The 57,671-nt window shown below is 67.7% G+C and carries 49 protein-coding genes, 1 tRNA gene and 1 pseudogene (1 of these 51 running past the window's edge); 22 read left to right on the top strand and 29 right to left on the bottom strand.

The window, feature by feature from the left end:
- Positions 1-434: the 3' portion of a glycosyltransferase gene (locus tag A5732_RS19645; protein ID WP_076051207.1), read on the top strand. It extends 52 nt beyond the left edge of the window; only the last 434 of its 486 coding nucleotides appear in the window; its start codon lies beyond the left edge, outside the window; its stop codon occupies positions 432-434.
- A gap of 10 nt (positions 435-444) precedes the next feature.
- On the opposite strand, the gene A5732_RS19640 is transcribed toward A5732_RS19645, so the two are convergent.
- The 7 genes from A5732_RS19640 to A5732_RS27375 are packed head-to-tail and all read right to left on the bottom strand — an operon-like array spanning position 445 to position 8,404.
- Positions 445-1,503, bottom strand: coding sequence for a glycosyltransferase (locus A5732_RS19640; protein WP_076103076.1), 1,059 nt, complete (start codon positions 1,501-1,503; stop codon positions 445-447).
- Positions 1,500-3,362 carry a glycosyltransferase gene (locus tag A5732_RS19635; protein ID WP_076103075.1) on the bottom strand — a complete coding sequence of 621 codons (1,863 nt, stop codon included), beginning with the start codon at positions 3,360-3,362 and terminating at the stop codon, positions 1,500-1,502. Before A5732_RS19635 ends, A5732_RS19640 begins: the two co-directional genes overlap by 4 nt.
- The gene (locus A5732_RS19630; protein ID WP_076103074.1) at positions 3,359-4,822 is read right to left on the bottom strand and encodes an oligosaccharide flippase family protein; all 1,464 of its coding nucleotides are present in this window, start codon (positions 4,820-4,822) and stop codon (positions 3,359-3,361) included. The genes A5732_RS19635 and A5732_RS19630 overlap by 4 nt, the downstream gene beginning before the upstream one ends.
- A gap of 11 nt (positions 4,823-4,833) precedes the next feature.
- Positions 4,834-6,417 carry a sugar transferase gene (locus A5732_RS19625; protein ID WP_076103073.1) on the bottom strand — a complete coding sequence of 528 codons (1,584 nt, stop codon included), beginning with the start codon at positions 6,415-6,417 and terminating at the stop codon, positions 4,834-4,836.
- Positions 6,402-6,974 (bottom strand): dTDP-4-dehydrorhamnose 3,5-epimerase family protein, encoded by a 573-nt coding sequence (locus A5732_RS19620; protein WP_076051202.1) that lies wholly within the window; start codon positions 6,972-6,974, stop codon positions 6,402-6,404. Before A5732_RS19620 ends, A5732_RS19625 begins: the two co-directional genes overlap by 16 nt.
- A gap of 55 nt (positions 6,975-7,029) precedes the next feature.
- The gene (locus A5732_RS19615) at positions 7,030-8,256 is read right to left on the bottom strand and encodes a PPE family protein (RefSeq protein WP_076103072.1); all 1,227 of its coding nucleotides are present in this window, start codon (positions 8,254-8,256) and stop codon (positions 7,030-7,032) included.
- Position 8,257: 1 nt separating this feature from the next.
- Positions 8,258-8,404 (bottom strand): hypothetical protein, encoded by a 147-nt coding sequence (locus A5732_RS27375; RefSeq protein ID WP_171975055.1) that lies wholly within the window; start codon positions 8,402-8,404, stop codon positions 8,258-8,260.
- Between the two features lie 365 nt (positions 8,405-8,769).
- Here A5732_RS27375 and A5732_RS19610 point away from each other — a divergent pair, with 365 nt between their 5' ends.
- The 4 genes from A5732_RS19610 to A5732_RS19595 all read left to right on the top strand — a co-directional run bounded on the left by A5732_RS19610 (position 8,770) and on the right by A5732_RS19595 (position 13,462).
- Positions 8,770-9,441 carry a TetR/AcrR family transcriptional regulator gene (locus A5732_RS19610; RefSeq protein ID WP_076051200.1) on the top strand — a complete coding sequence of 224 codons (672 nt, stop codon included), beginning with the start codon at positions 8,770-8,772 and terminating at the stop codon, positions 9,439-9,441.
- Positions 9,442-9,575: 134 nt separating this feature from the next.
- Positions 9,576-10,286, top strand: a complete 711-nt coding sequence (locus tag A5732_RS19605) for a TetR/AcrR family transcriptional regulator (protein ID WP_065051043.1) — start codon at positions 9,576-9,578, stop codon at positions 10,284-10,286.
- Positions 10,287-10,389: 103 nt separating this feature from the next.
- Positions 10,390-12,396, top strand: a complete 2,007-nt coding sequence (locus A5732_RS19600) for a hypothetical protein (protein ID WP_076103071.1) — start codon at positions 10,390-10,392, stop codon at positions 12,394-12,396.
- A gap of 13 nt (positions 12,397-12,409) precedes the next feature.
- The gene (locus A5732_RS19595) at positions 12,410-13,462 is read left to right on the top strand and encodes a polysaccharide deacetylase family protein (protein ID WP_076103070.1); all 1,053 of its coding nucleotides are present in this window, start codon (positions 12,410-12,412) and stop codon (positions 13,460-13,462) included.
- An 8-nt stretch (positions 13,463-13,470) separates the two neighbouring features.
- On the opposite strand, the gene A5732_RS19590 is transcribed toward A5732_RS19595, so the two are convergent.
- Complete coding sequence (locus A5732_RS19590; RefSeq protein ID WP_081389457.1) at positions 13,471-13,833, bottom strand: PAS domain S-box protein; 363 nt, start codon at positions 13,831-13,833, stop codon at positions 13,471-13,473.
- Positions 13,834-14,021: 188 nt separating this feature from the next.
- The gene (metG, locus tag A5732_RS19585) at positions 14,022-15,578 is read right to left on the bottom strand and encodes a methionine--tRNA ligase (protein ID WP_076051196.1); all 1,557 of its coding nucleotides are present in this window, start codon (positions 15,576-15,578) and stop codon (positions 14,022-14,024) included.
- A gap of 33 nt (positions 15,579-15,611) precedes the next feature.
- On the opposite strand from metG, the gene A5732_RS19580 reads away from it, so the two are divergent.
- From A5732_RS19580 to A5732_RS19555, 5 genes are all read left to right on the top strand, one after another.
- Entirely contained in the window at positions 15,612-16,454 is an 843-nt protein-coding gene (locus A5732_RS19580) for a TatD family hydrolase (protein ID WP_076103069.1), read from the top strand.
- Positions 16,455-16,612: 158 nt separating this feature from the next.
- The gene (locus tag A5732_RS19575; protein ID WP_196770822.1) at positions 16,613-17,740 is read left to right on the top strand and encodes a resuscitation-promoting factor; all 1,128 of its coding nucleotides are present in this window, start codon (positions 16,613-16,615) and stop codon (positions 17,738-17,740) included.
- Positions 17,704-18,657 carry a 16S rRNA (adenine(1518)-N(6)/adenine(1519)-N(6))-dimethyltransferase RsmA gene (rsmA, locus tag A5732_RS19570; protein ID WP_076051194.1) on the top strand — a complete coding sequence of 318 codons (954 nt, stop codon included), beginning with the start codon at positions 17,704-17,706 and terminating at the stop codon, positions 18,655-18,657. The genes A5732_RS19575 and rsmA overlap by 37 nt, the downstream gene beginning before the upstream one ends.
- A 60-nt stretch (positions 18,658-18,717) precedes the next feature.
- Positions 18,718-19,674: a 4-(cytidine 5'-diphospho)-2-C-methyl-D-erythritol kinase gene (locus A5732_RS19565; protein WP_076103068.1), complete on the top strand. Its 957-nt coding sequence runs from the start codon at positions 18,718-18,720 to the stop codon at positions 19,672-19,674.
- 357 nt (positions 19,675-20,031) lie between these two features.
- On the top strand, positions 20,032-21,669 hold the full coding sequence (locus A5732_RS19555) for a fatty acyl-AMP ligase (protein WP_076103067.1): 1,638 nt from the start codon (positions 20,032-20,034) through the stop codon (positions 21,667-21,669).
- Positions 21,670-21,681: 12 nt separating this feature from the next.
- On the opposite strand, the gene pth is transcribed toward A5732_RS19555, so the two are convergent.
- From pth to A5732_RS19535, 4 genes are all read right to left on the bottom strand, one after another.
- Positions 21,682-22,257, bottom strand: coding sequence for an aminoacyl-tRNA hydrolase (pth, locus tag A5732_RS19550; RefSeq protein ID WP_076051191.1), 576 nt, complete (start codon positions 22,255-22,257; stop codon positions 21,682-21,684).
- 12 nt (positions 22,258-22,269) lie between these two features.
- Positions 22,270-22,938, bottom strand: coding sequence for a 50S ribosomal protein L25/general stress protein Ctc (locus A5732_RS19545; RefSeq protein WP_076051190.1), 669 nt, complete (start codon positions 22,936-22,938; stop codon positions 22,270-22,272).
- Between the two features lie 380 nt (positions 22,939-23,318).
- Entirely contained in the window at positions 23,319-24,188 is an 870-nt protein-coding gene (locus A5732_RS19540; RefSeq protein ID WP_076051189.1) for an oxidoreductase, read from the bottom strand.
- On the bottom strand, positions 24,185-25,429 hold the full coding sequence (locus A5732_RS19535; RefSeq protein ID WP_076103066.1) for a cytochrome P450: 1,245 nt from the start codon (positions 25,427-25,429) through the stop codon (positions 24,185-24,187). Before A5732_RS19535 ends, A5732_RS19540 begins: the two co-directional genes overlap by 4 nt.
- Positions 25,430-25,588: 159 nt before the next feature.
- Between A5732_RS19535 and A5732_RS19530 the strand changes: the two genes are divergently transcribed.
- A complete protein-coding gene (locus tag A5732_RS19530; RefSeq protein ID WP_076051327.1) occupies positions 25,589-28,897 on the top strand; it encodes a LuxR family transcriptional regulator in 3,309 nt (1,102 codons plus the stop codon).
- Position 28,898: 1 nt separating this feature from the next.
- Here the strand turns inward: A5732_RS19530 and A5732_RS19525 are convergent, their stop codons facing one another.
- From A5732_RS19525 to A5732_RS19505, 5 genes are all read right to left on the bottom strand, one after another.
- The gene (locus tag A5732_RS19525; RefSeq protein ID WP_196770823.1) at positions 28,899-29,522 is read right to left on the bottom strand and encodes an LpqN/LpqT family lipoprotein; all 624 of its coding nucleotides are present in this window, start codon (positions 29,520-29,522) and stop codon (positions 28,899-28,901) included.
- A gap of 32 nt (positions 29,523-29,554) precedes the next feature.
- On the bottom strand, positions 29,555-29,911 hold the full coding sequence (arsC, locus tag A5732_RS19520) for an arsenate reductase (glutaredoxin) (protein WP_076051187.1): 357 nt from the start codon (positions 29,909-29,911) through the stop codon (positions 29,555-29,557).
- Positions 29,912-30,892, bottom strand: coding sequence for a ribose-phosphate diphosphokinase (locus A5732_RS19515; protein ID WP_064953125.1), 981 nt, complete (start codon positions 30,890-30,892; stop codon positions 29,912-29,914).
- 103 nt (positions 30,893-30,995) lie between these two features.
- A complete protein-coding gene (gene glmU / locus A5732_RS19510; protein ID WP_076103119.1) occupies positions 30,996-32,480 on the bottom strand; it encodes a bifunctional UDP-N-acetylglucosamine diphosphorylase/glucosamine-1-phosphate N-acetyltransferase GlmU in 1,485 nt (494 codons plus the stop codon).
- 123 nt (positions 32,481-32,603) lie between these two features.
- Positions 32,604-32,675 (bottom strand) — tRNA-Gln (locus A5732_RS19505).
- A 169-nt stretch (positions 32,676-32,844) separates the two neighbouring features.
- Here A5732_RS19505 and A5732_RS19500 point away from each other — a divergent pair.
- The gene (locus A5732_RS19500; protein WP_007776775.1) at positions 32,845-33,438 is read left to right on the top strand and encodes a TetR/AcrR family transcriptional regulator; all 594 of its coding nucleotides are present in this window, start codon (positions 32,845-32,847) and stop codon (positions 33,436-33,438) included.
- Here the strand turns inward: A5732_RS19500 and lysA are convergent, their stop codons facing one another.
- Positions 33,439-34,779 carry a diaminopimelate decarboxylase gene (gene lysA, locus A5732_RS19495; RefSeq protein WP_076103065.1) on the bottom strand — a complete coding sequence of 447 codons (1,341 nt, stop codon included), beginning with the start codon at positions 34,777-34,779 and terminating at the stop codon, positions 33,439-33,441.
- A gap of 130 nt (positions 34,780-34,909) precedes the next feature.
- Here lysA and mfd point away from each other — a divergent pair, with 130 nt between their 5' ends.
- The 8 genes and pseudogenes from mfd (at position 34,910) to A5732_RS19455 (ending at position 44,642) form a co-directional block, all read left to right on the top strand.
- Positions 34,910-38,563, top strand: a complete 3,654-nt coding sequence (gene mfd, locus A5732_RS19490; protein WP_171975054.1) for a transcription-repair coupling factor — start codon at positions 34,910-34,912, stop codon at positions 38,561-38,563.
- A gap of 76 nt (positions 38,564-38,639) precedes the next feature.
- Positions 38,640-39,689 carry a nucleoside triphosphate pyrophosphohydrolase gene (locus A5732_RS19485; RefSeq protein ID WP_076051183.1) on the top strand — a complete coding sequence of 350 codons (1,050 nt, stop codon included), beginning with the start codon at positions 38,640-38,642 and terminating at the stop codon, positions 39,687-39,689.
- A 319-nt stretch (positions 39,690-40,008) separates the two neighbouring features.
- Positions 40,009-40,737 (top strand): lytic transglycosylase domain-containing protein, encoded by a 729-nt coding sequence (locus A5732_RS19480; protein WP_142256642.1) that lies wholly within the window; start codon positions 40,009-40,011, stop codon positions 40,735-40,737.
- Between the two features lie 57 nt (positions 40,738-40,794).
- Entirely contained in the window at positions 40,795-42,084 is a 1,290-nt protein-coding gene (gene eno / locus A5732_RS19475) for a phosphopyruvate hydratase (RefSeq protein ID WP_064953783.1), read from the top strand.
- Between the two features lie 20 nt (positions 42,085-42,104).
- Entirely contained in the window at positions 42,105-42,812 is a 708-nt protein-coding gene (locus tag A5732_RS19470; RefSeq protein ID WP_076051182.1) for an FtsB family cell division protein, read from the top strand.
- Positions 42,805-43,293, top strand: a complete 489-nt coding sequence (locus tag A5732_RS19465; protein ID WP_065053347.1) for a DUF501 domain-containing protein — start codon at positions 42,805-42,807, stop codon at positions 43,291-43,293. Before A5732_RS19470 ends, A5732_RS19465 begins: the two co-directional genes overlap by 8 nt.
- A complete protein-coding gene (locus tag A5732_RS19460; RefSeq protein WP_076103062.1) occupies positions 43,287-44,234 on the top strand; it encodes a Ppx/GppA phosphatase family protein in 948 nt (315 codons plus the stop codon). Before A5732_RS19465 ends, A5732_RS19460 begins: the two co-directional genes overlap by 7 nt.
- 101 nt (positions 44,235-44,335) lie before the next feature.
- Positions 44,336-44,642 (top strand): annotated as a pseudogene (locus A5732_RS19455) (hypothetical protein).
- Positions 44,643-44,722: 80 nt separating this feature from the next.
- On the opposite strand, the gene A5732_RS19450 reads toward A5732_RS19455, so the two are convergent.
- The 9 genes from A5732_RS19450 to A5732_RS19410 all read right to left on the bottom strand — a co-directional run bounded on the left by A5732_RS19450 (position 44,723) and on the right by A5732_RS19410 (position 55,494).
- Positions 44,723-45,403, bottom strand: coding sequence for a response regulator (locus A5732_RS19450; protein ID WP_076103061.1), 681 nt, complete (start codon positions 45,401-45,403; stop codon positions 44,723-44,725).
- Positions 45,400-47,976: a sensor histidine kinase gene (locus tag A5732_RS19445; RefSeq protein WP_076103060.1), complete on the bottom strand. Its 2,577-nt coding sequence runs from the start codon at positions 47,974-47,976 to the stop codon at positions 45,400-45,402. Before A5732_RS19445 ends, A5732_RS19450 begins: the two co-directional genes overlap by 4 nt.
- Before the next feature lie 11 nt (positions 47,977-47,987).
- Positions 47,988-48,911 (bottom strand): potassium-transporting ATPase subunit C, encoded by a 924-nt coding sequence (locus tag A5732_RS19440; protein WP_076103059.1) that lies wholly within the window; start codon positions 48,909-48,911, stop codon positions 47,988-47,990.
- A gap of 1 nt (position 48,912) precedes the next feature.
- Positions 48,913-51,063, bottom strand: a complete 2,151-nt coding sequence (kdpB, locus tag A5732_RS19435) for a potassium-transporting ATPase subunit KdpB (RefSeq protein ID WP_076103058.1) — start codon at positions 51,061-51,063, stop codon at positions 48,913-48,915.
- On the bottom strand, positions 51,063-52,733 hold the full coding sequence (kdpA, locus tag A5732_RS19430; protein WP_076103057.1) for a potassium-transporting ATPase subunit KdpA: 1,671 nt from the start codon (positions 52,731-52,733) through the stop codon (positions 51,063-51,065). Before kdpA ends, kdpB begins: the two co-directional genes overlap by 1 nt.
- Positions 52,734-52,823 carry a potassium-transporting ATPase subunit F gene (locus A5732_RS19425; protein ID WP_064953956.1) on the bottom strand — a complete coding sequence of 30 codons (90 nt, stop codon included), beginning with the start codon at positions 52,821-52,823 and terminating at the stop codon, positions 52,734-52,736. It abuts the gene before it with no gap.
- Positions 52,820-52,903 carry a potassium ABC transporter ATPase gene (locus A5732_RS27645; protein ID WP_067128756.1) on the bottom strand — a complete coding sequence of 28 codons (84 nt, stop codon included), beginning with the start codon at positions 52,901-52,903 and terminating at the stop codon, positions 52,820-52,822. The genes A5732_RS19425 and A5732_RS27645 overlap by 4 nt, the downstream gene beginning before the upstream one ends.
- Before the next feature lie 288 nt (positions 52,904-53,191).
- Positions 53,192-54,724: a sensor histidine kinase gene (locus A5732_RS19415; protein WP_076051174.1), complete on the bottom strand. Its 1,533-nt coding sequence runs from the start codon at positions 54,722-54,724 to the stop codon at positions 53,192-53,194.
- On the bottom strand, positions 54,721-55,494 hold the full coding sequence (locus tag A5732_RS19410) for a response regulator transcription factor (RefSeq protein WP_076051173.1): 774 nt from the start codon (positions 55,492-55,494) through the stop codon (positions 54,721-54,723). The genes A5732_RS19415 and A5732_RS19410 overlap by 4 nt, the downstream gene beginning before the upstream one ends.
- 376 nt (positions 55,495-55,870) lie before the next feature.
- Between A5732_RS19410 and A5732_RS27370 the strand changes: the two genes are divergently transcribed.
- Both A5732_RS27370 and A5732_RS19405 read left to right on the top strand, forming a co-directional pair.
- Entirely contained in the window at positions 55,871-56,014 is a 144-nt protein-coding gene (locus tag A5732_RS27370) for a hypothetical protein (protein ID WP_171975053.1), read from the top strand.
- Positions 56,015-56,028: 14 nt separating this feature from the next.
- Entirely contained in the window at positions 56,029-57,390 is a 1,362-nt protein-coding gene (locus A5732_RS19405) for a PPE family protein (RefSeq protein WP_076103056.1), read from the top strand.
- A gap of 95 nt (positions 57,391-57,485) precedes the next feature.
- Here A5732_RS19405 and A5732_RS19400 read toward each other — a convergent pair.
- On the bottom strand, positions 57,486-57,671 hold a 186-nt coding region (locus tag A5732_RS19400), incomplete at its 5' end, for a WXG100 family type VII secretion target (protein WP_171975052.1).

Raw genomic sequence — 57,671 nt, 5'->3', positions numbered from 1 at the left:
GCGCGGTCGACGAGCTGGCCCGGGCCGGCACGGCGGGGGAGGACTTTTTCGTGCAGCTCGGCACTTGCGGCTACGAGCCGCGGCACGCCCGGTTCGAGCGCTTCCTGTCCTTCGGGGACGTTTGTGAACAGATACGGTCCGCGTCGGTGGCCATCACCCACGCCGGCGCCGGATCGGCCTTGCTGTGCATCGAGCAGGGCAAGCATCCGGTGATGGTGCCCCGTCGCTCGCGGCTCGGCGAGCACGTCGACGAGCACCAGCTGCCGTTCGCCGAGAAGCTGGAGGCTGGCGGCCTGGCCACCGTGGTCCGGGAGACGGAGGAGCTTCCGGCGGCGATCGCGGCGACGCGGTCTCGGGTGGCACCGCCCGATGCGCTGGGACGGGCCCGCGAGCTGACCGGATGGCTGGAGACGTTCTGGCGTGGGCTGGCCTGAGCGTTTCCGGTCAGCGCCGACCGGCCGTCACTTGTGCGATGACCTCCAGCAAGCGGTCCGCGACCAGGTCGACGGAGCATCGCTGCGCGTAGTGGCGCGCGGCCTCGGCTCCTTGCGCCGCCGCGACATTCGGGTCGGCCAGGGCGTCGAACGCGGCGGCGAGCCCGGCAACGTCGTCGATACCGACGGGGGGACAACCCGGCGGCTGGTACTCGGGTAGCGCGCCGGCGGTGGACACGATCGGCATGACGCCCAATTGCATGGAGAGCACCTGCACGCCGCTTTGTGAAGCACGCCGATAGTGGGCGATCGAACCTTTCGCGGCGGCCAGCGCCGGGATGACATCGGCGTAGCGGAAGCTGCCGTTGCGCCAGCGCGTGTGCTTGGGCAGGGCGGTCGCATCCAGTGACCCGCCGCCGATGAGCACCAGGTTGTCTCCGCGCCAGCCGCCCCCGAGCACATGTCGCTGCCAGGCCTCCAGCACCACCTCGGCGTTCTTGTACGGGTTGAGGCGGCCGAACATCACGAAATCACGGCGTCCTTCAGGACCCACGAACGGTGGGAGCCGCTCCAGGTCGAGGTCGCTGGCCAGTGGGACGACATGCACTGGCGTTCCGGCTATGTCGCGGCGCGCGGTGACGGCGGCCGCGACGTAGTCGCTGTAGGTGACGGTGGCCGCCGAACGGGCGCCCCAGCGGTCGAAGACCGCACGTTCGTAGGCCGGCGTCAGTTCGTCGGGATCGTGTGGCCGATCGTCGTGCACCACCTGGATGCGGGGGACTCGTCCGGCCAGCGCGATCCAGCGGGGATCTCGGACCAGTTCGGCTATCACGACGTCGGGCCGGTATTCGCGGATGCGGCGCCAGGCCTTGCACGTCGGGAGCCACGTTGCGGCGGTGCGGAATCGCGGGTCGAGCACCAATTCGTAATCGCGTGCGGCATCGGACTCCGGGTGCTGGTCGGAGGTCACCAGCAGCACGTCGGCGCCGTGGCGCAGCAGGGCTTCGGCCTGCACGCGTACCGCGGGTCGTGTCCACGGCGAAAGCCAAAGTACCCGGGGCGAATTCACAGCACGGCCCCGATCGCATCGAGGTAGGCATCGGCCATTGCCTCGACCGTGTAGTGCTTGCGCATGCGCTCGTAGCCACGTCGTCCCATCGACGGCAGCGCACCCGGGTCCGCCAGGATTCGGGACAGCTGTTCTCGCCAGCCCGAGACCGACACGGGCTCGACCAGGAATCCGGCCCTGCCGAAATCCAGCATCTCCGGGACAGCGCAAACCGCCGACGCCGCAACCGGTATGGCTCGCGACATCGCCTCGAGAATCACCACCGGGAAGGCCTCGGAGCGGCTCGGCACGCACAGCAGATCCGCATCGGCCAGTGCCGGTCCGGGCCCCGCCGACCATCCGCGCCACTGGACGCGCTCGCCCAGGCCGGCGGGCGTCGCTGCCTGCAGTCTTTCCCGATCGGGTCCGTCACCGAAAATCGATAACCGCCAAGGTATCCCGTCGAGCTCGCTCAGCGCCTCGATCAGCAGATGGGGGTTCTTGTGCTCGACGATGCGTGAGAGCATCACCAGGTGCAGCGGCTCGGCGGCATTCCGATGCCGAGGGCTCGGCTCGCCGATGTCGGCGACGCCGTTGGGTGCGATGAATCGCCTTCCCCGGAGCCGATGCTGTGCGATCAACATATCCCAATGTCTTTGTGCCAATACGATAAAGCCGTCAGCACGCCGCATCGCCGCGGTCAATGGCCGCGAGTAGATGGGCCGGCCCTCCTCTGGCGGGACGTGCGGCGCAACCAGCCAGCGCCGGTTTCGACCGGCCGCGCGCCACAAACTGCCGAATCCGACCTCAGTGTTGGTGTCGCCGGTGACAACCACCGCCGGGCCCTTGGTGATGTCGACGATCGGCGCCCACCAGGGCTGGCGCACGACGCGCACGGCATCCGGGATCTCCGAAATCAGCGGGCCGAGCCGCTGAACGCAGACGATGGTGACCGGGAAGCCGCGGCGGACTAATTCCGTTGCCAGCAAGGCCTTTTGCCGCTCGGCGCCACCGTAGACCAGGCGGTTGGTGGTGATCACGATCGTCGGCAGGTTCGAGCGTCGGCTTCGTGCGGCCCTGCGTGCGTCGCGCTGTGGCCGTCGCAACCGGTCGAGCAGGGTGGTGGCGGCCAGATACGTGTCGGCAAGGTGCACACCTTTTTGATGCTCGAGCAGCAGCGCGGTGCCGGCCCGCTGCAAGTCCCGATCGCGCCGCGCGTCGCCCTCATCGGGCGGCGCCGGGGCGCGTTCGGCGCCGAGTTCGTCGGCCAGCAGCACGCTCCAGCCCGCCGCGCGGGCCCGGGCCTGCCAGTCGGCGGCCTCGCCGTAGCCGAAGAATTCTTCGTCGAAGCCGCCGATGGCGTTCCAGGCCGCGCGGTTGATCGCCAGGCAGTCGGTGCTCAAAACCGTTGTCGGGCACCGGGTTGCGATGCCACGTGGTGTCCGACCGGGTGCGGTATGGTCACGCACCAGCGGCGCGACCGCAGCGACCTGGGGCTGGCGAAGCAACTCCAGGGTGCGGGTGAGCGGACCGAGCAGGCGGGCATCGGGATCGAGCACCAGCAGGTCTGCGTCGACGGGCGCGTGGTCCACCAGCGCGTTGCACGCCGCGGCGAAGCCGATGGTGCCTGGCCCCGATACCCATTGCACCGCAGGGTGTTTCGCGATCAGTTCGGCGTGCTCGGGATCAGCGCCGCCGGAGTTGTCGTAGACGTAGACCGGCTGCGCGGGCAACTGCTCGGCGACGCTGCGCAGGCAGCGCTCCAGCGACTCGTCGCCGCGACGGTTCACGATCAGCACCGCCGTAGAGCGCGTAGTGGGCAAACTGGTCGGGTCGCCGATCGGGCGCTTCAGATACGCCCGATCCGATGTGCGCTTCACGCCGCCAGCTGTTTCGCGCGCAGGGAGGTCAAGCTCGACCAGCCGATCGGGCCGACGATCGCGCTGGTGGCCAGATAGGAAGCGGCGGCGGCGATCAGAACCACAATGACATGGTGCCCCGAAAGCAGCAGCGTCACAGCCACACTCGCCGCCGTGGGGATCAGCAATCGCAGCACGAACATCACCGGCGTACGGTAGCCGCAGTGACGGCGCAACCACCAGGTGCTGACCACCATGTTGAACAACTCCGTGCACACCAGCGCGACGCCCGGACCGACCGCGCCGTACCGCCCGGCGAGGCTGAGATTGAGTGCGACGTTGAGCACCAGGGTGGCCATGGTCAACCAGAACAAGATCCGCTGATGATGACTGGCCACCAATCCTTGGCCGAGCGTGCCGCCGACGAATCGCAGGGCCGCCGCGACGAACAGCAACGCCAGCGTCGGCGTGCCGCGAGCGACGAACTCGCTGTCGCCGAAGAACGCGATCAGTGGTCCCGACAGCAGCGCGCCCACCACCGCGACCGGCACCGCCACGAAGCACATCAGCTCGACGCTGCGACGCAGAAAGGCCGCGAACGCGGCGACGTCACGCGAAAACAGCTCGGTGGCTGTCGATAGCGTCGACTTGTGAAAGATCAACGAGACCACAATGGTGTTGAACGCGATCGTGAACGCCAGCCCGTACACCCCGACTTCGGAATGCGTGCTCAGCAAGGACAGGATCACGCCGTCGGCGCGGCAGTACAGCAGACCGACCACCAGAAAACCGATCAGCGGCAGGCTTTCCCGTAACAGGTCGGCCGCCTCCCGCGGTGCGAAGATCGGGCGCACCGAGATGTGCCGCGTCGCCGCGGCGCCCTGGATCAGCAGCTGCACGGCAGGCGGGATCAGCTGCGCGACGGCGAACCAGATGACGTCCGACCGCATTGCAACCAGGCAGGCGACCATGGCCAGGGTCCCCGTTCGGGCGGCGACGTCGGAGATGGCCACCGCCGAGAACCGGACGGTGGCCAGGAATACCGGTTCGAAGCGCGTCACCACGGTCTGCATCAGCAGCGCTCCCGAGAGCACGACGAGCATCACTCGCACCTCGGGGTCGTGATAGATGACCAACCCGGAGACGGCGGCCAGCACTGCCAGCGGGACGCAATAGATCAGGGCCAGGCCGCTGTTGATGCGCACCAGGCGCTCCAGATCGCCGCGGCCGGAGGTCACCCGGCGCACGATCACCGTGGCGATGCCGAGATCGGCCAGGCTGGTCCACATGGCGATGAAGAGAACGGCGATGGAGAGCTGGCCGTAGCGTCCCGGTCCCAGATAGCGAGCGGTCATGGCTACCGAGACCACCGAGGCGAGCATGCCGAGAGCCCGGCAGATCAACTGGATCGAGAACGCGTGAGCCATCCGCGTGAGCGGCACCGACGGCACCATCGCATCGGGTGCCGTCGGCTCGGTCATGGCACGCGAGCCTAGTAGGCCCCGTGGCTCGTGAGAACCGCTTTCACCGTCTTGGCGATAATCACCAGATCACCTGACATCGACCAGTTGTCGACGTAGGACTGATCCAGCCGCACCGACTCTTCCCAGGAAAGGTCCGAACGGCCGCTCACTTGCCACAATCCGCTGACTCCGGGCTTGACCAGCAACCGCCGCCTCACGTCGCTTTCGTACTTGTCGACCTCGCGTTGCAACGGAGGCCGCGGTCCCACGACGCTCATGTCTCCCTTGAGCACATTGATGAATTGGGGCAGCTCGTCAATGCTGTACCGGCGCAGAACCTTGCCGACCGGCGTGATCCGGGGGTCGTCGCGCATCTTGAACAGCATGCCGCCGGTGCTCTCGTTCAGCGACAGCAGTTGCTCGAGCTGGGTGTCCGCTCCGTCGGTCATGGTGCGGAACTTCAGCATCGTGAACGGTTTTCCGTCGACGCCGATCCGCTCGGAGGGGTAGAAGACGGGTCCCTTGCTGGTCAGCTTGATGGCGATGGCAGCGGCGATGAGAAGCGGTGCGGTGGCGACCAGCGCCGCCAGCGAGAACACGAAGTCGAAGGCCTGCTTCTGAAAGCGGTGCGCCCCTTCGTATTGCGGCTTGTCGACATGCAGCAGGGGCAGCCCCGCGGTGAGGCGCAGCGTCAAGCGCGCCGCGGTCACGTCCATCACGCCGGGAGACACCACCAGGTCGACGTCCATGGTCTCGAGCTGCCACATCAGCTCCCTGATCCCGTGCATCCCAAAGTGATCCGTCTGCGTCAGTGCCACCGTGTCCGCGCCGCAGCTGGCGATCGCGGTAGCCGCGTGGGTCTGGTCGCCCAGGATCGGGATCTCCCGCCCGGCGATCGTCAGCGTGTTGCCGCGGTCCGGACCGTACCCGGGGATGCAGACACCGACCACGACGCAGCCGGCCAGCGGGTTGCGCGCCAGTTCGTGCGCGAGGTGGGTCACCGCCTGGCGGTCTCCGATCGCCAAAACCCTGGTCTGGCAATGGCCCTCGGCGCGCTTGCGGTTGACGTGCTTGCGCCACCCGCTGCGGCTTCCCAGCAGCGCCAGCGTCCCGACGGGAAGCGCGATGGCCAGATAGCCGCGGGCCAAATCGACCTTCGCGAGCAGCGTGACCATCGCGATGATTCCGAACGTCCAGAAGGATGCCGTGCCGATCCGCCGGTACTCCTCGATCCCCGACCCGATGATCCGGCTCGAGCGCGTCTGGAATACCGCGAGGGCCGACAGCCACAGCGCCGCGAAGAGGAAGGAGAACAGCGTCATCATCGGGTCTGTGTAGCCCGAGGTGTTCGCGATCTCCCCGAACCGGACGTACTGAGCAAGCAGCACCGACGCGCAGACGATCACCGAGTCGCTGATTCGCAAATGCTGCGAATATTGATCCTGCCAGCGCCGTAACACGTTGCCACCGGCCGAGGGTGCCGGACCCGCGGTTACCGGAGAACCGTTGGTGTCGCCACGATGCAACGCGGTCATGCCGGCGGGCCAGGGCTTCAGCGGTCGCCGGCTGGGCAGGATGTCCACGGTGTTGCGAATCATTACCGACTGATGCATGTTGCCACCTGCTCCACTGGAACCAATCTGGGTTTGCGTGAGGGCCAGCTCGCGTCCTGCTCGGAGATGACCGTGACCGGAATCGGCCACGAGATGCCGAATTCGGGGTCGTCCCAGCGGATCCCCTGCTCGTCGGTCATCGCGTAGTCCCCGCTGACCTGGTAGCTGACTTCGGTGTCGTCGATCTGTGTCTGGAAGCCGTGCGCAACGTAGGGCGGCAAGTACAGCGTCCGGTGGTCGTCGGCGCTCAATTCGACCATCACGTGGTCGCCATAGGTCAGCGAGTCGGGACGGACATCGACCGCAACGGCGGCGATGGCTCCGCGGGTGCAGCGGACGAGCTTGGCCTCGGCGTGTGGCGGCACCTGACGGTACAGACCGCGCACGGTGCCCCGGGTGTAGTTGAAGACGATATTGGTCTGCGTGACATCGAAATTCAGCCCGTGATCGGTGAAGTCCCTGGCGCAGAACGTCCGTGATGAGAACCCGCGATGGTCGCGGTGAAGTTCGAGATCGATGATTGTCACCCCGGCGACCTTGGTGGGCGTGTACTTCACTTACCGCTCCTTCTCCTGTACCGGGCCTGGAAAACCTTTGCGCTCATGCGTTGGCTTACGCGTATCCGGCAGCCGGCGGGCGAGTCATCACGGTCGGGATAACGCCGTAGCGGGGGCCGAGCGATTTGCCCGACGCGGCGGCAAGGCGCGGCAGCGAACCCATGACGCTCGGCGGCACATTCGCGCCCGCGAGGTTGATGGCGGGCAACGCGGAAACGGCGCTGTTGGCGGCGGGGATGACGCTCGTCCAGCTCGCCGGCACGGCCAGCGGCCCCAGCGAGGCGGCGCTGCCGAGGCTGCCGAACACGCCCGACCCGAGCGATCCGAGTGCACCCGCACCCGAACTGGCCGCGCTCGCGACGCCGGACGCCGCGGTTCCCGCCGCGGCCATGGCACCGCTGCTGGCGGCATTCGCCAGCCCCTGCGCGGTCTGGGCCATGCCGAGGATGGAGGACATCCCATACAGCGGGGTCGCCGCCGCCGAGAAAGCGCTGGGAATGGCGCCCGGTATGCCCGACGCGAGGCCCGTCATGATCGACGACGTGCCCGCGTCGGTGGCCGTGTTCCCGACGGTGCCGAGGGTGGTGCCGACGTCGCTGCCGGTGTCGGTCAGGAGGGAGACGCTGGACTTCATCGGCGAGGAAAGCTGGTGCAGCGTGGTGGGGACCTTGGACACCACCTGGGCGAGGTTCGCTTGCTCGCTTTGCGCGGTGACCCGCCCAACCGTCGCGGCCTGCTCGGCCATCCCGCTCTCGTTGGTCACCTTCGGCGCCGGGTTGAACTGGGTCACCGAGCACGCGGCCGCCGAGCCCGCGGCGTACTCATACATGGCCGCGGCGTCCTGCGCCCACATCTCGCCGTACTCCGCCTCGGTGGCTGCGATCGCCGCCGCGTTCTGACCGAAGAAGTTGGTCGCGACCAGCATTGCGAGCTGCGCCCGGTTGGCGGCGACCGCCGGTGGGGGGACGGTCATCGCGAAGGCGGCTTCGTAGACCTCCACGGCGAACCTGGCCTGACCGGCCGATTCCGCGGCCCGCGCGGCGGCGCCGGCCGTCCAGGCCATGTACGGCGCGAACGCGGAGGCCATCGCCAGCGACGACGGACCCATCCACCGCTGGGTGGTCAGCCCCGCGATGACGGTGCGGTAGCAACTCGATGCGGCATGCAGTTCGGCTGCCAAGCCGTCCCAGGCCACCGCGGCGGCGATCAGCGACACCGGGCCGGGGCCCGTGTACATCCGGATGGAGTTGATCTCTGGCGGAAGCGCTCCGAAATCGATCATTTCAGACCGTGGCCGTCAGGCGGGCCGAGGCGGTGGTGGCGGCGGAGGGGGTGCAGACGATCGGGGATGCGTCGATAAACCGCAGGTCAGCTGCGGTCTCGGGGTCGCGTGAGACCTGTGACCAGCTGTTCGCCCTGACGAACGACATGTGCTTCCCCTTATGCGGTGCAGACGGTCGAGACGATCTTTAGGCTGTTTCCAAACTGACGATCTGACAATAGCGTACAAAACATACCAATGGTTTGACAAGAACGTGTGATCCAGACCTCAGGTATTTACGCGCGCGTCAACCAGGACAGCCGTATGACTGCTAACCTCAGGAGTGGACTGGATATCTTTGAGCGACGCGGGGTGCGTGTTCGCTCCAAAACCCTGAAGAACCGAGGTAGTTGTGCCCTGCTTGAGCAAGGCGTTTGTCGACGTGGTGGCGGGTGACGCTGCCCGCGACGTCAGCCTCGGCCTGGACTTTTGCGTCAAAACTCGCGCTGCGGGGAATCCGAGTTCTCGATTGCGATGACGACCCACTCGACTGATGGACGAGCCGATGCGACCCGGCAGCAGATACTGCGGGCCGCGTCTCATCAGTTCGCCCGACGCCCGTACCACGACGTCGGCCTCGACGACATCCTCGCCGAGGCCGAATTGACCAAGGGCGCGATGTACTTCCACTTCAAGTCGAAGCACGCGCTGGCGGTCGCGATCATCGACGGCCAGACCGAATCCGGCGCCGAAGCCGTGCAAGAGCTGCTGTCGCGCGGTCTCTCGGGCCTCGAGACGCTGATCGACTTCTCCTATCTGATAGCCATCAAGGACATCAAGACCGATGTCGTCAGGTCGGGGCTGAACCTGATGGAATCGGTCGGCCTGGCCGACGGGCTGCAGGAGAAGTTGTTCGATCAATGGATCAAAGCGCTGGCCAGGGTCGCCGAGCAGGCCAAGGCCGAGGGCGACATCAATGACCAGTGCGACCCACAGGACATCGGCCGCTTGATGGTCTCGCTGCACATGGGCCTGCGGAAGACCAGCAATCTGGACGAACCGGAACGATTCCTGCGCGACCTGGAGCAGTGCTGGTCCCTTCTCCTGACCGGCGTCCTGCAGCCGGACCGCACCGAATACTTTCGCCAATTCCTCAGGCGGCGTGCGGCGCTCGCCATCAACACCAGTTCCGCGGATGTCGACTAGCGTCGGCAACACCGGGTGGTTGTCGCGCAGGGGGCTCGCCGTGGCGGCGGCTGATACTGTGGGCCGTCTTGCGAGCAAGGTGAAACCCGATGAGCGATCTGCGCATCCGATGAGACTCCGGAGGTGCGTGCACAATGGCGCGCCAAGTCCGCTCTGAAGCCACTCGCCGAAAAATCCTCGATTCCGCGATCGAAGTGTTCGGTGACGTCGGGTATGCCGCCGCTGGATGGAGCACCATCATCGAGCGCACGGGAATGACCAAGGGCGCTCTTTATCACCACTTCGATTCGAAAGAATCGTTGGCGGCAAACATCATCGAGGAAGGCTCGGACACACTTCTGAGCGCTTTCCGCAATGTGTGCGGGGCGTCGTCGCCGGGGCTGGAGAACCTGCTGCACGGCACATTCACGATTGTCGAGGTGTTGAGCTCGGACAGAATGGCCCGCGCGGCCGCGCAATTGGCCACGGCGTTAAGCGGATTCAACGGGGCGGCGTCGCGCTTCTTCGCGAACCTGATGTTGGAGACGGCGCAAGAGGCACGCCGCGCAATCAAGGAGGGCGACCTCCGCAGCGAAATCGACCCCGACGTGCTCAGCGCGTCGATCATCGGCACCATCTTCGGGGCCCGGTTGGTGGCCAATGCCATATCCAGCCACGGCAGAATCGGCGACATCACCGGCGACCCCACCGCGCGCCTGCATCAGATATGGAACCTGCTGCTGCCCGGCGTTGTCTCGGAAGCGTCGCTGCCCTACTTCGAGCAATTCCTGCGCCGCGAAGGAATGCGTCACGCGGCGGCCAGGGCTGCCCGCGAAGAGGCCGCGGCGCAATCGGAAACCGAATAGCACCCGAAAGTCGGCGTGGCCGATCTCGAAGAGGTGGCGCCAGATACCTTTTCGCGGCCGCCACGGCGACGATTCCGTTATTGGGGTTGAAGCGCATTCAACAATGCATACTGTTCCGGTGATCTACCGGAAATCTCTCGGCCGAGCAATTGCACTGGCCGGCGTTGTCGGACTCCTGCTGATGAGTGCTCCGGCATCATGGGGTGCGCCGGCCGACCCGGCCCCATCGACGGATTCGACGACGACCTTCTCACTGCTTGACGTCGGCTCCGCCCCGACCCTGGAATTCTGGGGGCTGACGAGCAGCCAGCAGCTGACCGTGCCGGTGCTACATGGCCTGACCCCCGCCGCTCTGAATACGACGGTCGAACTGCCGATCAATCTGCGGTCGGGGATGATCACCGTGACGCAGGGCGATCGCACGCTTGCCAGGCTGAACCTGCCCACCGCCGATCAGACACAGATCGCCATCCCGTTGGCCGGTGCGGAAGTGAACGACAACTGGCTGACGGTGACGGTGCATGCATACCTTGTTCCGCTGGACGGATTCTGCTTGTACCAGGAAAGTCCGCTGCGTCTGACCAATGGAACGGTCACCTACACCGGCACCGAACTGCCGCCCACCACGGTGTCGCATTTCTTGCCGCCGGTGCTGCGGAAGCTGAGCATCTACCTGCCGCAATCGCCGTCGACGGCCGAGTCCGACACGGCAATTCGGCTCGCAACCTCCGCCGCCGCGCACTACGGCAAGCAGGCCCCCGACATCACGGTGATCCCGTTGCCAGAAGGGCAGAACTCGCCGCCGGCCCCGCCGCAGTCGCTGGAACGCCAGGTCGTCGTGAAAGAGGGCCCGGACAACGGGCTTTCGCTGCAAGGTTCCTCCGGCGTGCCGTGGCTGTTGATTTCGGGCCCACTGAACCGCACCGACGAGTCGGACACCGCCGTGTTGTTCAGCGACCTGTCGGATCTGGCGCTGTCGTCCAAGGCAGCGCTGGATTCACCCAAGCCCAAAGTGCAACTACCCGGCAATACGGCCTCGCTGCGCGAGCTCGGGCAGCCCTTCGCCAACTCGACCTCTTTGCAGCCGCGGGTATCGATCGGAGTGGACCAGACCAGATTCGGTAGATCCATTCACTCGGTGCGGGTGCATCTGCAGGGGTCATACACTCCGACGTCGAACAACGGCGTCGGCCAGATCGCAGTAACGATCGGCCCGGAGACCATCGACCACTGGCCGACCGACGGTCATGGCACCATCGACCACTGGGTCGACGTGCCGGACCGGCTGCTGCAGCGCTACACCAACCTTGAGTTGGTGCTCGATGTGGCGAGCAATGTCGGACACTGCGGCGACTTCTACACCGCCGGGCCCGGAAACCAGCTCCTCACGCTGAACGTCAACGGCGACAGCACCGTTGAGAGCAGTCCCGCCGCGCCGCCGGTGCCGGACGGCTTCCAATCGGTGCCACAAACCCTGATGCCCCACGTCCAGGTGGGCATCGCCGAGCACTCGTTCATCGACACCGTGCGCGCGCTCGACATCATGATCGGCCTGCAGCGAATCAGCTCGATCCCGATCGACACCACCGTCACCAGCGTCAAACAGGCGATCGATTCCTCGGATCCCGCGCTACTGATTTCCGCCGACGGGTGGAACCAATCCGACGTGGTGCTCCCGGTGGCCGCGGGACCCAGCGGCCCGATCACGGTCAGCGCTGTAGGGCCCGGAGACAAGCCGGCCAAGCTCACGCTGGACCCCGTGCTGCGGTTCGCCTCTCTTCAAACGGTTTTCAACCGCGGCCGGTCACTGCTGGTCGCGACGTCCAACGGAGCGCCCGGACAGCTCGACGAGCTGATCAGGTGGCTCAACAGCGACAACAACAAGCATTGGCAGCGACTCAAAGGTGTTGCGGTGGTATCGGTGCCCGGGCAAGACCCGGTGACCGTCGACCATCCGCCGCTGGCCGCCGGCGCGTCCGCCGCGGGATCCGGCAGTCATTCCGACCTCGACTGGCTGTGGTGGTTCGGCGCCGGCTGGGTCGCCGTGGCCATCGTCGGCGCCGGGGTGATCCTGTGGCGCGTGAGACGCGAATCATGGCGGCGCCAATAGGGTTTGACGCTTGATGGCACGGGTCAGGAGCGCGTTGATGCGCCCGGCCGTCAAGAACATCGCGGCCGGATTACTGTGCGCCGCCGGGGTTCCGGCGCTGGCGCGGCGACGGCACCGCGATGTGCTCGCCATCGTCATGTTCCACGGCGTGGAGGACCACCCGCTGTCGCCGCCGTGCTGGCATGTCAACGGGGCAGAGCTGTATCGCCGCCAATTACGCTACGTCCGTGAGCATTTCAACGTCCTGCCGCTCGAGGAGGCCCTCGCATGCCTTGCCGCCGGGACGCTGCCGCCGCGCGCGCTGGCGATCACGTTCGACGACGGCACCCGAAACCTCGCGACACACGCGCTGCCGGTGCTGCGCGAGCTGAACCTGCCCGCGGCGGTGTTCCTCGCGACGGGCCCGATCGGTACCGGCGCAACCTTGTGGCCCGACCGGCTGTGGCTCGCGATCGCCCGCAGCAGTGCCATCGAAGTTGATTTGGCCGCACTGGGATTGGGGACGCGCTCGCTCGACGGCAGCGCCAAACGTGGCGCCGTCTACGTCGCCGCCGTAGAGGGGTTGAAGAACCTTGCCGACGCGGAACGCATCGAGGTGCTGGACGAGGTCCTGGCCGCACTCGGATACCGCGACGACGGCGACCCCGGTCCGTTCCGGATGCTCAGCTGGGACGAAGCGCGGGGGATGGCCGCCGATCCTCTGGTGACGCTGTATCCGCACACGGTCACCCACCCCATCCTCGCGCGGTGCGCCGACGACAAGGTGGAGCAGGAGATCGCCGACTCCTGCGCGGCGCTGGAACGTGAGACCGGGCTGGCGCCAACAATTTTCGCCTACCCGAACGGCCGGCCGCAGGATTTCGATGCCCGAGCCATGGACGCGCTGCGCCGCCGTGGGGTGCGCTGGGCGCTGTCCACCGCGCCGGGCTTCGCCGATCGCCGCTGCGACCCGCTGGCATTGCCACGGTTGGCGGTGGGTGGCAATTCCTCGTTCGACTACTTCCGGCTCATGGTCTCCGGCGGCCTGCCCCGCCGGCGCGCGACGGCCGTTGCCTCGCGCCACTGACTGGGACGCTAGCGCGCTTCTTCCCAGAGCTGTTCGGTCAGATCCTGGAACGCCGCGAGGGCAAACTGATCGTCGGCCCGCCGCACGGCGGACTTGCTCATCATCGCGCGCACCACCGAGCCGTCCTTGTGCGCGAGTTCGACGACCATGTTCGCCAGAGCGTGGACAGTCGCCAACAGCGAATCCGACGCCGGGGCCTGATGGAAGATCTGTTCGAACCGCAGCGACAGGGCCTCGTCCGGCTCGTAGCCCATCATGTCGGCAAATGCGGTGTTGGCGAACAAGATACTGCCGTCATCGCCGATGGCCAGCACCGGAACCGGGATCCGCTCCAGCACCACCAGTGCGGGCAGCTCCTTCAGGGTCGTCATCGGCGATTGGCTCTGTTGCCTGTTCTGGCGTCGTTCCACACCGAAGATTATGGTCCATGCGAGAAGTTATGTTGGACGCTTTTGTCCAAAGCGGCGCAGAAGTATTCGCCGTGTCGACGAACTCGCAGAATTGTCAATCGAATTGTCCGCGTCGTTGGCCGCTGCTCACCGGCCTTTGAGCGTTGCGATCATTCGACTTCGGAAATTGGCTGGTAGCGGGGGAACACACCCGCGGGAGCGGGCAGCGCCGTGCCGGGAGCCAGGCGCGTGCCGACGGCGGCGAACGCGCGTTGCTCTGACGGCTGGCCGAGCAGATCCAGCAGCTTGCCGGCCGATTCGGGCATCACGGGCTGCACCAGGAGTGCGGCGATGCGGACCGCCTCGCAGGTGACGTACAGGACGGTGCGGAATCGTTCCTGATCGGCCTGGGACTCGCTCTTGCGCAACACCCACGGCTGCTGCGCCGAGAAGTACCTGTTGGCCTCGCCGAGCATCAGCCAGATCGCTTCCAGTCCCAGATGCATCGCCTGCGAGTCGAAGCTGGCCCGCACGCGTTCCAACAGCCCGTCGGCCGTGGCGAGCAACTCGGTGTCGGCGGCAATCAGCTCACCGGGTTCGGGGACGACCCCATCGAGGTTCTTGGCGATCATCGACAACGACCGTTGGGCCAGGTTGCCCAGCTCGTTGGCCAGGTCGGAGTTGATCCGGGTGACGATGGCGCCTTCGCTGAAGCTGCCGTCCTGGCCGAAGGGCACTTCGCGCAGCAGGAAATAGCGCACCTGATCTACCCCGAACTCCTCGATCAGGTTGATCGGGTCGACCACGTTGCCCACCGACTTGCTCATCTTCTCGCCGCGGTTGAGCAGGAACCCGTGCGCGAAAACCCTACGCGGCAGCTCGATTCCGGCCGACATCAAAAACGCCGGCCAGTACACGGTGTGGAAGCGGATGATGTCCTTGCCGATCATGTGCAAGTCGGCCGGCCAGTAGCGCCGGAACCGCTCGGATTCCGTGTCCGGGTAGCCGACCCCGGTCAGGTAGTTGGTGAGCGCGTCGACCCAGACGTACATGACGTGGTCGGGATGCTCGGGCACCTGCACGCCCCAGTCGAACGAGGTGCGCGAGATGGACAGGTCGCGCAGCCCGCCCGAGACGAAGCTGACCACCTCGTTGCGCCGCACGTCGGGCGCGATGAAGTCGGGGTTCGCCTCGTAGTGGGCTAGCAGCTTGTCGGTGTAGGCCGAGAGCCGGAAGAAGTAGGTCTGCTCCTCGGTCCAGGTCACCGGCGCGCCGGTCTCCACGGCCAGCCGGGTCCCGTCCTCGAGGAGTTTGGTCTCCGATTCGACGAAGAAGCGTTCGTCGCGCACCGAGTACCAGCCCGAGTAGGTGTCCAGGTAGATGTCACCGGCCGCCGACATCCGGCGCCAAATCTCCTTGGATGCCTCGTGGTGGTCGGGATCGGTGGTGCGGATGAACCGGTCGAAGGAGATGTTCAACCGCTCCTGCAGCCGCTGGAACACATCGGAGTTGCGCCGCGCCAGCTCGGGTGTCGGGATGCCCTCGGCCGCCGCCGTTTCGACCATCTTGAGGCCGTGCTCGTCGGTGCCGGTCAGAAACCGCACATCGAACCCGTCGAGCCGCTTGAACCGGGCGATCGCGTCGGTTGCGATGTACTCGTACGCGTGCCCGATGTGCGGATCGCCATTGGGGTAGGTGATCGCGGTGGTGACGTAATAGGGCCTCATCGCCCCCAACCTTATTTGGGGGCGACCTATTGTGTGCGCGTGAGTTCCAAACGCCGGCCGCCCCCGGCCCCCGAGCCGTTGAGCCCGCTCGTCGATGCGCACACCCACCTGGATGCGTGTGGCGCCGCCGACGCCGAGGGGGTGCGGGCCATCGTGGACCGCGCCGCGGCGGTCGGGGTGGGTGCGGTCGTCACGATCGCCGACGACCTGGACTCGGCGCGCTGGGTCACCCGCGCCGCCGAGTGGGACCCGCGGGTCTACGCCGCGGTGGCCCTGCACCCGACCCGGGCCGGCGCGCTCGACGACCCCGCCCGCGCCGAAATCGAGCGACTGGTGGCCCACCCCAGGGTGGTGGCCGTCGGCGAGACCGGCCTGGACCTGTATTGGCCCGGCCGCCTGGACGGCTGCGCCGAGCCGGCCGTGCAGCGGGAGGCGTTCGCCTGGCACATCGACCTGGCGAAGCGGTGTGGCAAACCGCTGATGATCCACAACCGCGACGCCGACGCAGAAGTGCTCGACGTGCTGGCGGCCGAGGGCGCCCCGGACGCGGTGATCTTCCACTGCTTTTCCTCGGATGCCGCCATGGCCCGCCGCTGCGTGGACGCCGGATGGCTGCTGAGCCTGTCCGGCACCGCGAGCTTCCGGAACGCGCACGCCCTGCGCGAAGCCGTCCCCTTGATACCGCCGGAACAGCTGCTGGTGGAGACCGACGCACCATTCTTGACGCCCCATCCGTATAGGGGGACGGCGAATGAGCCGTATTGCCTTCCTTATACTGTTCGCGCGATCGCCGAACTGGTGGATCGTCGCCCGGAAGAGCTGGCCGAGATAACCACGGGCAATGCTCGACGGGTGTACGGATTGGTCACCGTGTGACGTAAACGACCTGGCGAATTGTTTAAATTCGCCGCGTCGGAGTTGCCCGACAGTGACCGGTTCGTTACCGTCTTGTGATCGAACGGTAGGGCCTTATGGGCCCTTAATTTGTGACTTGCTGCTGAATGAGTGGGTTGTTGAGGGTTGGGTAGCGCGCGTTGAGTGTATTGACAAAACTTCATCAGTCCCCGTCGCCGATGTTGCGGCTCGTAGTCGGAGGGCTGCTGGTAGTCCTGGCATTCGCGGGCGGATACGCGGTCTCGGTGTGTAAGACGGTGACGTTGACCGTCGACGGGGTCGCGATGCAGGTGACCACCATGAAGTCCCGGGTGATCGACGTCGTCGAGGAGAACGGTTTCGCCATCGACGAGCGCGACGACCTGTATCCCGCCGGGGATGTCGCGGTGCACGACGCCGGCAAGATCGTGTTGCGGCGCAGCCGTCCGCTGCAGATCTCGCTGGACGGCCATGACACCAAGCAGGTGTGGACCACCGCATCGACCGTCGACGAGGCGCTGGCCCAGCTGGCGATGACTGACACCGCCCCGGCCGCGGCCAACCGCGGCAGCCGCGTTCCGCTGGCCGGAATGGCGCTGCCCGTCGTCAGCGCCAAGACCGTCCGCATCAACGACGCCGGCGCGATCCGCAATGTGCACCTGGCGGCACCGAACGTCGCCGGCCTGCTGAGCGCCGCCGGCGCGCCGCTGCTCGACAGCGACCAGGTGGTGCCCGCCGCGACGGCGCCGATCGTCGACGGGATGGAAGTCCAGGTGACCCGCAACCGGATCCAGCAGGTGACCGAGCGGATCCCGCTGCCCCCCAACGCCCGTCGCATCGACGATCCGGGCATGAACATGAGCCGCCAGGTCGTCGAGGATCCGGGCAGCCCGGGCACGCAGGACGTCACCTTCTCGGTGGCCACCGTCAACGGCGTCGAGACCGGCCGGCTGCCGATCGCCAACACGGTGATCACGCCCGCCCGCGACTCCGTGGTCCGCATCGGCACCAAGCCCGGCACCGAGGTGCCTCCGGTCAGCGACGGTTCCATCTGGGACGCGATCGCGGGCTGTGAGGCCGGTGGAAACTGGGCTATCAACACCGGCAACGGGTATTACGGCGGTGTGCAGTTCGACCAGGGCACGTGGGAGCGCAACGGCGGTTTGCGGTTCGCGTCGCGCGCCGACCTGGCCACCCGCGAGGAGCAGATCACCGTTGCCGAGGTGACCCGAGAGCGCCAGGGTTGGGGTGCGTGGCCAGTGTGCAGCGGAAGAGCTGGTGCACGCTGACCATCCGGCTACTCGGGCGTACCGAGATCAGGCGGCTGGCCAAAGAACTTGAATTTCGGCCACGGAAATCCCTGGGCCAAAACTTCGTCCACGACGCAAATACGGTGCGCCGGATAGTCTCGACCTCCGGGGTGAGCCGGTCTGACCACGTCCTGGAGGTCGGGCCCGGCCTCGGGTCGCTCACCCTGGCGTTGCTCGACCGCGGCTCGCCCGTCACCGCCGTCGAAATCGACCCGGTGCTGGCCGAACGGCTGCCCCAGACCGTCGCCGAGCACTCCACCAGCGAAAGCCAGCGCCTGACGGTGGTCAACCGCGACGTGTTGACCCTGCGCCGCGACGACCTGGTGGTGCAGCCGACCGCCGTGGTCGCCAACCTGCCGTACAACGTCGCCGTCCCGGCGCTGCTGCACCTGCTGGCCGAGTTCCCGTCCATTCACACCGTGACGGTGATGGTGCAGGCCGAGGTCGCCGAGCGACTGGCCGCCGAGCCGGGCGGCAAGGAGTACGGCGTGCCGAGCGTCAAGGTGCGCTTCTTCGGCCGGGTTCGTCGTTGCGGCATGGTGTCGCCGACCGTGTTCTGGCCGATTCCCCGGGTCTACTCCGGGCTGGTGCGCATCGACCGCTACGCGACCTCGCCGTGGCCCGCCGACGAGGCGTTCCGTCGCGAGGTGTTCGCACTCGTCGACATCGCGTTCGGGCAGCGGCGCAAGACCTGCCGCAACGCGTTCGTGGACTGGGCCGGCTCGGGCAACGAGTCGGCGGATCGGTTGCTGGCCGCCAGCATTGACCCCGCCCGCCGCGGTGAGACGCTCTCGATCGACGACTTCGTGCGGTTGTTGCAGCGATCCGCCGACCGCCCCCACGGCGCCGCCGAGACGACTCCGCGGAGCGCCGAGCAGGGGGCGTCGGCCGGCTGACGGGGGACCGCCGGGGCGCCGTTGCGTGTGGTTGGCTCTCAGCAGCGATAGTCTGCTGCCGTGTCAGCGTCTGACGGCAACACCGCCGCGGCTTGGGTGCCCACCGGGTCGGTCACCGTTCGGGCTCCCGGAAAAGTCAACCTCTACCTGGCGGTCGGCGACCGCCGCGAGGACGGCTATCACGAGCTGAACACGATCTTTCAGGCCGTTTCGCTGCTCGACGAGGTGACGGTTCGCAATGCCGATGTGCTCTCGCTCGAGATCGTCGGCGAGGGCGCCGAGAAGCTGCCCGCCGACGAGCGCAATCTCGCCTGGCAGGCCGCCGAGCTGATGGCCGAACACGTCGGCCGGGCACCGGATGTGTCGATCATCATCGACAAGTCGATTCCGGTGGCCGGCGGAATGGCCGGCGGCAGCGCCGACGCGGCGGCCGTGCTGGTCGCGATGAACTCGCTGTGGGAACTCAACGTTCCGCGCCGCGACCTGCGCGCGCTGGCCGCCCGGTTGGGCAGCGACGTCCCGTTCGCGCTGCACGGCGGAACCGCGCTGGGCACCGGACGCGGCGAGGAGTTGGCGACGGTGTTGTCCCGCAACACGTTCCACTGGGTGCTGGCGTTCGCCGACAGTGAGCTGCTGACGCCGGCCGTCTTCGCCGAACTGGACCGGCTGCGCGAGGCGGGGGACCCGCCCCGGCTACCCGCTCCCGGACCGGTGCTGGCCGCCCTGGCCGCCGGCGACGCCCCGCAGCTGGCGCCGCTGTTGGGCAACGAGATGCAGGCGGCCGCGGTGAGCCTGCACCCCGCCCTGCGACGGACGTTGCGCGCCGGCGTAGCGGCCGGGGCGCTGGCCGGGATCGTGTCCGGGTCGGGCCCGACGTGTGCCTTCCTGTGCTCGTCGGCGGCCGCCGCGGTCGACGTCGGCACCGAGGTGTCGGGGGCAGGCGTGTGCCGCACGGTGCGGGTCGCCAGCGGGCCGGTGGTGGGCGCTCGGGTGGTCCCCACACCGACCGAGGTGTGACGCCACTCTTGGCGGTGTGAAAAGCACCCCAATTCGCGCATTGGTTTGGCGCCACCCTAAGAGGAGTTTAAGATCATGCGCGGTGACGGGAAGCGTTGAGCAAGATCACTTAATTCCATCGTCCGCCGGGTGTTCCGGCGGGCGATCAATGCATCGGGCCGGGCAAGGTTTCTGCGGCCCGATTCGTGCTTATGGGGTGATCGGGCGCCGCCGCATCGCGGCGGGGGCGGACGCGTCATCGATCCGAGACCTAACCGCCGCCCAACCGTGTTTGCGTGCTTGCGGCGAAGAGTTACCCGGCGGGCGGAACATGAGATTCCGGGCATCGGGACGAGGGCTGGAACCGAGGAGGCTTTTGTGAGCAGGTTTACCGAGAAGATGTACCGCAATGCCCGGTCCGTGACGACGGGCATGGTCACCGGTGAACCCCACGAACCGGTCCGCCACACCTGGGGCGAGGTCCACGAGCGCGCGCGCCGCATCGCGGGTGGCCTGGCCGCCGCGGGCATCGGGCCCGACGACTCGGTCGGCGTGCTCGCCGGCTATCCGGTGGAGATCGCGCCGACGGCGCAGGGCCTGTGGATGCGCGGGGCCAGCCTGACCATGCTGCACCAGCCCACGCCGCGCACGGACCTGGCCGTGTGGGCCGAGGACACCATGAACGTCATCGGCATGATCGAGGCGAAGGCCGTCGTCATCTCCGAGCCGTTCCTGGTGGCCATCCCGGTGCTCGAGGAGAAGGGCATCAAGGTCGTCACCGTCGCCGATCTGCTCGCGGCGGAGCCCATCGAACCCGTCGAGGTCGGCGAGGATGCGCTCGCGTTGATGCAGCTGACCAGTGGCTCGACCGGATCCCCCAAAGCGGTGCAGATCACCCACCGCAACATCTACTCCAACGCCGAGGCGATGTTCATCGGCGCCCAGTACGACGTCACCAAGGACGTCATGGTCAGCTGGCTGCCCTGCTTCCACGACATGGGCATGGTCGGCTTCCTCACCATCCCGATGTACTTCGGTGCCGAGCTGGTCAAGGTCACGCCGATGGACTTCCTGCGCGACACGCTGCTGTGGGCCAAGCTCATCGACAAGTACAAGGGCACCATGACCGCGGCGCCCAACTTCGCCTACGCGCTGCTGGCAAAGCGGCTGCGGCGCAACGCCAAGGCCGGCGACTTCGACCTGTCAACGCTGCGGTTCGCCCTGTCCGGCGCCGAGCCCGTCGAGCCCGCCGACGTCGAGGACCTGCTCGACGCCGGCAAGCCGTTCGGCCTGAACCCCTCGGCGATTCTGCCGGCCTACGGCATGGCCGAGACCACGCTGGCCGTGTCGTTCTCGGAGTGCAACGCCGGCCTGGTGGTCGACGAGGTGGACGCCGACCTGCTGGCCGCCCTGCGCCGCGCCGTACCCGCAACCAAGGGCAACACCCGCAGGCTGGCCACGCTCGGCCCGCTGCTGCGCGACCTCGAGGCGCGCATCATCGACGAGAACGGCGACGTGATGCCCGCCCGCGGCGTCGGTGTCATCGAGCTGCGCGGCGAGTCGCTGACGCCCGGCTACCTCACCATGGGCGGCTTCATCTCGGCCCAGGACGAGAACGGCTGGTACGACACCGGCGACCTCGGCTACCTGACCGAGGAGGGCCACGTGGTGGTCTGCGGCCGCGTCAAGGACGTCATCATCATGGCGGGCCGCAACATCTATCCCACCGACATCGAGCGCGCCGCCTGCCGTGTCGAGGGGGTGCGGCCCGGCTGCGCCGTCGCGGTGCGGCTGGACGCCGGCCACTCCCGCGAGACGTTCGCGGTGGCCGTGGAGTCCAACGCCTTCCAGGACCAGGCCGAGGTGCGTCGCATCGAGCACCAGGTCGCCCGAGAGGTGGTGGCCGAGGTCGATGTGCGGCCGCGCAACGTGGTGGTGCTCGGTCCGGGGACCATCCCGAAGACGCCGTCCGGCAAGCTGCGCCGGTCGACCTCAGTCAGCCTGGTCACGCAGTAAGGGCCGGCCGGGCTACCAGGCGTGGACGCTGTTCTGCGCGGGCTCTAGCCCCAGTTCGATCAGCAACTCGGTGGCGTCCGCGGCCTGTTCGCAGATGGTAGGAACCTCGGCGCGCTCGGCGGCATTGAAGGCCTCCAGCACGAACGCCGCCGGATCCTTGCGCCCCGGCGGACGGCCGATCCCGATGCGAACCCGCTGAAAGTCCTTGCTGCCCAAGGCATTAGCAACCGAACGCAGGCCGTTGTGGCCGCCTTCACCGCCACCGATCTTGAGCCGGATACGCCCGAAGTCCAAGTCGAGATCGTCGTGGATGACGATGACGTCGCCCGGTGTCACCGAGTAGAACTTCGCCAATGGGCCGATCTGACGGCCGGATTCGTTCATGTAGCAGCGCGGCTTGGCCACCACCACCGAGCGCCCGGCGAGCCGGCCGCTGACGATCTCGGCGCCGGAACGCTTGTGCGCCTTGAACTTCGAACCCATCCGCGCCGCCAACAGGTCGGCGACCATGAACCCCACGTTGTGCCGGGTCCGGGCGTAGTTGTCTCCGGGATTGCCCAGGCCGACAACCAGCAACGGCTCGGCCACGCTGTGATCCGCCTACTCGGACTCGGCCTCGGCGGCCTCTTCTTCGCCGGCCTCGGCTTCCTCTTCGCCTTCGACCGCCGCGGCCTCCTCGGTGACCTCGCCCGCGCCCTCTTCGGCGAGTTCCTCGGCCGTCGGCGCGGTGACCACGTTGACCACCAGGGTGTCCGGGTCGGAGATCAGGGTGACGCCCTTGGGCAGGGTGATCTGTCCGGCGGTGAACTGGGTGCCGGGCTCCGCGCCCTCAACCGAGACCGTCAGCTGCTCGGGAATCGACAGGGCGTCGGCCTCGATTTCGATGGCGCTGGCGTCCTGGGTCACCAGGGTGCCCGGCACGGCCTCGCCCTCGATGAGGACGCGGACCTCGACGACGACCTTTTCGCCGCGCCGCACGACCAACAGGTCGGCGTGCTGGATGGTGCGGCGGATGGGGTGGATGTCCAGCGACTTGGTCAGGGCCAGCTGTTCCTTGCCGTCGATGTCGAGAGTCAGCACCGCGTTGGTGCCGGCGTGCCGGAGCACCGCGGCGAAGTCGTGGCCGGGCAGTTCCAGGTGCTGCGGGTCGGTGCCGTGGCCGTAGAGGACGGCCGGGATCTTGCCGTCGCGGCGCGCTCTCCGGGACGCACCCTTGCCGGTCTCGCCGCGGACGGCGACCTTCAACTGGTTGAGTGCTTGCTTGGCCATCGTGTCGCTCCTGTGTGCTCGCTCGTGTTCGGGGCACGGCCAGGATCGCGACGTTCGTCGGTCTCCGTCGATAACGGTGCTGGCCAGCCAGCCACCCTCGCCGTGACGCCCGGCCAGGTTAGCGCATCCGCACCTCAGAGGGGAAATTCGGCGGCCGCCGTGCCGGGCCTGAGTCACACCCGTCACTCGCCCCGGGGCATGTTGCGAGTGCCCACCTTTGAGCGACAAATCGGCGGCAGGCCGGCTGGGCCCGGTGGCCCACCCCGCCGGCAGGCCGGGCGGGCCGGGGGTCCACCCCGTTGTCGCGCGAAGGCGGGCAAAACGCCTATCGACCCCGCCGAGGGACCGATGTGGCGGACGTGACCGATGGGATCAGCGGCTCAGAGCGGGAACTGCGTCTTGGTGAGCTGCTCGGACAGCGACCACAGCGCCGCGGCGGTGGCCGAATCCCGGGCACGCGGGCTGCGCCCGACGGGTTGGGTGCGGCCCAGCTGGCCGAATCGGGGCCCGACGAAGGTGTCGCCGGGCAGATTCTGGGACGCCGCGTACAGCGTTTGCCGGGCGCCGAAATCGGCGTCGGTGGCGACCACCCTGGTGACCGCCGACATCAGCGTGTCGCCCAGCTTGCGGCCGGAGGCGCCCTGCAGGTTGGTGTGCGAGTAGCCGGGGTGGGCCGCGAGCGCCCGCAGTGGGGAACCGGCCGCGATGAGGCGGCGCTGCAGCTCGCTGGTGAACAGCAGGTTGGCGAGCTTGGACTGGCTATAGGCCAGCCAGGGCGAATACCGCCGGTTCTGCCAATTGAGGTCGTCGAGGTTGATGCTCCCGGGCCAGTGCGCCATCGACGACACGGTCACCACGCGATCGGTCAGCTTGGGCAGCAACAGGTTCGTCAGCGCGAAGTGACCGAGATGGTTGGTGCCGATCTGGGTCTCGAAGCCGTCGACCGTCAGCGCGAAGGGGGCGGCCATGATCCCGGCGTTGTTGATCAGCACGTCGGCCTTGCCCACCCCGTCGGCGAACCGGCGCACCGACGACAGGTCCTGCAGGTCGAGCTCTCGCACCTCGACCTGGCCGGCCATCCGGCTGGCGGCCGTCTCGCCCTTGCGGATGTTGCGGACGGCCATGATGATCGTGGCCCCTCGTCGCGCCAGCTCGCGGGCGGTCACGGCGCCCAACCCGCTGTTGGCACCGGTGATGATGACGGTTCGTTCGGCGAACGACGGTAGATCTGCGGCGGTCCAGCCAGTCATGACTGAACAGTAGCGACATCGAACTCCAGCGGCAGGGTCATGGGCCCGGTGATTCCGCTGACGGCCTTCCACGGGGCCGGGCCGGTTCGGCGGGGATGGGGCATGCGCTCGGTGATCACTCGCAGCGCTTCGGTCAGTTCCAGGCGCGCGAGGTGCGCGCCCAGGCAGTAGTGCACTCCACCGCCGAACGTGAGCATCGCCGGCGGGTCGTCGCGGGTGATGTCGACCCGGTCGGGTGAGTCGTACACGCTCGGATCACGGTTAGCCGCGGCGGTGTTGGCGAGCACCAAGGTGCCGGCGGGAATGCAGAACCCGGCCAGCTCGACGTCCTCGGCGGCCTGGCGGATGGTGCCGAAAATGATTGGGGAGTAACGCATCAGCTCATGCACCGCGCCGGCCGCCAGCTCGGGGTGCTGGCCAAGCAACGCCCACTGGTCGGGGTGATCGGCCAGCGTCTGCACCGCGGCGGCCAGCTGGTTGCGCGTGGTGTCGGTACCGGCGCCGAGCAGGGTCGCGCACAGCATCAGTAGTTCGTCGTGGGTCAGCCGATCACCGTCGTCTTCGCAGCGGATGAGCTCGGAGATCAGGTCGTCGGACAGCGATGCGCGCCGCCGCGCGATCAGCTCCTCGAGGTAGGCGTCGAGGTGCTCCCACGCGGCCAGGATCGCCGGGCCGTCTTCGGCGACGTTCCAATCGAAGATCTTCTTGATGTCGTCGGTCCAGTCGCTGAACAAGTGCCAGTCCTCGGGCGGTGCGCCCAGTAGCGCGCAGATGACCGGCGTGGGGTAGCGGCGGGCGATGTCGACGACGACGTCGCAGTGGCCCACGGCGGTGAGCGGTTCGACCAGGCCGGTGATGATCTCGACGACCAGACGGCGCAGCCGCTCCGCGCCCCGGGGGGCGAACGCCTTGGACACCAGCCGGCGCAGCCGGTGATGCGCCTCGCCGTCGAGCCCGAGGATGTTGCTGATCGCCCGGTCCCACAGTGGGCCGGAGGCGACGCCCTGCAGGTCGAGCCCGAGGCCGCGCGCGGTGACGAATCTGCTGTCGCGCAATACGGTCCGGACCAGCCCGTAGCTCAGGACTTCCGGCCCGTGCGGGCCGATCGCGATCGGCGACTGCTCGCGGGCACGGTCGATGATGCGGTGCGCCTCGTCCGGGTCGGTGAGGTGGTCATAGGCAATGACGGGCAATCCGGCGTCGAAAGCGTTCGGGCGGGTGGCCGTTTGGGCGATTGTCATCGGGTTCTCCTCGGTCGGGTTGAGTCGACTATCCGGCGGCGAGCGGGCAAGACCATCCGCCGCTACGCGCATATGTGCGCGCAGGGGGTCGTAGATCCGCGCGGTCGGCGAGGGTGGATCTGCGCGTTCTGGCCGATGTTTTGCCCCGTCGAGGACACGATGCTGGCTAACATGAGCCAACATGCGGAGAATCCGGCGCTAACCTGGAGCGATTTGGGCGTGAGCGATTTGCTGCCGACTGGAACGGTGACATTGCTGCTGGCCGACGTCGAGGGCTCGACGCGGTTGTGGGAGACCCAACCCGCGCAGATGACCGACGCGCTGGCCCGGCTGAACAAGGCCGTGAACGAGTCGGTTGCCTCCCACGACGGGGTGCGTCCGCTCGAACAGGGTGAGGGCGACAGTTTTGTGGCCGCGTTCGCGCGGGCGTCCGACGCGGTGGCCTGTGCGCTGGAGCTGCAGCGCGCCCCGTTGGCACCGATTCAGGTGCGCATCGGGATACACACCGGCGAGATCCAGCTGCGCGACGACGCGAATTACGCCGGTCCGACGATCAACCGGACCGCGCGGCTTCGGGATCTGGCGCACGGTGGGCAAACGGTGTTGTCCGGCGTGACCGAGTCGTTGGTGGTGGACCGGTTGCCAGACGACGTGTGGCTCGCCGATCTGGGTAGCCATCCACTGCGGGATCTTCCGCGCCCGGAACGTGTTGTGCAGCTGTGCCACCCGGATCTGCGCAACGAGTTCCCGCCACTTCGGGTGCGTACGGTTGTTGTGTCCCATAACCTTCCGGCTCAGCTGACGAGCTTTGTCGGACGGCAGGCGCAAATGGAGGAGCTGTGGCAACTGGTCGTCGGCAACCGGCTGGTGACGCTGACCGGGGCCGGCGGTGCCGGAAAGACCCGGCTTGCAGTCGAGATCGCCTCCCGCCTGACCGGTGAGTTCTGCGATGGGCTGTGGTACGTCGACCTGGCGCCGATCGCCATCTCGGCCGTGGCGCCGGTGACCGTGGCCCGCACGCTGGGCCTGCCCGATCAACCCGGCCGTTCGACCATGGAACTGCTCGTACGTTTCTTCAGCGAGAAGAAAGCCCTACTGCTACTCGACAACTGTGAGCATCTGCTCGATGCGTGCGGGACCATGACCATCGAATTACTGGCGGCGTGTTCACAATTGACGATCCTGACCACCAGTCGTGAGCCGCTCGGGGTACCCGGCGAGCTGAGCTGGCGGGTGCCGTCGCTGTCTCTTGAAGACGAGGCCATCGATTTGTTCACCGATCGCGCCCGGCGTGCGCGCCCCGAATTCTCGGTGGGAGAGGAAAACCAAGCGATTGTGCAGCAGATCTGCGCCCGCCTCGACGGCATGCCGCTGGCCATCGAGCTTGCCGCGGCGCGAGTTCGGGCATTGTCGCTGGGCCAGATCGTGGGGAGCTTGCATGATCGCTTCCGCCTCTTGACCGGAGGCGCGCGAACCGCGGTACGCCGCCAGCAGACGCTACGTGCTTCGGTGGATTGGTCGCACGCGCTCCTCACCGAACCGGAACAGGTTTTGTTTCGACGGCTCGCGGCTTTCGCCGGCGGCTTCGATCTGGATGCCGCCCAGGCGGTCGGCGCCGATAGCGATGCCGAAACGTACCAGTTGCTGGACCAATTGAGCTTGTTGGTGGACAAATCTCTCGTAGTCACCGATGACACCTGCGACGGTATGCGGTACCGGCTTTTGGAAACGGTTCGCCAGTATGCGCAAGAAAAACTCGGTGAATCCGGTGAGGCCGATCGGGTGCGAACTCGCCACCGCGACTACTACAACACCAGGGCTGTCGCGTTTGAATCGCAGGGGCTTGCTGGTGTTGATCCGCTATTGCGTTGGGCGCGAAGCGAAATCGAGAATTTGCGCACCGCCTTTGGTTGGAGCCGGGAGAACTCAGACCTCGAAACGGCGACGCGGCTCGTCCTGTCGCTGCAGCCATTGTGGTTGCGGGGCGGGCGCATCGGTGAGGCGTTGGCGGGTTTGGACGCCATCTTGAAGGATGAGGGGTACTCGTCGATCGCGCCCGCGGTGCGGGTGGCGGCGGTGATCGAGCGCCAGTTCCTCGCCGCCTGGTTGGGCCTTCCAACGGAATTGAGTACGGCGACGGAAGCGCTGGATGTGGCTCGCCAACTCGATGATCCGGCGCTCATCGTCCGTGGCCTGATCGCTTGCGGAATGAGCGCCGTCTACCACGCGGAGGTGGTTCAGCCCTACTTCGCCCAAGCCGGCGAACTCGTCCGCGCGGCCGGTGACCGGTGGGCCCTGTGCAAAATCTTGAGCCACCAGGCGACGGCGGGCGCTATGGGGGGTGAGCCGACGCCGACGCGTGCCGCCGCCGAAGAGGGGCGCGAGCTCGCCGACGTGCTCGGCGATCGGTTCTACTCACGAAACTGCCGGACTTGGCTCGTCGTCGCCCTCATGCAGCAGGGGCATCTTGCCGACGCGGCTGCAATAGCACGGTCATTGGCCGCGGAGGCCGCAGAAGCCGGGGATGCGGTGATGGAGGCGTACGGACTCCTGGTGCACGGGGTGGTATTGGCCCGTCAAGGGCATGGCCCGGCCGCGCGCGCAGCGGCCCTGTCGGCACGGGCGGCGGCGGAGTCGCTGGGTGGAGTTGCGGAAGACACGGTGTACGCGGTCCTTGCTGATGCCGCTTTGGCTTCCGGCGACGGTGCTGCGGCCATTCAGTTCAGCGAGACCGCTTGGAAGCACACGAATTCACTGCGTGAGGTCTTCACCCGGTCCACCAACCCCATCGCCCAGGCGGCCCACGCAAGCGGTGATATGGCGGCCGCGCGCCGCTGGGCCGACGAAAACGTCACAATCGTCCCGGGTTGGCAACGAATACCGGCGCTGATCGCGCGTGCTTATATCGCGATGACTGAAGCCGATGCTGGAACCGCGGAGCGGGACGCGCACGAGGCCCTCACGGTCGCGTCCCGCACTCGGGGATATCTACACGTCGACGACGCCCTGGAATGTCTCGCCCGCCTGGCCGCCGACAATGGCAATCATCCGCACGCGGCGCGCCTGCTGGGCGCCGGGGCCGCCATCCGAGACACGATGGGGCATTTCCGCTTCCCGATGTACCAACCCGACTACGACGCGGCGGTGATTGGGGTGCGGGAAGCGCTGGGCCCGAACGACTTCGATGCCGCATGGACCGAGGGCGCGGCGCTGTCCACCGAGGAAGCCATCGCGTACGCGCAACGTGGTCGCGGCGAACGCAAACGCCCAGCCAGCGGTTGGGAATCGCTGACGCCCATGGAGCATGATGTGGTGCGCCTGGTCGTAGAAGGACTGGGCAACAAGGAGATCGGCGCGCGGCTGTTCATCTCACCCCGGACGGTGCAGACGCATTTGACCCACGTTTACGCGAAGCTCGGCCTGACGTCGCGCGTTCAGCTCGTCCAAGAGGCCGGTCGGCACGCCTGAATCACTTCGCCGCGACGACGAATCCGTGAATGATCGCGTCGATGTCGCTCGACTGCGCGGCCGCCTGATTGGCGAAGCCGGTGATGGTCAGCTGCACCAGATAACGCTGGTGTGCCGGCGGTGATCCGGTCGCGATGACGATGCGGTTCCAGCTGTGCAGCCGCATGCCACCGTCGAGGTCGTAGCTGCCCTGGATCATCGACGAGGGGAAGCCGTTGTAGGGCGCGCCCGAGGCGTCCAGCTGCTTGAAGTTCTGGAACAGTTGCGCATCGTCGTTGCCGTGCTTGATCACCTGGGCCGGGTCGAAGTTACCGTTCAGCTTGAACACCACCAGCCGTGCCGTCGGAAACTTGCCGCCTTGGGAGATGATCAGTGTCTGCGGGCTGATGTTCGGGCTGGTGAACGGCGACCAGCCCGGGGGAGTCGGGATCGACACCGTCAGGTCGGGCACCGATCCCGGTGCCACCGGCTCGCCGGTCACGCCGATGCTTTGCAGATACTGCGACAGGGGGACCGGCTTCTCCGCCGGCTTGGTGGTCGTGGTCGTCGGGGTCTTCGACAGGATCGATTGGTAGTCAGGCGGTTTCGGTGCGCAGCCGCTCGCGGAGAAGGCCGCCGCAACCATCGCGGCAGCGGCCACGCGGCGGCCGAGCCGGCTCACAGAATCTCGCGGACCGCGTCGATCGGGCGGGCCAGGCGAGTGCCCTTCGGCGTGACGACGAAGGGTCGTTCGATGAGGATGGGGTGTTCGACCATGGCGTCGAGCAACTGGTCATCGGTCGCGTCCGCGAGATTGAGCTCCTCGTACAACGACTCGCGCTTGCGGGTCGCGGTGCGCACGTCGATGCCCGCATCGCGGATCATCTTCACCAGCTCGGCGCGGGTCGGCGGGGCCTTCAGGTACTCGACCACCGTGGGTTCAAAGCCGTTGTCGCGCAACAGGTCCAGCGTCTTGCGAGAGGTGCTGCAGCGTGGGTTGTGGAAGATAACGGCGTCGTCTGGCTTGCCAGCCATCTAGGCGTCCCCGTCGAAAAGCCCGGTGACCGAACCGTTTTCGAAGACGGCACGGATGGTGCTGGCCAGCAGCGGCGCGATGGACAGGACCGTCAGCTGCGGGAAACGCTTCTCCTCGCCGATCGGGAGGGTGTTCGTCACGATCACTTCCCGGGCGCCGCAGGCCGCCAGCCGCTCGGCGGCCGGATCGGAGAGCACCCCGTGGGTGGCCGCGATGATCACGTCACCGGCGCCCTCGTCGCGCAGCAGCTTCACCGCGCCGGCGATGGTGCCACCGGTGTCGATCATGTCGTCGATCAGCACGCAGGTGCGTCCGGCCACCTCGCCGACGACGCGGTTGGACACCACCTGGTTGGGCACCCGCGGGTCACGGGTCTTGTGGATGAAGGCCAGCGGGACGCCGCCCAGCGAATCGGCCCACTTCTCGGCGATGCGCACCCGGCCGGAGTCGGGCGAGACGACCACCATGTTGCCGTCGGGGTAGTTGTCGCGGATGTAGCCGGTCAGCAGGTTCTGCCCGCGCATGTGGTCGACCGGACCGTCGAAGAAGCCCTGGATCTGGTCGGTGTGCAGGTCGACGGTGACGATCCGGTCGGCGCCAGCGGTCTTGAGCAGGTCGGCGACGAGCCGAGCCGAGATCGGCTCGCGGCCGCGGTGCTTCTTGTCCTGCCGGGCGTACGGGTAGAACGGCATGACCGCGGTGATCCGCTTGGCGCTGCCCCGCTTGAGGGCGTCGATCATGATCAGCTGTTCCATCAGCCAGTTGTTCACCGGGTCCGGGGCCGACTGCAGGACGAAGGCGTCGCATCCGCGCACCGATTCGTGGAACCGCACGAAGATCTCGCCGTTGGCAAACTCCCGCGCGGTCTGCGCCGTGACATGGACGTCGAGCTCCTTGGCCACCTGCTCGGCCAGCTCCGGATGCGCACGGCCGGAGAAGAGCATCAAATTTTTGCGGTTATCGGTCCAGTCGTGGCTCAACGCACTGCCCTCGCCAAATCGGGGTGGGGGATGGAAGGCCCCATCGTACGAAGCGAATCGTACGGAAATGTGGCCGGGTTGCCAGGTAGCAAATTCACGGTGTCTATTCGGCTTTTGGTGCGGAGCCCTCCGCGGGGCCCTGACCAGCGGCTTTCTCGGCGGCCTCGGCCGCTTGCGCGGCCGCGCTGCCCGGGCGCTTGCGGTGCACCCAGCCTTCGATGTTGCGCTGTGGACCCGCGGATACCGCCAGCGTCCCGGGCGGGACGTCGTTGCGCACCACCGTGCCCGCGCCGGTGTAGGCGCCGTCACCGACGGTCACCGGCGCCACGAACATGGTGTCCGAGCCGGTGCGCACGTGCGAGCCGATGGTGGTCCGCCGTTTGGTTTCGCCGTCGTAGTTGACGAACACGCTGGACGCGCCGATGTTGCTGTGTTCGCCGATGTCGGCGTCCCCGACGTAGGTCAAGTGCGGCACCTTGGAGCCGGTGCCGATGGTGGCGTTCTTGGTCTCGACGAACGCGCCGAGCTTGCCGTCGTCGCCCAGCACGGTGCCGGGCCGCAGGTAGGTGAACGGCCCGACGGTCGTACCGGCACCGATCGACGACGCGGTCCCGTGGGTGCGGACCACCGAGGCGCCGTCGCCGACGCTGACATCGGTCAGGGTGGTGTCCGGTCCGACGACGCAATGGCCACCGACCTGGGTGCGGCCCAGCAACTGCGTCCCCGGCTGGATGACGGTGTCGCGACCGATGCTGACGTCGACGTCGATCCAGGTGGTGGCGGGGTCGACGATGGTGACGCCGGCCATCTGGTGGGCGGCGATGATGCGGCGGTTGAGTTCGGCGCCCAGCTGAGCGAGTTGGACGCGGTTGTTGACTCCGGCGACCAGCGCGCTGTCGTCGACGTGGCGGGCGTGGATGGCCAGGCCGTCACCGCGCAGGATGGCGATGACGTCGGTCAGGTAGAGCTCCTGCTGGGCGTTGTTGGAGCTCAACCGGTTCAGCGCCGAGCGCAGCGCCGCGGTGTCGAAGGCGTAGACGCCGGCGTTGACCTCACGGATCTCGCGCTGCGAGGGCGTGGCGTCGGCGTGTTCCACGATCGCCATGACCTCGTTGTCCTGGGTGCGCAGGATGCGGCCGTAGCCGCTGGGGTCGCTCAGGGTCGTGGTCAGCACCGTGACCGCGGCCGGCGCCGCGCTATGGGAGGCGATCAGGTCGGCCAGGGTGTCGGCGTCCAGCAGCGGGGTGTCGCCCGACGTCACGACGACGACCCCGGCGTAGTCGGCGGGCAGCGCGGACAGGCCACACAGCACGGCGTCGCCGGTGCCGCGGGGCCGGTCCTGCAGCGCGACGTCGATGGGACGGCCCAGCGCGTCGGCCCAGTCGGCCACCAGCGGTGCGATCCGCTCGTGGTCGTGGCCGAGAACGACGGCCAGGTGCTGGGGAGCCACCTTGGTGATCGCGTGCAGGAGGTGGGACAGCATGCTGCGCCCAGCGATGGTGTGCAGGACTTTCGGGGTGTCCGACCGCATCCGGGTGCCGGGCCCGGCCGCTAGCACCAGGACCGCCGTGTCACCAGGAGACGACATCAACCCTCCTTTTGGGTTTGTCCCGCGCGGGCTGCGCGCGGAAGCGCCGACACGCCGTCAAGCGTGTCACTTCAGCTGCGGTGAAGGCAAAAAACGATGGGATATCGCAACATGCAATCGAAGCTCCGTCGCCAGGACTCGAACCTGAACTATCTGAACCAAAATCAGAGGTGCTGCCGATTACACCACGACGGATCGCTAACCCACGGCGAGCGGCGGTTGAGACCGACCGCGCCACCAAGACTCTAGTCTGACGACGATGCGGGCCGCTTGTCGGCGGTTGACCGATACGCTGAACATCGTGGCCGTGCTGGATCGTGACCCGGACAAGGTGGAAAAAGAGGTGCGGGCGCCGCGCGCGCGGATGACCGGCACCGAGCGCCGCCAACAGCTGGTCGGCATCGCGCGCACGCTGTTCGCCGAACGCGGATACGAAGGCACCTCGATCGAGGAGATCGCGCTGCGCGCCAACGTGTCCAAACCGGTCGTCTACGAGCATTTCGGCGGCAAGGAAGGCCTGTATGCGGTCGTCGTCGACCGCGAGATGTCGGCGCTGCTGGACGGCATCACCTCGTCGCTGACCAACAACCGGTCCCGGGTGCGCGTCGAACGGGTCGCCCTGGCGCTGCTCACCTACGTCGAAGAGCGCACCGACGGCTTCCGGATCATGATCCGCGACTCGCCGGCCGCGATCAGCTCGGGCACCTACTCCAGCCTGCTCAACGACGCCGTCAACCAGGTCAGCTCCATCCTGGCCGGCGACTTCTCCCGTCGCGGGCTGGATCCGGGGCTGGCGCCGCTGTACGCGCAGGCGCTCGTCGGCTCGGTGTCGATGACGGCGCAGTGGTGGCTCGACACCCGCGAGCCCAAGAAGGAAGTGGTGGCCGCGCACCTGGTCAACCTGATGTGGAACGGGCTGACCCACCTCGAGGCCGACCCCCGGCTGCAGGACGAGTAGCTAGCCGCAGTCGCGGGCCAGCAGGTCGGTGACGGTCTCCCGGCGAACCAGTTCGCGGGCCCGCCCGTCCTTGACGGCGACCAGCGCGGGGCGCCCGACCATGTTGTAGTTCGACGCCATGCTGTGGTGGTAGGCGCCCGTGCAGGCCACCGCCAGCAGGTCGCCGGGGTGCAGGTCCGCCGGAAGCTCGATGTCGCGGGCGATCTCGTCGCCAGCCTCGCAATGCCGGCCCACGACGGTGACCTTGTGCTTGAGTCCCAGCGAATGCCGGTTGGCCAGCACGGCCGTGTATTGCGCGCCGTACAGCGACACCCGCGGGTTGTCGCTCATGCCGCCGTCGACCGCGACGAAGGTGCGTCCGCCCGGGTGGGTCTTGATCGAGCACACCCGATACAGCGTCACCCCGGCCCGGCCGCAGATGGCCCGACCCGGTTCCACCACGAGCTGCGGCCGCGGGAAATGCTCGGCGGCGCAGGCCTCGTCGAGGGCGTTCTCGATGACGTCGGCCAGCTGCTCGAGATTCAGCTCGCGATCGCCGGGGACGTAGGGGATGGCATGCCCGCCGCCGATGTTCAGCTCGGTGAGTATGACGCCGTGCCGGGCGCGGATATCGGCCATCGCGGCGATCATCCGGCGGATCGCCTCGCCGTACAGGGCCGGGTTGGCGACCTGCGAGCCGATGTGGCAGTGCAGGCCGACGAGGTCGAGGATGGGGTGCGACAGCACCCGCTGGGCCGCGACGTCGGCGCGGTCGCCGTGGAGCGTGAACCCGAACTTCTGGTCGCTGACCCCGGTGGTGACGGCGCGGTGACCGTGGATGTCGATGTCGGGAGTCACCCGGATGAGCACACGTTGGCGCCGTTGCGCCAGGCCGGCCAGGTAGGCGATCTCCATGCCGGAGTCCAGCACGATGCGCCCCACGCCGACGCGCACCGCTTCGCGCAGCTCCTCGGGCGATTTCGCGTTGCCGTGCATGACGATGCGCGCCGGGTCGACTCCCCCGGCAAGGGCGACGGCCAGCTCGCCGCCGGAGCAGACGTCGAGTCCGAGGCCCTCTTCGCGGGCCCAGCGGGCCACCGCGGTGCTCAACAGCGACTTTCCCGCGTAGACCACCTCGACGCCGCGCAGCGTCTTGCGGTAGCGGCGGGCGCGCTGCCGGAAGTCCGTTTCGTCGATGACGTAGGCCGGGGTGTGAAACTCGTCGGCGATATCGGCCAGTGGTACACCGCCGACGCACAGCCTGCCCTCCTCGTCGGGGTGGGCGGTGATCGGCCAGATGGCGGGGTCGAAACGCGGGGAAGCCGCCTGACCGAGCGACGGCAGGATGTCCAGCAATGTCATGAATCCAACCTGCGCGCGCGGGTATTCGGGTGGTGCCTTTCTTACGATCCCTTGACGGCGGCGACCTCAATATTGACGTGGTTCGGTGTGTCCGGCCCTGTCGTTGAGGGCCCCTAGAATGGAATTCATCATGACCGCACCGGGGGCTGCTCGCCCAGAAACCCCGATCGCGGGGCTCGTTGAATTGGCGCTCACCGCGCCGACCTTCCAGCAGTTGATCGACAGCGCGTCCGCTTCGCCTGCCGAATTGAGCCTGGTGGGTCCAGCCAGCGCACGGCTATTCGTCGCCAGTGCGCTGGCGCGGTTGGGACCTCTGCTGGTAGTCACCGCGACCGGGCGCGAAGCCGACGACCTGACCGCTGAACTGCGCGGGGTCTTCGGCGATTCCGTCGCGGTCTTTCCGTCGTGGGAAACGCTGCCGCACGAGCGACTTTCGCCCGGCGTCGACACCGTCGGCGCCCGGTTGACGGTGCTGCGCCGGCTGGCCCATCCCGACGATGCCCGGCTGGGTCCGCCCCTGCAGGTGGTGGTGACCGCGGTGCGCTCGCTGCTGCAGCCGATGACGCCGCAGTTGGGCCTTGTGGAACCGGTCACGCTGAAGGTCGGCACGGAGATCGAATTCGAGGGCGTGATCACCCGGCTCGCCGAGCTGGCCTACACCCGGGTCGACATGGTCGGCAGGCGCGGCGAATTCGCCGTGCGCGGAGGCATTCTCGACGTCTTCCCGCCAACCGCCGAGCACCCGGTGCGCATCGAGTTCTGGGGCGACGAGGTCAGCGAGATGCGGATGTTCTCGGTCGCCGATCAGCGCTCCATCCCGGAGATCGAGGTCGACACCCTGATCGCGGTGGCCTGCCGCGAACTGCTGCTGACCGATGAGGTGCGGAAGCGCGCCGCCGAGCTGGCCGCCCGGCACCGCACCACCGAACCCGCCATCACCGGCAGCGTCACCGACATGCTGGCCAAGATCGGCGAGGGCATCGCGGTCGACGGCATGGAGGCCCTGCTGCCGGTGCTTCGGCCCGGCGAGCACGTGCTGCTGACCGACCAATTGGCCGAGCGCACACCGGTGTTGCTCTGCGATCCGGAGAAGGTCCGCACCCGGGCCGCCGACCTGATCAAGACCGGCAGCGAATTCCTCGAAGCGTCGTGGTCGGTCGCCGCGTTGGGTACTGACGCCCCGGTCGACGTGGCGCAGTTCGGTGGGTCGGGATTCGCCGAACTCGACGAGGTGCGGGCCGCGGCGGCCCGTGCCGGGCATCCGTGGTGGACGTTGAGCCAGCTGTCCGACGAGTCGGCCGTGGAACTCGATATCCGCTCGGCGCCGTCGGCTCGGGGACACCAGCACGACATCGACGGCATCTTTGCGATGCTGCGCGCGCACGTCAGCACCGGCGGCTACGCCGTCGTCGTCGCACCAGGCACCGGAACCGCGCATCGCGTGGTGGAGCGGCTGGCCGAATGCGACACCCCCGCCGCCATGCTCGAATCCGGTGCCGCACCCAAGGCCGGCGTGGTCGGTGTGCTCAAGGGGCCGCTGCACGACGGCGTCATCATTCCCGGCGCCACGTTGGTGGTGATCACCGAGACCGACCTGACCGGCAGCCGGGTGGCGGCCGTCGAGGGCAAGCGCCTGGCGGCCAAGCGGCGCAACACCGTTGACCCGTTGGCGCTCACCGCCGGTGATCTGGTGGTGCACGATCAGCACGGCATCGGCCGGTTCGTCGAGATGGTCGAGCGCACCGTCGGCGGCGCCCGCCGCGAGTACCTGGTGCTCGAATACGCGTCGAGCAAGCGCGGCGGCGGGTCCGACAAGCTGTATGTGCCGATGGATTCGCTGGACCAGCTGTCGCGGTACGTCGGCGGGCAGGCGCCCGCGCTGAGCAAGCTGGGCGGCAGCGACTGGACCAATACCAAGACCAAGGCCCGCCGCGCGGTGCGCGAGATCGCCGGCGAGCTGGTGTCGCTGTACGCCAAGCGGCAGGCCAGCCCGGGCCACGCGTTCGGTCCGGACACGCCCTGGCAGGCCGAGATGGAAGACGCGTTCGGCTACACCGAGACGGTCGACCAGCTCACCGCGATCACCGAAGTCAAGGGCGATATGGAAAAGCCGATCCCGATGGACCGGGTGATCTGCGGCGACGTCGGCTACGGCAAGACCGAGATCGCGGTGCGGGCGGCGTTCAAGGCGGTCCAGGACGGCAAGCAGGTCGCCGTGCTGGTGCCCACCACGCTGCTAGCCGACCAGCATCTGCAGACCTTCACCGACCGGATGACCGGGTTCCCGGTGACCGTCAAGGGCCTGTCCCGGTTCACCGACGGCGCGGAGTCCAAGGCCGTGATCGAGGGCCTGGCCGACGGATCGGTGGACGTGGTGATCGGCACGCACCGGCTGCTGCAGACGGGGGTGCGCTGGAAGGACCTCGGCCTGGTGGTGGTCGACGAGGAGCAGCGGTTCGGCGTCGAGCACAAGGAGCACATCAAGTCGCTGCGCACCCACGTCGACGTGCTGACCATGAGCGCCACCCCCATCCCGCGGACGCTGGAGATGAGCCTGGCCGGCATCCGGGAGATGTCGACGATCCTGACGCCGCCCGAGGAGCGCTATCCGGTCCTGACCTACGTCGGCCCGCACGACGACAAGCAGGTCGCGGCCGCCCTGCGCCGCGAGCTGCTGCGCGACGGGCAGGTCTTCTACGTGCACAACCGGGTCAGCTCGATCGACCGGACGGCGGCAAGGATCCGGGAACTGGTGCCCGAGGCGCGGGTGGTCGTCGCGCACGGGCAGATGCCCGAGGAACGGCTGGAACGCACCGTCCAGGGATTCTGGAACCGCGAATACGACATCCTGGTGTGCACCACGATCGTGGAGACCGGGCTGGACATCTCCAACGCCAACACGCTGATCGTCGAGCGCGCCGACACCTTCGGCCTGTCGCAGCTGCACCAGCTGCGCGGCCGGGTCGGGCGCAGCCGGGAGCGCGGCTACGCCTACTTCCTGTATCCGCCGCACTCGCCGCTGACCGAGACGGCCTACGACCGGCTGGCCACCATCGCGCAGAACAACGAGTTGGGCGCGGGCATGGCGGTCGCGATGAAGGACCTCGAAATCCGCGGCGCCGGCAACGTGTTGGGCGTCGAGCAGTCCGGGCACGTCGCGGGGGTCGGCTTCGACCTCTATGTCCGGTTGGTGGGCGAGGCGGTGGAGGCCTACCGGGCGGCCGCCGACGGCCAGACCGTGACGACGGCCGAGGAGCCCAAGGACGTGCGGATCGACCTGCCGGTCGACGCGCACCTGCCGCCGGACTACATCGCCAGCGACCGGCTGCGTCTGGAGGGGTACCGGCGGCTGGCGGCGGCGGCCTCCGACGCTGAGATCGACGCTGTGGTGGAGGAACTCGTCGACCGGTACGGGGCGCTGCCCGAACCGGCCCTGCGGCTGGTGGCGGTGGCGCGGCTGCGGCTGCTGTGCCGCGCTGCCGGCATCACAGAGGTATCGGCGGCGTCGGCGTCGACCGTGCGGCTCTCGCCGATGACGCTGCCGGATTCGGCTCAGGTGCGGCTCAAGCGGATGTATCCGGCCGCGAGCTATCGCGCCACGACGTCCACCGTGCAGGTTCCCATCCCGCGGGCCGGCGGGGTGGGCGCGCCGCGACTGCGCGATGTCGAGCTGGTGCAGATGGTCGCCAACCTGGTGACGGCACTGCAGGGCAAACCGCAGACAGACATTGGTATAACGAGTGAACTACCTGCATCGATGGCAAGTGAGGAGCGACAGGCGTGATCCGCGCCCGCGACGATGCAAAACGTGAAAGCGATGCGGGGGTACCTCCCGCGTGCGGGGGAGAGGAGGGGCGCCCGTGATCGTCGTCTTGTTCGACCCCCGCCGTCCCTCGCTGGTGCCCATCGAAGCCATCGAGCACCTCGGCGGCGAGGTCCAGTACACCGAGGAGATGCCCGTCGCGGTGCCATGGTCGCTGCGCGCGGCGCGCCCGGTGCACTCCGGTGAAGACGCCCCGGTGCTGCTGTCGTCGGACCCCGACCACCCCGCCGTCGTCGCGCGGTTGGCGGCCGGGGCCCGGCTGATCTCGGCGCCCGAGACGCCGCGCGGTGAACGGCTTGTCGATGCCGTGGCGATGATGGACAAGCTGCGCACCGCCGGGCCGTGGGAGAGCGAGCAAACCCATGACTCGCTGCGCAGGTTTCTGCTGGAGGAGACCTACGAGCTGCTGGACGCGGTCGGCAGGGGCAATGCCGAGCAGTTGCGTGAAGAGCTCGGCGACGTGCTGCTGCAGGTGCTGTTCCACGCCCGCATCGCCGAGGACGCCGCGCAGTTCCCCTTCACCATCGACGACGTCGCCGCCACCCTGATGCGCAAACTGGGCAACCGTGTTCCGGGAGTGCTTGCCGGGCAATCGATTTCGCTCGAAGAGCAGCTGGCCCAGTGGGAAGAGCGCAAGGCGGCCGAGAAGCCGCGCAAATCGGTGATGGACGACGTGCACACCGGACAGCCCGCATTGGCGTTGGCGCAGAAGGTCATTGCGCGTGCCGGCAAAGCGGGCCTGCCCGCGGACCTGATCCCCGAGGCGGTCACCTCGATCTCGGTGTCGGCCGACGTCGATGCCGAAAGTGCGTTGCGCAGCGCCGTTCTCGAATTCGTGGAGACGGTCCGCGGAGTCGAGCGGACAATCGCGGCGGCGCGCCGCGGCACCGGTGTTCCCGAGGAGTTCGACGTCGCCCCGGTCGGCGAGATCTCCGAGGAGGAGTGGCGCGAGCACTGGCCGACCGAAGAACCGGCGGTCGACGATCGGCTCCAGGAGCCGGCGCCCGAGACCGACAGCGAGGCCGACGCGTCCGTCGATGTGGTCGAGGAAGAAACCACCGCCGACGCAACCGCCGACGACGCCTGACGGGCCGGCAAGGCCCGTAGCGCGGCGCCGCGGCGTACCAATTCGCACTTTCGGCCATTGAGTCGGAGCGATCACCGGAATGTTTGCCGCAATTGTCGTCGACCGCTCGGTAATATCACGGATGAGGTTGCGAATCCCCGTGGTCGACGTCGGTCTGACCGCGCTAGCCGAGACGACGAGCAGCTAACCGGGCATTAGCTGAAACCGGCGAGAGGTCGGTGCGTCGAGGCCCGAGGCAACCGGGCAGGTGCCGAACGCATGGGACGATGGTGTGGCGGAAGTTGGTGCAGGCGAGTTTAGGGGAGCTCAGAAAAGCATGGTGTCGCCGAGGCGTTGGATGCGCGCGGCCGCCGTGATCGGCGCAACCGCGATCGTGCTGGCCTCCAGTTGCACCTGGCAGCTCAGCCTGTTCATCCCCGACGGGGTCCCGCCACCGGTCGGCGATCCGGTGCCGGCGGTGGACACCCACGCCAGCGGCCGGCCCGCGGATCAGTTGCGGGATTGGGCCCAGCAGCGGTCGGCGGGACTGGAGATCCCGGTGATCGCGCTCGAGGCCTACGCCTACGCGGCCCGCGTCGCCGAAGTCGAGAACCCGAAATGTCACATCGCGTGGACCACGCTGGCCGGCATCGGCCAGGTCGAGAGCCACCACGGCACCTACCGCGGCGCGCGGCTGGCCCCCAACGGCGATGTGAGCCCCCCGATTCGGGGCGTCCGCCTCGACGGCAGCGGCGGCACGCTGCGCATTGTGGACACGGAGGAAGACGTCACCGACGGAGACGGTGTGACGCGCGCCATGGGGCCCATGCAATTCATCCCGGAGACGTGGCGGCTCTATGGTGTCGACGCTCACAACGACGGCCGCGTCAGCCCGGACAACATCGACGACGCCGCGCTCGCGGCGGCCGGGTATCTGTGTTGGCGCGGAAAGGATCTCGCGACGCCCCGCGGCTGGATTACCGCGCTGCGCGCCTACAACAACTCCGGTGTCTACGCCCGGGCGGTCCGCGATTGGGCGACCGCTTACGCGAAGGGCCACCCGCTGTAGCAGGATGTATCGCTGACCGGCAAATGCACGCACCGGCGACGACGCAAGGAGAACTCAGTGCCGATTATCGAGCAGGTCGGGGCCCGCGAGATCCTCGATTCCCGCGGTAACCCGACAGTCGAGGTCGAGATAGCCCTGATCGACGGGACGTTTGCCCGCGCGGCAGTGCCGTCCGGCGCGTCGACGGGCGAGCACGAGGCCGTCGAGCTGCGCGACGGCGGCGAGCGTTACGGCGGCAAGGGCGTGCAGAAGGCGGTGCAGGCCGTGCTGGACGAGATCGGTCCGGCGGTGATCGGCCTGAACGCCGACGATCAGCGGCTGGTGGACCAGGCGCTGCTGGATCTGGACGGCACGCCCGACAAGTCGAGGCTGGGCGGCAACGCGATCCTGGGCGTGTCGCTGGCCGTGGCCAAGGCCGCCGCCGATTCCGCCGAACTGCCGCTGTTCCGCTACCTCGGCGGCCCGAACGCGCACATCCTGCCGGTGCCGATGATGAACATCCTCAACGGTGGCGCGCACGCCGACACCGCCGTCGACATCCAGGAGTTCATGGTGGCGCCGATCGGTGCCCCCAGCTTCGCCGAGGCGTTGCGCTGGGGCGCCGAGGTGTACCACGCGCTGAAGTCGGTGCTGAAGAAGGAGGGCTTGAGCACCGGCCTGGGCGACGAGGGCGGTTTCGCCCCCGACGTGGCGGGCACCGTCGCGGCCCTGGATCTGATCAGCCGCGCCATCGAGTCGGTCGGTTTCAAGCCCGGCTCCGACGTGGCGCTGGCGCTCGACGCGGCCGCCACCGAGTTCTTCACCGACGGGACCGGCTACAAGTTCGAGGGTGCCACCCGCACCGCCGAGCAGATGGCGGATTTCTACGCCGGGCTGCTCGGCTCGTACCCGCTGGTGTCCATCGAAGACCCGCTGTCAGAAGACGATTGGGACGGCTGGGTGACCCTGACCGCGTCGATCGGTGAGCGGGTGCAGCTGGTCGGCGACGACATCTTCGTCACCAATCCCGAGCGCCTGGAAGAGGGCATCGACAAGGGCGTGGCAAACGCGTTGCTGGTCAAGGTGAATCAGATCGGCACGCTGACCGAGACCCTGGACGCCGTCGCGCTCGCCCACCACAGCGGCTATCGCACGATGATGAGCCACCGCAGCGGCGAGACCGAGGACACCACGATCGCCGACCTGGCGGTGGCCGTCGGCAGCGGGCAGATCAAGACCGGTGCGCCGGCCCGCAGCGAGCGCGTCGCCAAGTATAACCAGCTGCTGCGGATCGAGGAGGCGCTCGGTGACGCCGCGCGCTACGCCGGCGATCTGGCCTTCCCGCGGTACGCCGTGGAGGCGAAATAGCTTGACGTTCAACGGCTGACATGGCTGACGCGAAGCGGCCCGACTCGAAACGGCGCTCCCCGGCATCACGCCCGGGGAAGGCCGGCGATTCGGGTCGGGGCCGCCGCACGGCCAAGCCGTCCTCCAAGCCGTCTTCGCGAACGTCACCCTCGGCGAACCAGGGCGGCCGGACCGCCACCCGAACGCAGCAAGAGCATGTCGTCGAGCCCATCGCGCGCCGGGCCGCCGAGTCGGTGGAGCAGCGCTCCGAGCAGCGGCTGGGATTCACCGCGCGCCGCGCGGCGGTGCTGGCCGCGGTGATCTGTGTGCTGACGTTGACCATCGCCGGACCGGTGCGCACCTACTTCGCGCAGCGCACCGAGATGAATCAGCTGGCCGCCAGCGAAGCGGCGCTGCGCCGTCAGGTCGCGGACTTGGAGCAGCGCAAGGCCAAACTCGGTGACCCGGCGTACATTGCGGCGCAGGCCCGCGAGCGGCTCGGCTTCGTCAAGCCCGGGGACATCCCGTTCCAGGTTCAGCTTCCGCCGTCGGCGGCCGAGCCCGCGCAGCCGGGATCTCCGGCGGCGAAACCGGCCAACGGCGACCCCTGGTACACGTCGCTGTGGCACACCATCGCCGACGCCCCGCACCTGCCGCCGGCCAAAGTTCCTGCGCCCGAAGCCCCGCCCGCCGAACCGGGATCACCCGGCCCGGTGCCCGCACCGAGCCCCCCGGGTCCCGGTGGCTGATCGTGCCGACCTGGAAGCGGTCGCGCGCCAGCTCGGGCGTGAGCCGCGCGGGGTACTCGAAATCGCCTACCGGTGTCCCAACGGCGAACCCGGTGTGGTGAAGACCGCGCCGAAACTGCCTGACGGCACGCCGTTTCCGACGCTGTACTACCTGACCCATCCGGCCCTGACGGCCGCCGCCAGCAGACTGGAGACCACGGGGTTGATGCGCGAAATGACCGAAAGGTTGGGCCGGGAGCCGGAATTGGCGGCCGCCTACCGGCGCGCCCACGAGTCGTATCTGGCCGAACGCGACGCGATCGAATCGCTGGGCACCACGTTCTCCGGCGGCGGAATGCCCGACCGGGTCAAGTGTCTGCACGTGCTGATCGCCCATTCGCTGGCCAAGGGCCCCGGCGTCAACCCGTTCGGCGACGAGGCGCTGGCGATCCTGGCCGACGAGCCCGCGATGGCCGGCATCTTGGTGGCCGGCCAATGGTGAACGGCAGGCTCGCGGGAATCGACTGCGGTACCAACTCAATCCGGTTGCTGATCGCCGACTTCGACGGCGGCCGGCTGCGCGACGTGCACCGCGAGACGCGGATCGTGCGGCTGGGTCAGGGTGTCGACGCGACCGGTGAGTTCGCGGCGGACGCGATCGCCCGCACCCGCGCGGCGCTCACGGATTACGCGGCCTTGATCAAAGAGCATGGCGCACAGCGGGTGCGGATGGTGGCCACGTCGGCCGCCCGCGACGTCGCCAACCGCGACACGTTCTTCGCGATGACGGCCGAGGTGTTGGGCGCGGTGCTGCCCGGGGCGGTCGCGGAGGTGATCACCGGCGCCGAAGAGGCCGAGCTCTCGTTCCGGGGGGCCGTCGGCGAGCTGGACAGTGCGACAGGTCCTTTCGTCGTCGTCGACCTGGGTGGCGGCTCCACCGAAATCGTCGTCGGGGGCGACGCGGTGACGGCGAGCTACTCGGCCGACATCGGCTGCGTGCGGCTGACCGAACGCTGTCTGCATTCGGACCCGCCGACGCCCGAGGAGGTGGCGGCGGCCCGGCAGGTGGTGCGCGAACGACTCGAGGTCGCGCTGGGAGTGGTGCCCGTGGCGGGGGCCAAGACCTGGGTCGGGCTGGCCGGGACGATGACGACGCTGTCCGCGCTGGCTCACAACATGACGACATATGACTCTGCGGCAATTCATCTTTCGCGTGTCGCCGGCGGTGACCTGCTGTCGGTGTGCGAGCGGCTGATCGGCATGACGCGGGCCGAGCGCGCGGCGCTGCCGCCGATGCACGAGGGCCGGGCCGACGTGATCGGCGGCGGCGCGATCGTCGTCGAGGAGCTGGCGCGCGAGCTGCGCACCCGTGCGGGCATCGACGAGCTGACGGTCAGCGAGCACGACATCCTGGACGGCATCGTGTTGTCCATCGCCGGGTAGGTCACATCCGCCCCACTGGCCTCTGGAAAGGTAGGCATGTCTCTTGCCCGCCTCGTAGCGACAACTCGGTCGGTGTCGTACCCGGGTGGGACCGTCGGGGGATGGGCTATTCACTCAAAGGGATCGAGCTGCGCTACGTGCTGGCGATGCAGCTGGCGGTACATGGACCGGCCACCATCACCGAGCTGACCGAAGCGCTTGACTGGCATAGGTTTTGCGTTCGGGGCCGCCCATCGAAGGCGATCTCGGATGCGCTGCGGTGGGAGATCGAACGTGGCAGGGTGCGGCGACTCGGGCGGGGCCGGTATAGACCCGGGTAGATGCCGCGCGGCACCGAGCATCGGATCCACCAGCGTGTGCTGGCGCTGCGTGAGGCGGCCAAGTTGTCGCTATGAGGCGGGCAATTAACTAACCGACCCCGCGTGGAGGCCAGAGTTGGCTGGTGTGATTCGGGGGCCCAGACGGCCGCGAGACAGGCGCCGCAAGTCTCACGCCTCGAAGCGATACCCCATGCCCGACTCGGTCAGCAGATGTTTGGGATGCGAGGGATCGTTCTCGAGTTTGCGGCGCAGCTGGGCGAGATACACACGCAGATAATGCGTTTCGGCCGCATACGCCGGGCCCCACACCTCTTTGAGGAGTTCCTCACGGCCGACCAGCTTGCCGCGGTTGCGGACCAGAACCTCGAGCATTCCCCACTCGGTGGGAGTGAGGTGGACTTCGCTGCCGTTCTTGGTGACCTTCTTGGCCGCCAGGTCGACGGTGAACGATTCGGTCTCGATGACCGGTTGCTCCAGTTCGGAGGCTGCGGTGTTGCGGCGCACCGCGGCACGCAGCCGCGCCAAGAATTCGTCCATTCCAAAGGGTTTGGTCACATAGTCATCGGCGCCGGCGTCCAGCGCCTCGACCTTGTCCGACGAATCGGTGCGCGCGGACAACACGATCACCGGCGCGGTGAGCCAGCCGCGCAGGCCGGCCAGCACATCGATGCCGGAGATGTCGGGCAGGCCGAGGTCGAGGATCACCACGTCGGGTTTGTGCTCGGCGGCCGCGCGCAACGCGCCGGCCCCGCTGGACGCGGTGATCACGTCGTAGCCCCGCACGGTGAGGTTGATGCGCAGCGCACGCAGGATCTGCGGTTCGTCGTCGATCACCAAAACGCGCGTCATACCGCGTCCATCGCTTGCGGCGCAGCCATATCCACGATCACGGTCAGTCCGCCTCCCGGGGTGTCGGTGGCCGTTATTGTCCCGCCCATCGCCTCGACGAAGCCCCGCGCCACAGACATCCCCAGGCCGACGCCGATGGTGTTGTCGTTATCGCCGAGCCGCTGAAACGCTTCGAAGATCTGGTGCTCGGCCCCATGCGGAATGCCGGGGCCCTCGTCGATGACGTTGATCAGCACGCGATCCCCCACCCGGCCGGCGTTGACACGCACCACGCAATTGGGCGCGTAGCGCAGCGCGTTGTCGATCAGGTTGGCCAGCACCCGTTCCAGCAGGCCGGCGTCGGCCATCACCATGGCGTCGGCCACGTCGACCTTGACCCGGTCGATGGCAGACCGGAAGAAGCCGGTGGCGCCCTTGCCGATGCTGATCAGAGCCCGCTGCACGGTCTCCTCCAGATACACCCGGCGCAGATCCGGATGGATCACCCCGGCGGCCAAACGCGATGAATCGAGCAGGTTTCCGACCAGCGCGGTCAGCTGATCGATCGACTCCTCGATGGTGGCCAGCAATTCGGCGGTGTCGGCGGGGGAGAAGGCGACGTCCTCGGCGCGCAGGCTGGAGACGGCGACCTTGGCCGCCGCCAGGGGCGTGCGCAGGTCGTGGCTGACCGCCGACAGCAGGGAGCGACGCAGTTCGTCGGCCCGGACGATCGCCTCGGTGCGGCTGGCCTCCTCGGCGAGCTCGCGCTGCCTGAGCAACCCCGCGGCCTGCCTGGCCACCGCGCCGAGCACCCGCCTGTCCCGCGCGGAGAGCTTCCTGCCCGCCAGCAGCATCCAGAACTCGTCGTCACCGACCTCGATCGCGGTGTCGGCGGAATCGACGGTGGCGCAGGGGTCGCGGCCCACGCAGGCCACGACGTCGCTCTTCTTGCCGGCGGCGCGGGCCTCCTCGCCGGGCTCGCGCAACATGGTGACCGCCCGCTGGGCGTAGGTCTCGCGCACCCGTTCGAGCAGCGTGTCGAGATCGGCGCCGCGCAGTACCGACCCCGCGAACAGGGTCAGCAGCTCCGCCTCCTGCGAGGCGCGACGGGCTTCCCGGGTGCGTTTGGCCGCGAAGTCGACCAGCACCGCGACCGCGACCGCGATGAGCAGCAGCACCAATTCGGTGATGGCGTTGTTGGGTTCGGCGATGGTGAAGCTGTGCCGGGGGGTGATCAGGAAGTAGTTCAGCAGCAATCCGGACAGCACGGCCGAAAGTGCCGCGGGCGCAATACCTCCCAACAGCCCGACCAACAGGACGCCGATAAAGAACAGCGCGCTCTCGCCGCCGGTATCCAGGTATTGGTCCAGCGTCGTCACGGTGATCGCGCAGATGACCGACGGCACGATGAAGGCCGCCAACCACGACGCCACCCGCCGCTCGCGGGGCGCCAGCGAGGACGCGCGGAAGCCGCGTTTGGACTCTTCGTGGGTGACCAGGTGCACGTCGATCTTCCCGGACAGCTCGACGATCCGCGGGCCGATTCCCTCCTCGAACAGCCGCGCCCAGCGCGACCGGCGGGAGGTGCCGATCACCAGCTGCGTCGCGTTCATCTCGCGGGCGAACTCGAGCAGGGCCGTTGGTACCTCGTCGCCGACCACAGTGTGCATCGACGCATCCAGGCTGTTCGCCAGCTCCCGGATCTTGGCCATCCGTGACTCCGACAGCCCGGCCAGCCCGTCACCGTGGATGACGTGCACCACCATCAGTTCGGCGGTCGACTTCGAGGCGATCCGCGACGCGCGCCGCACCAGCGTCTCGGACTCGGGACCACCGGTGACGGCCACCACGACCCGCTCGCGGGCCTCCCACATGTCGGTGATCTTGTTCTCGGCCCGGTATTTGGCCAGCGCGGTGTCGACCTGGTCGGCAAGCCACAGCAGCGCCAATTCCCTTAACGCGGTGAGGTTTCCACGCCGGAAGTAGTTGGACAGCGCCGCATCGATGCGATCCGGGGCGTAGACATTGCCGTGAGATAACCTGCGGCGCAACGCCTCCGGTGTGATGTCGATGAGCTCGACCTGCGACGCCTGGCGCACGATCGAGTCCGGTATGGTCTCCTTCTGCTCGATGCCGGTGATCTGCGCGACGACGTCGTTCAGGCTTTCCAGGTGCTGCACGTTGACCGTGGAGATCACGGTGATCCCGGCGTCGAGCAGTTCCTCGACGTCCTGCCACCGCTTGGGGTTCTTGCTGCCCGGCGTATTGGTATGCGCGAGTTCGTCGACCAGGACGACCTGGGGGTGGCGCGCCAAGACCGCCGGTACGTCGAGTTCGGGGAAGCTGCCGCCGCGGTAGTCGACCTGGCGCGGCGGAATCACCTCGATGCCCTCAAGCAGCTCAGCGGTTTTCGACCGCCCGTGGGTTTCCACCACGCCCGCCACCAGATCGGTGCCGCGTTCCAGCCGCCGATGTGCTTCGCCCAGCATCGAGTACGTCTTGCCCACACCCGGAGCCGCACCGAGGTAGATGCGTAACTCCCCGCGCTTGGGATGGTGGTCGCGGAGGCTGACGTCACTCACGTCAACCATCATCCCCCTTGCCGCTAACTCGTGACCGGATACCGGTGGTCGAGTTGCAGATTTAGTTGCAGCACATTGACGCACGGTTCACCGAGAAAACCGAGGCCGCGGCCGCTGCTGTTCTGCGCGACCACTTCGCGTATCTGATCTGCGCTGACGTGACGCACCTTGGCCACCCGCGCCACCTGCAGATCGGCGTAAGCGGGCGAGATGTTCGGGTCCAGGCCGCTGCCACTGGCGGTCACCGCGTCCGCCGGCACCGCCGGATCGGCCGGCGCGGCGCCGCGGATCGGCAGGATCTGCCCAATCGTGTAGTCCTCGCCGTACTGGGCACATCCGACGCGCACACCCTCGTAAAGGGCGACGAACGGCGTAGTCGTCGACCCGCACGGCTCGTTGACGCTGACCACCCGGGTCGGGTGGGTGACGTTGCCGCGTCCGTCGCGCGGGCCGATCACCGACAGCACCGCACCCACACCGCCGCCCGTGCAGAACGGCCGCGACCCATCGACTCCCTCCAGCTTGCCCACCGCGGCGCTGCGTGAGCACACCGTCGTCAACAGGCTCGGCTTGAAACCCGCGTCCGACGCGGACTTGCCGGCCGCCAGTTGCGAGGGATCGGCGGGCGTGTCGACGACGCTTTCCGGCCCCAGGTTGCTGCCGCCCGACGACGTCGGGTCATACCCGGTGCCGGCCGCCGAGGGGCGACTCTGGAAGTACTGCGGCAGTGCGTTGCCGTCCTTGTCGGTGAACGACTGGCCGATCAGCCTGCTGCCCACCGGCTTTCCGTCGGCGGTGAGAATCGACCCTTCGGCGTGGTCACGCAGTCCCGGAAACTGTGCGACCACCCAGATGAACAGCGGGTAGGCCAGGCCGGTGATCACGGTCAGCGCCAGCAGCGTGCGCAAAGCCGCCCAATGCAGGCGGACGAAATTCGAGAACGTCATGTCAGGACATCCCTGGGATGAATTGGACGATCAGGTCGATCAACTTGATTCCGATGAACGGGGCGACGATGCCACCGAGGCCATAGACGTAGAGGTTGCGGCTCAACAGCTTTGACGCGCTGCTCGGCGTGTACCGCACGCCGCGCAGCGAAAGCGGGATCAGCGCGACGATGACGACCGCGTTGAAGATGACCGCGGACAGGATCGCCGATTGCGGGCTGTGCAGCCGCATCACGTTGAGCAGATCCAGGCCGGGGAACAGCGCGACGAACATCGCCGGGATGATCGCGAAGTACTTCGCGATGTCATTGGCGATCGAGAAGGTGGTCAGCGCGCCCCGGGTGATCAGCAGCTGCTTGCCGATCTCCACGATCTCGATGAGTTTGGTGGGATCGGAGTCGAGGTCGACCATGTTGCCGGCCTCTTTGGCGGCCGACGTGCCGGTGTTCATGGCGACACCCACGTCGGCTTGAGCCAGGGCTGGCGCGTCGTTGGTGCCGTCGCCCGTCATCGCGACCAGCTTGCCGCCCGCCTGCTCGCGCTTGATCAGGTCGAGCTTGTCCTCGGGCGTGGCCTCGGCCAGGAAGTCGTCCACTCCGGCCTCGTCCGCAATCGCCTTGGCGGTCAACGGGTTATCGCCGGTAATCATCACCGTCCGGATGCCCATCCGCCGCATCTCGTCGAACCGCTCGCGCATGCCCTGCTTGACGACGTCCTTGAGATGGATGACGCCGAGCACCGCCGCTTCGCCGTCGCGGCTTTCCCCGACCACCAGGGGGGTGCCACCGCCGGCCGAGATGCCGTCGATGACCTCGCCGAGCTGCTGGGGCACTTTACCCCCTTGGGCGCGTACCCATTCCGCGACCGAACTCGCCGCACCCTTGCGCAGCTGGTGGCCGTCGAGGTCGACACCCGACATCCGGGTGGTGGCCGAGAACGTCACCCATTGGGCCTGGGACAGCTCACCCGGTGTGCGCGCACGCAGCCCGAAGTGCTGCTTGGCGAACACGACAACCGAACGGCCCTCGGGTGTTTCGTCGGCGAGGCTGGACAACTGCGCGGCGTCGGCGAGCTGTTCGGCGGAGACCCCGTCGAGCGGGATGAAGGCCGCGGCCTGCCGGTTGCCCAGCGTGATGGTGCCGGTCTTGTCCAGCAGCAGGGTGTTGACGTCGCCGGCGGCTTCCACCGCCCGCCCGGACATGGCGAGGACGTTGCGCTGCACCAGCCGGTCCATGCCGGCGATGCCGATGGCCGACAGCAGCGCGCCGATCGTCGTCGGGATCAGGCAGACCAGCAACGACACCATCACGATGCCGGTGACGCCGCTTGCGTTGAGCGCCTGGCCATCCGGGACGCCGGGGTTGTTCGCCTTGGAGTAGATCGCCAACGGCTGCAAGGTCGCGACGGCGAAGACGAAGATGATCGTCAACGCGGCCAACAGGATGTTCAGCGCGATCTCGTTCGGGGTCTTCTGCCGGTTGGCGCCCTCGACCAGCGCGATCATCCGGTCGATGAAGCTCTCCCCGGGCTTCTGGGTGACCTTCACGACGATGCGGTCGCTGAGCACGGTGGTGCCGCCGGTGACCGCGGAACGGTCGCCGCCGGACTCGCGGATCACCGGCGCCGACTCGCCCGTGATGGCCGATTCGTCCACCGAGGCAATGCCTTCCACGACGTCACCGTCGCCCGGGATCACCTGCCCCGCCTCGACCACGACGATGTCACCCCGCTGTAGCTGCGGCGCGGCGACCGCTTCCTCGACCGCGGGCGCGCCCGGCGCCCAGTCCCTGAGCCGCCGGGCCATGGTCTGGGTTTTGGCGCGGCGCAACGTTTCGGCCTGCGCCTTGCCGCGGCCTTCGGCCACCGCCTCGGCCAGGTTGGCGAACAACACCGTGAGCCACAACCAGATCACGGTCAGCCAGGCGAACCACGTCGGGTCGATGATGGCCAACGCGGTACTCCAGGCGGCGCCGATCTCCACGATGAACATCACCGGGTTGCGCCACAGGGTGCGTGGGTTGAGTTTGCGCAGCGCGTCCGGTGTGGACTTCCACAGCATCTTCGGGTCGAGCAGTCCGCCCTGCACCCGTTTTCTGCCGGTGGACACCGCCGGCTGGGTCCGCTCGGTGGGGTGGATCGCGGTCGCGGTCATCAGTGGATTCCTTCAGCGAGAGGCCCGAGCGCGAGCATGGGCAAGAACGTGAGGGCAACGACAATCAACGTGACGCCGGCGACCATGCCCACGAACTGCGGGCGGTGCGTGGGCAAGGTGCCCGCCGAATCCGGTGTGCTGCCCTGCCTGGCCAGTGACCCGGCCAGCGCCAGCACCAGCACGATGGGCAGGAACCGGCCGAACGCCATGGCCAGGCCCAGAGCCGTGTTGTACCAGTCGGTGTTGGCGCTCAGCCCGGCGAAGGCCGACCCGTTGTTGTTGCCCGCCGAGGTGAACGCGTAGAGCACCTCGGACAGTCCGTGCGGTCCGCCGTTGAGCATGCCGGCCCGCTGGCCGGGCAGCGCCATCGCGATCGCGGTGCCGGTCAGCACGATCAACGGGGTGACCAGGAAATAGCTTGCGGCGAGCTTGATTTCGCGCGGGGTGATCTTCTTGCCGAGGTATTCGGGGGTACGCCCGACCATCAGCCCGGCGACGAAAACGGTGATCACCGCCAGCATGAGGATGCCGTACAGGCCAGAGCCGGTGCCGCCGGGGGCGACCTCGCCCAGCTGCATGTTGAACATCGCGATCATGCCGCCCAGGCTGGTGAGGGAGTCGTGGGTGGAGTCGACGGCCCCGGTGGAGGTGAGCGTCGTCGCGGCGGCGAACACCCCCGAGTCGGTGACGCCGAAGCGCTGCTCGACTCCCTCCATCGCGGAGCCGATCGAGGTCTGCACGGTCCCGTGGTGCTGCACCTGGAACCACAGCATGAACGTCGTGCTGGTCGTATAGAGCGTCGCCATCACGGCCGCAATCGCGAAGCCCTGCTTGGTGTTACCCACCAAGCGCCCGAAGGTGCGCGGCAGCGAGAAGCCGATCACCAGGATCAGGAAGATCTCCAGCCAATTGGTCCATGCGGTCGGATTCTCGAACGGGTGCGCGGAGTTCGCGTTGTAGAAGCCGCCGCCGTTGGTGCCGAGCTCTTTGATGACCTCCTGGCTGGCCACCGGTCCGCCGGTGATGGTCTGCTGGGTTCCGTTGACGGTGGTGACCATCTGGTCGTGCAGGTGGAAGTTCTGGATCGCCCCACCGGCCACCAGCAGGATCGCGCTGAGGACGGCGATGGGCAGCAGGATGCGAAGCGTGCCGCGGACCAGGTCGACCCAGAAGTTGCCCAGCTCGCCGGTGCGTTTGCGGGCGAACCCGCGCACCAGCGCGACGGCCACCGCCATCCCGACGGCGGCCGAAACGAAGTTCTGCACCGCCAGGCCGGCCATCTGCACCAGATGGCCCTGAGTCGTTTCGCCCGAGTAGGCCTGCCAGTTGGTGTTGGTGACGAAGCTGACCGCGGTGTTCCACGCCAGCGAGGGCGTCATCTTCGTGGCCGGATCATGCAGATGCAGCGGCAATTTGTTCTGCACGAGCTCGAATACGAACAGGAACAGGATGCTGACCGACGAGAACGCCAACACGCTGCGCGCGTAGGCGCCCCACGTCTGCTCCGAACGGGCATCGACCCCGATCAGTCGGTAGATCACTCGCTCGGCATACAGGTCCTTCTCCGACGTGTACACGCGAAACATGTAGTCCCCGAACGGCACGTGCACGACCACCACCGCCGCGACGAGGACGACGAGGAATAGGATCCCGGCCGTTGTCGTGTTCACTTAGAACCTCTCCGGGAACAGCAGGGCGCCCCCGAGGTAGAGCGCGATGACGATGGAAAGCACCAAGCCGACCGCGTTTTGGTAGTTCACAGCCGCTCGACCAACTTCTGCGCCAGGCCGAGTGCGGCGAACACCGCCACGGTCAGCACGAGATACACCACCACGCCCATCATTTCTCCGTCCCGCGCCCATCACGTGCATACGAAAGGACCTCGGCGAGCCAGCCACAGCGCACTCCTGCTCGCCAAGGTCAGCTCGAAATTAACTCTGGTGTCATCCGCCGGAGCGTTCGGTTGACGCTTTCCTAACGCGCGCACACGGCACATTTACGGTTTCTTAACGCCCCCGACGGCGGCGTCCGGTCCGCGCCGTACCGGCCAGGGCCGAGAGAATACTGACGTCGCCAATCACCCTCTGTAACAACAGAGTTCAGGCTCAGCGGGATCGCCGTCGGCGAGTTAACGTGATGGTTTGTCGGAGCTCGAGATCAACGGCAGCCGCACCCGGAAGACCGTGCTGCTCTCGTCGGATTCGGCGGTGACCGAACCATGATGGGCCTTGACGATCGAGCTGACGATGGCCAGACCCAGCCCATTGCCCGAGCCGTTGGATCTCGACTTGTCGGCCCGAACGAACCGTTCGAACAACTTGGGCAGCAGGTCCGCGTCGATGCCGGGACCGTCGTCCGTGACGGTCAGTTCCGCGTAGGGCGCGCCGGGACCCTCACGGCGGCAGGCGATTCCGGTCGTCACAGTGACCCCCGGCGGGGTGTGCACGCGCGCGTTGCTGAGTAGGTTGCTGACCAGTTGATGTAACCGGGCGTGATCGCCGCGCACCCAGACCGGCTCGTCGGGCAGATCCTTGACCCAGTGATGCGTCAACGCCGCCACGGTCGCGTCGTTCACCGCGTTGCTGACCACCTCGGCCAGGTCGACGTCCTCGGTCTGCAGGTCTTGCCCTTCGCCCAGGCGGGAGAGCAGCAGCAGCTCGTCGACGAGCGAAGCCATCCTTCGCGCCTCGGACTCGATTCGGGCCAACGCGTATTCGGTGGTCGGCGGCAGCGCCGAACTGTCCTGGCGGGTCAGTTCCGCGTAGCCCTGAATGGCCGCCAGCGGTGTGCGTAATTCGTGGCTGGCGTCGGTGATGAACTGGCGCTGCCGCAGATCCGAGTCGACCCGATGCGCCAGCGCGCTATCGACGTTGTCCAGCAAGCGGTTCAGCGTGTGCCCGACGATCCCGACCTCATTTTGCGGGTTGGTGTCCTCCGGTGGCACCCGGACGCTGATCCGGTGGTCGTCGTCGGTGAGCGGCATCGCGGCGACACCGGCCGCGATCGACGCCAGCCGGCGCAACGGACGAAGCGTGTAACCGACCACCCACACGGTGAGTCCGGCGGTGATCACCAGCGCCGCCGCGGTGAGCACGATCGTGGTGAGCTGTTTGCGGGCGATGATGCGGTCGGCGAGGTTCTGCGACACCCCGACCACCAGGACGTCGGACCCGACGACGGTGCTATCGACGCGGTAAGGTCCCAGCCTGCCGAGGATTTCCGTGCGCGGCGGCCCGTCACTCCAGGTCTGCGATTGCAGGTCGCGGACGACGTCGGCCGGCGCGGGCTTGGGTTCGTCTTCGGAGAAAACCGCCGACCCGATCACGGTGCCGTTGTGCAGCACGGCGATCAGGTTTCCCGGCGTCTGCCCGGTGAATTCCAGCATCGCCTGTGTGATCGGTGGGGTGGTGCCGGGATGCGGCGAAACATGTTCGCCGTTGCGGAATTTGGTGTACTGGTGGCTGAAAGCGTCCAGGGACTCGGCGACATCGGCATCGCTCATGATGTTGACATAGCCGCGCAGGCTGAGCACCGAGACGATCCCGACCGTCACCAGCACCACGCTGACCACCGCCAGCACCCCCAACAGCAGTTGGCGCCGAAGCGAATGGGGGAACCACCGCGGAAAGCCCCCGGATGTGGTGTCTACGCCTCGGGTCATTCCGCAGGCCGCAGCATGTACCCCACACCGCGGACGGTATGAATCATCGGTTCCCGCCCCGAGTCGATCTTCTTTCTCAGATACGAGATGTAGAGATCCACGATGCTGGTGCGGCCGGCGAAGTCGTAATTCCAGACACGGTCCAGGATCTCGGTGCGGCTCAGCGCGCGGCGGGGATTGCGCATGAGGAAGCGCAGCAATTCGAACTCGGTGGAGGACAGCGATATCGGGTCGCCATTACGGGTGACTTCCCGGCTGGCGCTGTCGACCTTGAGGTCGCCGACCTTGAGGGTTTCGGCCGTCGGCGTGGGCTGCTGGCCGGAGCGGCGGAGCAACCCACGCAACCGGGCGACCAGCTCCTCGAGGCTGAACGGCTTGGTCATGTAGTCGTCGGCGCCGGCGGTCAGACCGGTGACTCGGTCCATCACCGAGTCGCGCGCGGTGAGGAAGAGCGTGGGGGTGTAGGCGTCGGATTGGCGGACGCGTTCCAGGATTCGCAATCCGTCCACGTCGGGAAGCATGATGTCGAGGACGAGGACGTCGGGACTGACCCGGTCGAACTTGGCCATGGCCTCGCGCCCGTTGTGGGCGATGTCGACAACCCAGCCTTCGTAGTGCAGCGCCATCTTCACCAGGTTGGTCAATGCCGGCTCGTCGTCGACCAGCAAAACCCTGATGGGTGACCCGTCGGCACGGTAAATCCTGGGCAGCTGCCCCAGAATGGCTTGGCGTGGGCGCTGCGCGGCTGAGTTTCCCGACATTGCGGTCATGTTCCTACATTCTGGCAAGCCACACATACGACTGTCACGGAGTTCATAGAATTCTCAAATGTAGCGTGTTCGCCTGATCGCATACGGTGCGGCTCAAATATGTGTTTTCTATGTGCCGGGTGTGTCGCCTTGAGGTGAATCGGCATTCGAAAATACTGGGATGCAGAGTCGTTGGCTTGACGGACGCGATCCGGTACATGGTCGCGGTCGCCAAACCAACGGTGCCAGAATCGATTTCATCTAGAGCGTGGGCGCTGCGGTGCAGCGAATGCCGTCGAGTGTTCAAATCGTGCGGCGGCGGGGGACGACGGTGTCCCGATCTTCATCCTTTCAAGTCACATCGTGTTGCGAATAGTGGTGCATTGACATGTTTTTCGTGGCGCAGCCCGCTTGCGCGAAGTCCCGAACACTGAGCGCGGTGCCGACCCGGATCGGCGGCGATGAATCGGCCGCGCACGGCGCGGTACCGCACGGGCCGGCGTCGTTCGTCGCGTCCGGCCGGTCCAGCAAACTTTTCTAGGATTAAGGAAGACAATGGATTTCGGCGCGTTGCCCCCGGAAGTCAACTCCGGGCGGATGTATCTGGGGCCGGGCCCCGGGACGCTACTGGCCGCCGCGGCGGCGTGGGACGCACTGGCCGCTGAGCTGAGCGTCGCCGCTGCCGGATACGAAGCGGTGATCACCACGCTGACCAGCGATTGGCTGGGCCCGACGTCGATGTCGATGGCGGCCGCCGTCGCGCCCTACGTGTTGTGGCTGCGGGCAACCGCCGAGCAGTGCGAGCAGTCGGGCCTGCAGGCCGGGGCCGCCGCGGCCGCGTACGAAACCGCGTACGCGATGACGGTGCCACCGCCGCTCATTGCGGCCAACCGCGCTCAGCTGATGACCTTGGTCGCGACCAACTTCGTCGGGCAGAACACCCCCGCCATCATGGCCACCGAGGCGCAGTACGGCGAGATGTGGGCGCAGGACGCCGCCGCGATGTACGGCTACGCGGCTAGTTCGGCAACCGCCTCGACCTTCAGCGCATTCCCGCCACCGCCGCAGACGACGAATCCCGGCGGGATGACCGGTCAGACCGGTGCGGTCGCTCATGCGGCCGCGGCGCAGGCCGGCGGCCACGCCCAGGCGGCCTCGGCGCACGCGATGTCCTCGGTGCCGCAAGCGCTGCAGAGCCTGTCCACCCCGGGATCTTCGACGGGCGCGGGGCTGTCGCCGGCCGCGATGGGCACCGGGGCGTCGCTGGGGTCGTCCGGAGCCTCCGCCCCGCTCGGCGCGCTATCGAGTTTGTCGGGCACCGGTAAAGGTGCCACCAAGGGCGCGAGCACCGGGCTGGGAGCGGTGCAGGGCGCCAGCTCCGCGCTCGGCGGCGCCGCCGGGTCCGGGGACGCGGCCGGCCTGGCGTCGGATGCGATCGGGCTGGGTTCCGATTTTGCCGGCCTGGGCGCCGACGGCGCCGGGTTGGGCGGTGACGGCGCCGGGGTCGCCATGGACGTGTACGGCCTGGGGCTCGACATGGAGGGCGCGGGTTCGATCATCGGCGCCGAAGGGGGCGCGGCCCCGGGCTTGGGAAGCCTGGGCGACATGGGAGCGCTGGGAAGCCTTGGGCCGGTGGGCGGACTCGGCGCAACGACGTCGGCGAGTGTGGGCCAAGCGTCGTCGCTCGGCACCCTGTCGGTGCCGCCGACGTGGGCCGAGACGGTTTCCTCCGTCGCGCCGCTGCCGGTTTTCGACGCCGCCGCACCCGGGGCGGTGGGCGCGGTGTCATCACCGGCAAGCGGCGCGGGCATTTCCAAGCTGCCGCTGGGCGCGATGGTCGGCCGCGAGTCCGACGGTGGGGCGCACCGAATCGGGTTGCGCCCGGCGCTGTTTCCGCGTTCCCCGGTGGCCGGATAGCCGGCCCGGCAACAAATCGGGCTTGCGCCGTTGCGGCCTACGAAAAACGGGGCCGCACACCAAGTGGTGTGCGGCCCCGGTGTCGAGACGAGGTGTCAGGCCCAGCTGGACCCGACGGCGCTGTCCGTGGCGGACATGTTGTTGCCCGCGGACTGGACCTTCTGTCCGTGGGAGTTGGCCTGCTCGTAGATGACCTGGAAGTTCCGACCCAACTGGGTGATGAACTCCTGGCATGCCACCGAACCCGCACCGCCCCAGAAGTCGCCGGCAGCAAGCACATC

It is taken from the genome of Mycobacterium colombiense (genome assembly GCF_001953985.1).
GTDB classification, from domain to species: Bacteria; Actinomycetota; Actinomycetes; order Mycobacteriales; family Mycobacteriaceae; genus Mycobacterium; species Mycobacterium colombiense_B.
The sequence above is the reverse complement of the archived record's forward strand: the minus strand, read 5'-3'. Positions and strand labels throughout refer to the sequence as shown.

Bases quoted from the DNA above. Each gene is read 5' to 3' on its own strand.
- A5732_RS19630 (WP_076103074.1), bottom strand. From the start codon at position 4,822: ATGACCGAGCCGACGGCACCCGATGCGATGGTGCCGTCGGTGCCGCTC.
- A5732_RS19625 (WP_076103073.1), bottom strand. From the start codon at position 6,417: ATGCATCAGTCGGTAATGATTCGCAACACCGTGGACATCCTGCCCAGC.
- A5732_RS19615 (WP_076103072.1), bottom strand. From the start codon at position 8,256: ATGATCGATTTCGGAGCGCTTCCGCCAGAGATCAACTCCATCCGGATG.
- A5732_RS27375 (WP_171975055.1), bottom strand. From the start codon at position 8,404: ATGTCGTTCGTCAGGGCGAACAGCTGGTCACAGGTCTCACGCGACCCC.
- A5732_RS19610 (WP_076051200.1), top strand. From the start codon at position 8,770: ATGACGACCCACTCGACTGATGGACGAGCCGATGCGACCCGGCAGCAG.
- A5732_RS19605 (WP_065051043.1), top strand. From the start codon at position 9,576: ATGGCGCGCCAAGTCCGCTCTGAAGCCACTCGCCGAAAAATCCTCGAT.
- A5732_RS19600 (WP_076103071.1), top strand. From the start codon at position 10,390: ATGCATACTGTTCCGGTGATCTACCGGAAATCTCTCGGCCGAGCAATT.
- A5732_RS19595 (WP_076103070.1), top strand. From the start codon at position 12,410: ATGGCACGGGTCAGGAGCGCGTTGATGCGCCCGGCCGTCAAGAACATC.
- A5732_RS19590 (WP_081389457.1), bottom strand. From the start codon at position 13,833: ATGACGACCCTGAAGGAGCTGCCCGCACTGGTGGTGCTGGAGCGGATC.
- metG (WP_076051196.1), bottom strand. From the start codon at position 15,578: ATGAGGCCCTATTACGTCACCACCGCGATCACCTACCCCAATGGCGAT.
- A5732_RS19545 (WP_076051190.1), bottom strand. From the start codon at position 22,938: ATGGCCAAGCAAGCACTCAACCAGTTGAAGGTCGCCGTCCGCGGCGAG.
- A5732_RS19540 (WP_076051189.1), bottom strand. From the start codon at position 24,188: ATGACTGGCTGGACCGCCGCAGATCTACCGTCGTTCGCCGAACGAACC.
- A5732_RS19535 (WP_076103066.1), bottom strand. From the start codon at position 25,429: ATGACAATCGCCCAAACGGCCACCCGCCCGAACGCTTTCGACGCCGGA.
- A5732_RS19530 (WP_076051327.1), top strand. From the start codon at position 25,589: ATGCTGGCTAACATGAGCCAACATGCGGAGAATCCGGCGCTAACCTGG.
- A5732_RS19525 (WP_196770823.1), bottom strand. From the start codon at position 29,522: ATGGTTGCGGCGGCCTTCTCCGCGAGCGGCTGCGCACCGAAACCGCCT.
- arsC (WP_076051187.1), bottom strand. From the start codon at position 29,911: ATGGCTGGCAAGCCAGACGACGCCGTTATCTTCCACAACCCACGCTGC.
- glmU (WP_076103119.1), bottom strand. From the start codon at position 32,480: ATGTCGTCTCCTGGTGACACGGCGGTCCTGGTGCTAGCGGCCGGGCCC.
- A5732_RS19500 (WP_007776775.1), top strand. From the start codon at position 32,845: ATGACCGGCACCGAGCGCCGCCAACAGCTGGTCGGCATCGCGCGCACG.
- lysA (WP_076103065.1), bottom strand. From the start codon at position 34,779: ATGACATTGCTGGACATCCTGCCGTCGCTCGGTCAGGCGGCTTCCCCG.
- mfd (WP_171975054.1), top strand. From the start codon at position 34,910: ATGACCGCACCGGGGGCTGCTCGCCCAGAAACCCCGATCGCGGGGCTC.
- A5732_RS19470 (WP_076051182.1), top strand. From the start codon at position 42,105: ATGGCTGACGCGAAGCGGCCCGACTCGAAACGGCGCTCCCCGGCATCA.
- A5732_RS19460 (WP_076103062.1), top strand. From the start codon at position 43,287: ATGGTGAACGGCAGGCTCGCGGGAATCGACTGCGGTACCAACTCAATC.
- A5732_RS19450 (WP_076103061.1), bottom strand. From the start codon at position 45,403: ATGACGCGCGTTTTGGTGATCGACGACGAACCGCAGATCCTGCGTGCG.
- A5732_RS19445 (WP_076103060.1), bottom strand. From the start codon at position 47,976: ATGATGGTTGACGTGAGTGACGTCAGCCTCCGCGACCACCATCCCAAG.
- A5732_RS19440 (WP_076103059.1), bottom strand. From the start codon at position 48,911: ATGACGTTCTCGAATTTCGTCCGCCTGCATTGGGCGGCTTTGCGCACG.
- kdpB (WP_076103058.1), bottom strand. From the start codon at position 51,063: ATGACCGCGACCGCGATCCACCCCACCGAGCGGACCCAGCCGGCGGTG.
- A5732_RS27645 (WP_067128756.1), bottom strand. From the start codon at position 52,903: ATGGGCGTGGTGGTGTATCTCGTGCTGACCGTGGCGGTGTTCGCCGCA.
- A5732_RS19415 (WP_076051174.1), bottom strand. From the start codon at position 54,724: ATGACCCGAGGCGTAGACACCACATCCGGGGGCTTTCCGCGGTGGTTC.
- A5732_RS19410 (WP_076051173.1), bottom strand. From the start codon at position 55,494: ATGACCGCAATGTCGGGAAACTCAGCCGCGCAGCGCCCACGCCAAGCC.
- A5732_RS19405 (WP_076103056.1), top strand. From the start codon at position 56,029: ATGGATTTCGGCGCGTTGCCCCCGGAAGTCAACTCCGGGCGGATGTAT.